This is a genomic window from Amycolatopsis sp. CA-126428 (genome assembly GCF_002904335.1).
GTDB lineage: Bacteria > Actinomycetota > Actinomycetes > Mycobacteriales > Pseudonocardiaceae > Amycolatopsis.
Genome location: NZ_PPHF01000001.1, coordinates 112,980 through 167,622, shown reverse-complemented (window position 1 = coordinate 167,622; position 54,643 = coordinate 112,980). Strand labels below are relative to the sequence as shown.

The window sequence follows — 54,643 nt, the reverse complement described above, 5'->3', positions numbered from 1 at the left end:
CACCCGCTGCTGCGACGGACCGTTCGGCGCCGTCAACCCGTTCGACGCACCATCCTGGTTCACCGCCGACCCACGCACCACCGCCAGCACCGGATGCCCGTTGCGCCGCGCGTCCGACAACCGCTCCACCAGGAGCATGCCGGCGCCTTCGCCCCAGCCGGTGCCGTCCGCGTCGTCCGAGAACGCCTTCACCCGGCCGTCTTCCGCCAGCCCGCGCTGCCTGCTGAACGCCTGGAACGCGGTCGGGGTCGACATCACGGTCGCCCCGCCGGTCAGCGCCATCGTGCATTCGCCCTGCCGCACCGCCTGCACCGCGAGGTGCAGCGCCACCAGCGAGGACGAGCACGCGGTGTCCACGGTCAAGGTCGGGCCTTCGAGGCCGAGCGCGTAGGCGATCCGGCCGGAGAACACGCTGCCCGCCGTTCCGGTGCTCGCATGGCCCTCGGTGTCCGCGGTCGGATCCATCACGAGCACGGAGTAGTCCTGCCCGTTGGTGCCGACGAACACGCCGATCTGGCCGCCCCGCAGCGAAGTGGGGTCGATCCCCGCGCCCTCGATCGCCTCCCACGACGTTTCGAGCAGCAGCCGCTGCTGCGGGTCCATCGCCACCGCCTCGCGCGGCGACACCCCGAAGAAGCCCGCGTCGAAGTCCGCGGCGCCGTCGAGGAAGGCACCGCGCCGCGTGTAGACCTTCCCGGGCTTGCCCGGCTCCGGGTCGTAGAGGTCGTCGAGGTCCCAGCCCCGGTCGTCCGGGAACGACGTCAGCGCGTCGGCTCCGTCGGACAGCAGTCGCCACAGCGCGGCCGGCGAGTCGGCGCCGCCGGGGAACCGGCAGCTCATGCCCACGATCGCCACCGGCTCGTCGCTGCTCGCCCGGCCCGGTTCCGGCGATGGTGCCGCGGCACCGGCGCCGAACAGCTCGGCCAGCAGCATCCCGGCCAGCGCTTCGGCCGTCGGGTAGTCGAACACGATGGTCGAGGGCAGCGACAGCCCGGTCGCCGCGCCGAGCACGTTGCGGAACTCCACCGCCGTGAGCGAGTCGAAGCCCAGGTCCCGGAACGCGCGCGTCGGCTCGATGTCCTCGGGACGCGCGTAGCCGAGCGCGGCGGCGGCGTGCGCGCGCACGAGTTCCAGCACGGCACGCGGCCGGTCGGCTTCGGTGACTCCGGCGAGCGTCGCGCCGGTCGCGGGACCGGCCGCGGCGAGCACCCGGCGGGCCTCCGGCAGGTCGCCGAGCAACGCGCTGGGCCGGGCGGCCGTGAAGCTCGGCGCGTAGCGGTCCCAGTCGACGTCGGCGACGGCCACGAAGGCATCCCCGGCCGAACCGGGCAGCGCGCTCAGCGCGAGCTCCGGCGCCATGGGCGGCAGACCGCCGCGGCGGGCCCGGCCGGTCACCTCGCCGGCCGTGGCCAGCCCGGTCTCCGCCCACGGTCCCCACGCGATCGACGTCGCGGGCAGGCCGAGCCCGCGCCGGTGCTCGGCCAGCGCGTCCAGGTAGGCGTTCGCGGCCGCGTAGGCGCCCTGGCCGGCCGCGCCCATCGTCGCCGCGAACGAGGAGAACACCACGAACGCGTCCAGCGGGAGCTCCCGCGACGCCTCGTCCAGGTTCCGGGCCGCCAGGGCCTTCGCCCGCACCACGCGGGCGATCTGCTCCGGCGTCACGGACTCCAGCACGCCGTCGTCGAGGACCGCGGCGGCGTGCACGATGGCCGTCACCGGCACTTCGGCGCCCGCCGAGGCCAGCAGCTCGCCGCACGCCTCCCGGTCGGTGACGTCGCACGCGACCACCGACGCGACGACACCGGTTTCCTCGAGCTCGGCGGCCAGCTCGGCCGCGCCGTCCGCCGCCAGGCCGCGACGCGACGCCAGCACGACCCGCTCCGCGCCCGCGTGCGCGGCCCAGCGGGCGACCCGGGCCCCCAGCGCGCCGGTGCCGCCCGTGATCACGATGGTGCCGCGGGGCTGCCACTCGGCCACCGGCGCGGTGGCCCTCGTCAGCCGCCGCCCGTAGACGCCGGACTCCCGGACCGCGACCTGGTCCTCGCCCGCCGTACCGGCCAGGACCGCGCCCAGCCGCCCGGCCGTGCGCTCGTCGGGTTCCGCCGGCAGGTCGACCAAGCCGCCCCAGCGGTCGGGCAGCTCGAGCGCGGCCGTCCGGCCCAGGCCCCAGAGCTGCGCCTGCCGCGGTGCCGTCACCAGGTCACCGCGCCCGGCGGACACCGCGCCCGAGGTGGCGAGCCAGAGCGGCGCGTCGAGCCCGGCGGCACCGAGCGCCCGCACGAGGGCGACGGCCGCCGTGACCGGTTCGGTGAACTCCGCGTCCGGCGACTCGTCGAGCGCGAGCAGCGACAGCACGCCGCTCACTCCTTCGTCACCGGCCGCCGCGCGCAGCCGCTCGGGGGAGAGTTCCCCCACGTCAAGCGACACGACGGAGGCACCGGCCGCCGACAACCCCTCGACGAGGCGGGCCTGCCGCTCGGTGCCGCCCGTCACCACGAGCCAGCGGCCGGCCAGCCGGGCCTCGTTCCGCGACAGGAGCTTCCACGAAATCCCGTACCGCCAGCCGTCCACTGTGGACCGTTCGAGCCGGCGCCTTCGCCACGCCGACAGCGCGGGCAGCACCGGGCCGAGCTCCGCCTCGCCGACACCGAGCTCGCGGGCCAGCCGCTCGACGTCGTCGCTCTCGACGGTCGCCCAGAACCCGGCGTCGACGGCGTCGGCCGCGGCCGTGTCCTCACCGGGTTCGAGCCAGTACCGCTCCCGCTGGAAGGCGTAGGTCGGCAGATCGACCGGCCGGGCTTCGTGGCCGCCGAACACGACGTCCCACTCCGGCGCCACGCCACGGACGTACAGCTCCGCCAGCGACGTCAGGAACCGGGCGCGGCCGCCGTCGCCACGGCGCAGGGTCCCGACGGCGACCGTCGGGCCGGTCGTGACCCGTTCCAGCGTCTCCTGCACCCCGACGGTGAGCACCGGGTGCGAGCTGACCTCGACGAACGCGGTGTGTCCCTCGGCCGCCAGCGCGCGGATCGCCGTCTCGAACCGCACCGGCTGCCGCAGGTTGGTGTACCAGTACCGGGCGTCCATCGTCGCGGTGTCGAGCCACTGGCCGCTCACGGTGGAGAACAGCGGCACCTCGCCGGCCCGCGGGCGGACCGGGGCGAGCGCGGCCAGCAGCCGCTCTTCGATCCGTTCCACCTGCGCCGAATGCGACGCGTAGTCGACCGCGATCCGCTTCGCCCGCACGCCGTCGGCTTCGCAGGCGGCCACCAGCTCGGCCAGGGCGGCGGGCTCGCCGGCGACGACCGTCGAGGACACGCCGTTGACGGCGGCCGTCGAGATCCGCGGCTCCCAGCGGGCGATGCGTTCGCGGACGGCGGCTTCCGGCAGCGCGATCGACACCATCCCGCCGTCGCCGGAAAGCACCTCGCGGATCGCCTGGCTGCGCAGCGCGACGATCCGCGCGGCGTCGGCGAGCGAGAGCGCCCCGGACACACACGCCGCGGCGATCTCGCCCTGCGAGTGGCCGACGACGGCATCCGGTTCGATGCCGTGCGCCCGCCAGACCGCGGCCAGCGAAACCATCATGGCGAACGACGCGGGCTGCACCACATCGACGCGTTCCAGCATCTCCGCGTCGGCCAGCACGTCGAGCGGCGACCAGTCGACGAACTCGGCGAGCGCGTCACCGCACTCCCGCATCCGCGCCGCGAACACCTCGGAGCTGTCCAGCAGCTCCGTGGCCATCCCGGCCCACTGCGTGCCCTGGCCGGGGAACACGAACACCGTCCGGCCGGTCACGTCCGCCACGCCCTTGGTGACGCCGGGACCGTCCGAGGCCACCGCGGCGACCCCGGAGCACAGCTCGGCCCGCGTCGACCCGACGACCACCGCGCGGTGCTCGAACGCCGACCTCGACGTCGCCAGCGAGAACCCGATGTCGACCGGGCGGTCGCCGATCTTGTCCACTTGCGACAGCAGGGTCGTGGCCTGCGCCCGCAGCGCGTCCGCCGACCGGCCGGACAGCGGCCAGGCCACCACGGGTCCGGTGTCCGGTACCGGGCTCACGGCCGCCGGTTCGGGGGCCTGCTCGACGAGCACGTGCGCGTTCGTGCCGCTCACCCCGAACGACGACACGGCGGCGCGCCGGACGCGTTCGCCCGCCGGCCACGGCTGCGGTTCGGCGAGCAGCCGCACGGCGCCCGAAGACCAGTCCACGTGCGTGGTGGGCCGTTCGACGTGCAGGGTGCGCGGCAACGTCTCGTTGCGCAGCGCCTGGACCACCTTGATGATCCCGGCGACCCCGGCGGCGGCCTGGGTGTGGCCGATGTTCGACTTGATCGAGCCGAGCCACAACGGCCGGTCCCGGCCCTGCCCGTAGGTGGCGAGCAGCGCCTGCGCCTCGATCGGGTCGCCGAGCGCGGTACCCGTGCCGTGCGCCTCGACCACGTCCACGTCGGACGCCGCGAGACCCGCGTCGGCGAGCGCCTGCTTGATCACCCGCTGCTGCGACGGCCCGTTCGGCGCGGTGAGACCGCTGCTCGCGCCGTCGGAGTTGACGGCGGAGCCGCGCACCACGGCCAGCACGGGGTGGCCGCGCCGCTGCGCGTCCGAGAGCCGTTCGAGCAGGAGCATCCCGGCGCCTTCGCCCCAGCCGGTGCCGTCGGCGGTGTCGGAGAAGGCCTTGCAGCGGCCGTCCCGCGCGAGCCCGCGCTGGCGGCTGAACTCGACGAACCCGCCGGGCGAGGACATGATCGTGACGCCGCCCGCGAGCGCGAGCGAGCACTCGCCCTTGCGCAGCGCCTGCGCGGCGAGGTGCAGCGCGACGAGCGACGACGAGCACGCGGTGTCGACCGAGACGGCGGGGCCTTCGAGACCGAGCGCGTACGCCACCCGGCCCGAGGCGATGCTGGGCAGGTTGCCGTTGCCGAGGTGCCCGAGCACCTCCTCGGAAAGGCCCGGCAGGTCGGTGGCGTAGCCCGCATACATGACGCCGGTGAAGACGCCGGTCCGGCTGCCGCGCAGCGACGCGGGCACGATGCGAGCGCGCTCGATCGCCTCCCACGCGGTCTCCAGCAGCAACCGCTGCTGCGGATCCGTCGCCGCCGCCTCGCGGGGCGAGATGCCGAAGAACGCCGGGTCGAACCCGGCGACGTCGTCGAGGAAGCCGCCCTGGTCCACGTAGGAGGTCCCGGGCCGGCGGGAGTCGGGGTCGTAGACGCGCGCGGTGTCCCAGCCGCGGTCGCCGGGGAACGGCGACACGGCGTCGATCCCGTCGTCGACGAGCCGCCACAGGTCTTCCGGCGAGTTCGCGCCGCCGGGGAACCGGCAGCCCATCCCGACGATGGCGATCGGCTCGGTGCCGCTCGCCTCCAGCTCCTGCAGCCGGGCCCGCGTCTCGTGCAGGTCGGTCGTGACCCGCTTGAGGTACTCGACCAGCTTCCGTTCAGATCCGTCTGACGACATTCAGCCGAACTCCCTGTCGATGAAATCGAAGATCTCGTCGGTCGAGGCACCGCTGAGGGCCTCGGCCGCGGAAGGGCCTTCGCCCGGGCGCCGCGCTCCGTTCCAGGTCGACAGCAGGGCTCGCAGCCGGGCGCCGATCCGGTCGTGCTCCTCGTGTTCGACCGAGCCGGCGGTCGCGGACAGCTGCTCCGCGAGCCGGTCGAGCTCGGCGTGTACGGCCGGTTCCCCGTGGCCGGCCGGGTCGAGGTGCGGGGCGAGCTCGCCGAGCAGGTGCGCCGCGAGCGAGGCCGGTGTCGGGTAGTCGAACAGCGTCGTCGCCGGCAGTTTCAGCCCGGTGGCGCCGCTGAGCCGGTTGCGCAGCTCGACGGCGGTCAGCGAGTCGAAGCCGATCTCCATGAACCCGCGTTCGGCCGGCACGGCCTCGTGCGCGGCGTAGCCGAGCACCGCGGCGGCCTCGGCCAGCACGACGTCGAGCACGGCCGGGCCCCGGTCCTTCTCCGCCAATGTCTCGAGCCGCTCGGCGAACGCGGGGCCCCCGCTCGCGGCACTCGACGCGGTGGGCCGCGCGTGGCCGCGAGCCGGGCGGACGAGACCACGCAGCGGTGCCGGCGCCGTGCCGGCGCGCAGCCGGGCCGGGTCGAGCCGGATCGGCACGACCACGGCGAGATCGAGCTGCCGCGCGGCGTCGAACGCACGCAGGCCGTCGGCGACGTCGAACGGCCGCACGCCGGACGCCGCCATCCGCCGCACGCCGGCCGCGCCGAGCTCACCGGCCATCCCCCCGCCGGCCCACGGTCCCCAGGCGAGCGAGGTGACGGTGCGGCCGCCCGCCCTGCGGTGCGCCGCGAGCGCGTCGAGGAACGCGTTGGCCGCGGCGTAGTTGCCCTGCCCGGCGTTGCCGAGGATCCCGGCGGCCGACGAAAAGAGCGCGAACAGCGCGAGGTCGTCGTAGGAGGTCAGCTCGTGCAGGTGCACCGCGGCGTCGACCTTGGGCCGCAGCACGCGTTCGAGGCGTTCGTCGTCGAGCGCGGTGAGCACGCCGTCGTCGACCACGCCCGCGGTGTGCACGACGCCGGTCAGCGGGTGTTCGGCGGGGACCCGGTCCAGCACGGCGGCCAGTTCGGCGCGGTCGACCACGTCGCAGGCGGCGATCGTGACGTCGGCGCCGAGCCCGGCCAGCTCGGCGGCCAGTTCCTCCGCACCAGGCGCGTCGACGCCGCGCCTGCTGAGCAGCAGCAGCCTGCGTGCGCCGTGTTCGGTGACCAGGTGCCGGGCCACGTGGGCGCCGAGGCCGCCGGTGCCGCCGGTGATCAGCACCGTGCCCGCCGGATCGAGCGGCGCGGGCAGGGTGAGCACCACCTTGCCGATGTGCTTGGCCTGGCTCATGTGGCGGAACGCCTCCGGCGCGCGGCGGATGTCCCACGACGTCACCGGAAGCGGCCGCAGCACGCCGCGTTCGACCAGCTCGACGGCCTCGGCGAGGATTTCGCCGATCCGGTCGGGACCCGCGTCGCCGAGGTCGAACGGGTGGTACCGAAGGCCGGGCCGGCCCTCGGCCCGGACGTCGGTCTTGCCCATCTCGACGAAGCGGCCGCCGTCGGCCAGCAGGTCGAACGACGCGTCGACGAATTCGCCCGCGAGCGAGTTCAGCACGACGTCGACACCGGCCTCGTTCGCCTTCCGGAAGGTCTCGGCGAACTCCAGCGTGCGCGACGAAGCGATGCGGTCATCGGGGATGCCGAGTTCGCGCAGCGCCTCCCACTTCGCCGGGCTGGCGGTGCCGAAGACCCGGGCGCCGAGGTGCCGCGCGAGCTGCGCCGCGGCCATGCCGACGCCGCCCGCCGCGGAGTGCACGAGCACCGACTCGCCCCGCCGCACCCCGGCGAGGTCGACGAGCGCGTAGAAGGCGGTGATGAACGCGATCGGCAACGACGCCGCGTCGGTGAACGACCAGCCGGCCGGCATCCGCACCACCATGCGGTGGTCGGCGACCACCAGCGGGCCGTACGCACCGTGGAACATGCCGAGGACGCGGTCGCCGGGCACGAAGCCGGTGACGCCCGGCCCGACCTCCGCGATCACGCCGGCGCCCTCGAGCCCCATCGGGCCCGCCTCGCCCGGGTACATGCCGAGCGCGTTGAGGACGTCGCGGAAGTTCACGCCGGCCGCGCGCAGCGAGAGGCGCACCTCGCCGGCACGAAGCGGTGCGGCGGCCTCGGGGGCGGGCAGCGGGCGGAGGTTGTCCAAGGTGCCCTTGTCGGTGCTGTCCAGCCGCCACGGCACGTCGCCCGCCGGGAGCTCGAGGAGCCCGGTGTCCGCCCGCTCGAGGCGGGGCACGGACAGCTCGCCCGCGCGCACCGCCAGCTGGGGCTCGCCGGAGGCGACCGCGGCGATCACCGCGGCGCCGGGGGTCTCCTCGTCGTCGACGTCGACCAGCGCGAACCGGCCGGGGTGTTCGGCCTGCGCGGTGCGGAGCAGGCCCCACGCGGGGGCGAACGCCAGGTCCCGGATGTCCTCGCCCGGCACCGCGGCGACCGCGCCCCTGGTGACGAAGGCGAGCTTCGCGCCGGCGAACCGGTCGTCGGCGAGCCAGTCGCGCACGAGGTCGAGCACCCCGCCGACGGCGGTCCGGACGTCGGCGGGGACGCGTCCGGTGGTGTGCCCGTTCAACACGCACGGCACGAACACGAGATCGGGGCGCGCGCCCTCGTCGATGGCCGCACCGAGGTCGGCCAGCGTGCGGTACGACGTCGCCTCCACCTCGGCACCCAGCCGGCCCGCCAGCTTGAGCTGGTCGTCACCGAGGACGACGCAGTTCTGGTCCACGGGCTCGGTCTCCGGAGCCCACGTGGGCCACGCGAGCCGGTACAGCGAGTCGAGCGGCCGGTGCCGGAGCTCGCTCGCCTGCACCGTGCGCAGCACGAGCGAGCCGATCGAGGCCACCGGGCGGCCACCCGGATCGGACACGGCGAGCGAGAGCGACTCGGGGCCGGCCTTCGCCAGCCGGACCCGCAGGCTCGACGCTCCGCTCGCGTGCAGCGAAACCGCCGACCACGAGAACGGCAGCCGCCCGGTTCCGCCGTCGGCGAGCGGCAGGAAGACCAGGGCCTGCAGGGCACCGTCGAGCAGCGCCGGGTGCAGGCCGAAGGAGGCGGCCTCGCCCGCGGCCCGCTCGGGCAGCGCGACCTCGGCGTACACCTCGTCGCCGAGCCGCCACGCGGCGGTCAGGCACTGGAAGCTGAGCCCGTACTGGGCGCCGGCGTCTTCGCCGCGGTCGTAGAAGCCGCCGAGGTCGATCGGTTCGGCGTCCCGCGGCGGCCAGCTCGTGAGCCGCGTGTCCGGGGTGACGGCGTGCGGGACGAGAACGCCGCCGGCGTGCAACGTCCACGGCGCGTCGTCGTCCTGTCGCGAGTGGACGGTGAGCTTGCGGGCGCCGTCGTCGTCCGGCTCGCCGACGACGACCTGGAGCCGGACGCTCCCCTCAGTGGGAAGCACGAGCGGCGCGGCGAGGGTCAGCTCCTCCACCTGCGCGCAGCCGACCTCGTCACCCGCGCGCACGGCCAGTTCGAGGAACGCCGTGCCGGGCAGCAGCGCGTTGCCGAGCATGACGTGGTCGGCGAGCCACGGGTGCGTCGCCACCGAGAGGCGGCCGGTGAACAGGATCCCGCCGGACTCGGCGAGCGGCGTGGCCGCGCCGATCAGCGGGTGCCGGGTCGCGGTCAGCCCGAGCCCGCTCGCGTCGAGCGAGCCCGCCGGGACGTCGATCCAGTAACGCTGCCGTTGGAAGGCGTAGGTGGGGAGGTCGACCCGGGTGGTGCCGGAGAAGAACACCGGCCAGTCGACGTCCTGCCCGACGACGTACAGCGCCGCCACCGCCGTCAGCACGCTCTCTTCCTCGGCACGGTCCTTCCGCAGCGCGGAAACCAGCCTCCCCTCGACGGATTCCGCCGCCATCGCGGTCAGCACACCGTCCGGGCCCAGCTCCAAGAACCGAGTCACCCCGTGCTCGGCCAAATAAGTCACGCCGTCGTGGAAACGGACTGTTCCCCGCACGTGCCGGACCCAATACTCCGGCGAGGTCAGTTCCTCGGCCAGTGCCCCGGTCACATTGGAGACGACCGGAATCTCGGGGGCGTGGAACGTCAAACCCTCGGCAACCCGGCGGAACTCCGCCAGCATCGGCTCCATCCGCGCCGAATGGAACGCATGACTCACCGACAACCGACGAGTCTTACGCCCCTCGAACTGCTGGACGACCGACTCGACCGCATCCTCATCACCCGAGAGCACCACCGACGACGGGCCATTTACTGCCGCCACCGACACACCCTCGACCAGCAAAGGCAGCACTTCGGCTTCCGTGGCCTGTACCGCCACCATCACGCCACCGGAGGGCAGAGCCTGCATCAACCGACCGCGCGCCGCGACCAACACACAGGCGTCCTCCATGGAGAACACACCCGCAACATGCGCCGCCGCCAGCTCGCCAATCGAATGCCCGACCAGGAAATCCGGTCGGACACCCCACGATTCGACGAGCCGGAACAAACCCACCTCGACGGCGAACAACGCCGCCTGCGCATACATCGTCTGGTTCAACAGCTCGGCGTCATCACCGAACATCACCTCACGCAAACCGTCCACGTGCGCGCACACCGCATCCACCGCATCGGCGAACACCGGGAACGACTCATACAACTCTCGCCCGGCACCCAGCCGCTGCGCACCCTGACCAGAGAAGAGAAACGCCGAACGACCACCAGACACAGCACCCGACACCACACCCGGAACCGAACCGCCGTCCGCCAGCGCGGCCAGACCCGCCAACGCCCCGGCCCGATCCGCCGCCAGCACCACCGCCCGGTCTTCGAACACCGCCCGCGACGACACCAGCGCCGCACCCAGCTCGGCCACACCCAGGTCCGGACGACCGTCCACAAACGACTGAAGACGTTCCGCCTGCGCACGCAGAGCCGCACCACCACGGCCCGACACCACCAGCGGAACCACGCCACCGGCCGGCTCCGGCTCGATCGGCTCGGCCTCGCCGGGCTCCGGTGCCTCCTCGACGATCACGTGCGCGTTCGTGCCGCTGACGCCGAACGCCGAGATCCCGGCCCGGCGGGGCCGTCCGTTGCGGTGCCACGGCACCGGCTCGGTCAGCAGCTCGATGTCGCCGGCGCTCCAGTCCACCTGCGCCGACGGTGCGTCGACGTTCAGGGTGCGCGGCAGCACCTCGTTCCGGAGGGCCTGCACCATCTTGATCACGCCGGCCGCCCCGGCGGCGGACTGCGTGTGCCCGATGTTCGACTTGACGGAACCGAGCCACAGCGGCCGGTCCCGGCCGTCGCCGTAGGTCGCCAGCAACGCCTGCGCCTCGATGGGGTCGCCGAGCGCGGTGCCGGTGCCGTGCCCTTCGACGGCGTCCACTTCGGACGGTTCCAGGCCGGCGTTGGCCAGTGCCTGGCGGATCACCCGCTGCTGCGAAGGGCCGTTCGGGGCGCTGAGCCCGTTGGAGGCGCCGTCGGAGTTCACCGCCGAACCGCGGACGACGGCGAGCACCGGGTAGCCCCGGCGCCGGGCTTCGGACAGCCGGGTCAGCAGCAGCATGCCGGCGCCTTCGCCCCAGCCGGTGCCGTCGGCGCCCTCGGCGAACGCCTTGATCCGGCCGTCCGCGGCGAGGCCGCCCTGCCGGCCGAACTCGGCGTAGGCGCCGGGGGTGACCATCACGCTCACCCCGCCGGCCAGCGCCATCGCGCACTCGCCCTGCCGCAGCGCCTGCGCCGCGAGGTGCAGGGCGACCAGCGACGAGGAGCACGCCGTGTCCACCGTGACGGCGGGCCCCTCCAGCCCGAACGTGTAAGCGATCCGGCCGGACGCGACCGCGCTCGACCCGCCGGTGAGCAGGTGCCCGCGCAGCTCCTCGGGGACCTCGCGCAGCCCGGCGCCGTAGTGCTGGCTGCCGCAGCCGACGAAGACGCCGGTCGAGCTGTTCTTCACCGACAGCGGATCGATCCCGGCCCGCTCGAACGCCTCCCACGACGTCTCCAGCAGCAGCCGGTGCTGCGGGTCCATGGCGGTCGCCTCGCGCGGCGAGATCCCGAAGAACGCCGGGTCGAACTCGGCGGCGTCGCGGACGAACGCACCGATCCGCGCGTAGTCCTTCGCCTTCGGGTCGTCGAGGCCGGCGAGGTCCCAGCCCCGGTCGGCCGGGAATTCGCCCAGCGCGTCCTCGCCGCGGAACACCAGGTCCCACAGGTCCTCGGGAGACCGGACGTCACCGGGGTACCGGCAGCTCATGCCGACGATCGCCATCGGCTCGTCCGAGGCGACCGCGACCACCGGCCGCGCCGCACGGTGGCCCGGCTCGCCCGCGACGAGCCCGGCGAGGTGCTGCGCGAGCCGGGTCGCGGACGGGAAGTCGAACGCCAGCGTGGTCGGCAGCCGCAGCCCGGTCTCGCCGGCGAGGCGGTTGCGGAGCTCGACGGCGGTGAGCGAGTCGAAGCCGAGCTCGCGGAAGGCACGCTCGGCGTCGACCGCTTCCGCGGTCTCGAAGCCGAGCACCGCGGCCGCCTGCGACCGGACGAGCTCGAGCAGTTCGCGCGCCCGGTCCTCGACCGGGAGCCCGGCCAGCCGCGACGCGAACGACGACCCGGCCGGATCCTCGGCGGGCTCGGCGTCCCGCAGGGCGCGGACGGCCTCGGGAAGCTCGTCGAGCAGCGGCCTCCGGCGGGCGGCCGCGAAGCTCGGCGCGAACCGCCCCCAGTCGACGTCGGCGACGGCCAGGAACGTCTCGTCGTGCGCGATGGCCTGCGACAGCGCGAGGATCGCGAGCTCGGGTGCCATCCCCCGCACGCCGCGGCGGCTCAGGTGCCGCTCCGCGACGTCGGTCGCGGCGAGGCCGTCGCCCGCCCACGCGCCCCACGCGATCGAGGTCGCCGTCAGCCCGTCGGCCCGGCGGCGTTCGGCCAGCGCGTCGAGGAAAGCGTTTGCGGCGGCGTACGCGCCCTGCCCGCCGCCACCCCACACCCCGGCGTTGGAGGAGAACAGGACGAACGCGTCGAGCTCCGTTCCGGCCAGCAGTTCGTGCAGGTTGGTGGCCCCGCGGACCTTGGCCGCGGCGACGCGGGCGAACTCGGCGGGCGTGGTGTCGGCGAGGGCGGCGACGCCGTCGACGCCGGCGGCGTGCATGACCGCACGCACCGGCTCCCCTCGATCCGCCAGCTCCCGCAGCAACCCGGCGAGCCGGTCGGAGTCCGCGACGTCGCACGCCGCGATCGTCACCTCGGCGCCGAGCTCACGCAGTTCGGCGGCCAGCTCGGCCGCACCGGGGGCGGCCTCGCCCGCGCGCGAAGTCAGCACGAGGTGCCCGGCGCCCCGCTCGGCCAGCCACCGGGCGACGTGCCCGCCGATCGCCCCCGTCCCGCCGGTGACGAGAACCGTGCCTCGCGGCGTCCAGTCCCGCGCGGAAGCGGCGGCCGGCAACGGGGCACGCACGAGCCTCCGGGCCAGGATCCCGGTGTCCCGCACCGCGACCTGGTCCTCGCCGCCGGTTCCGGCCAGGACGGAGACCAGCCGGCGGGCCGCTCGCTCGTCGAACTCCGCGGGCAGATCGACGAGCCCACCCCACCGGTTCGGCTCTTCGAGCCCGAACACCCGGCCCAGGCCCCAGATCTGGGCCTGCGCGAGTGCGCGCGGCGGGTCCGTCCGTCCGGTCGACACCGCACCGCTCGTCACCAGCCACAGCGGCGCTTCGATCTCCACATCGGACAGCGCCTGGAACAGCGCGAGCGTGGCCTGCGCTTCGAGGAGACCGAGGACGGCCGCCGGGTGGTTGCCGGACAGCTCGCGGGCCAGGCTCTCCCGATCGGTGACGCCGGTGCGGAGGACCGCCGGTTCGGCGCCCGCGGCGGCGAGCGCCGCCTCGATCCTCGTGACCGTCTCCTCGGCCACCCCTTCGCCGACGACCATCAGCCACTCGCCGGAGAGCACGGGTTCCTGGGGAGCAATGGGCTTCCACGTGATGCGGTAGCGCCAATCATCCACAATGGACTTGTCCCGGCTGCGGCGCCGCCACGACGACAACGCGGGCAGGACCGTGCCGAGCTCGTCCTCCGGCAGCGCCAGCTGACCGGCCAGCCCTTCGAGGTCCTCGCGGTCGACGGCGTCCCAGAAGGCCGTGTCCACCGCCGGGGCGGAACCGCGCTCGGGCGTGAGCCAGTACCGCTGCCGCTGGAACGCGTACGTCGGCAAGTCGACGAGCCGTGGCTCGTGGCCGGCGAAGACCGCGTCCCAGTCCGGCGAGACGCCACGCACGTGCAGCTCCGCCAGCGAAGTGAGGAACCGCGCTTCGCCGCCCTCGCCCCGCCGCAGCGTGCCGACGACCACCGTCGGCTCCCCGGCGATCTCGTCGAGCGTCTCCTGGACGCCCATCGACAGCACGGGGTGCGAGCTCACCTCGACGAACGCGGTGCAGCCCTCGGCCGCGAGGGCCCGGATCGCGGCCTCGAACCGGACGGGCTCGCGCAGGTTGGCGTACCAGTAGCGGCCGTCCACCGTGGTCCCGTCGGCCCACTCGCCGGTCACGGTCGAGAGGAACGGCACCCGCGGCGCGCGCGGCTCGATCGGAGCGAGGTCCGCCGCCAGCCGGTCCTCGATGGCCGCCACGTGCGGCGAGTGCGACGCGTAGTCGACGGCGATGACCTTGGCCCGGACCCCGTCCGCCGCGCAGTCCGCGACGACGGTGGCCAGCGCGTCGGGGTCGCCGGACAGCACCACGGACGAGACGCCGTTGACGGCGGCGACGGCGACCCGCCCGCCGAGTGCGGCGATCCGCCGCTCGGCCTCCTCGGCGGGCAACGCGACGGAGGCCATGCCACCGTGCCCCGAGAGGCACTCCGCGATGGCCTTGCTCCGCAGCACCACGACGCGCGCGGCGTCCGCCAGCGACAACGCCCCGGACACGCAGGCGGCGGCGATCTCCCCCTGCGAATGCCCGACCACGGCGTCCGGATGGATGCCGCGGGATTCCCAGAGCGCAGCGAGCGACACCATCACCGCGAACGACACCGGCTGCACGACGTCGACCCGCTCCAGCAGCGCGGCGTCGGTCAGCGCGTCCCGGAGCGACCAGCCGACCAGCTCGCCGAACGCGGCGGCGCACTCCGCCATCCGCGCCGCGAACACCGGCGACGAGCCGAGCAGCTCCGCCGCCATACCCGCCCACTGGGCGCCCTGGCCGGGGAACACGAACGCCACCCGGCCGCTGACGTCGGCGACGCCGCGGACCGCGCCCGCGCCGGTCAGCCCGGCCGCCAGGTCCGCGGCGGCCGAACCGACCACCACCGCGCGGTGTTCGAACGACGACCGCGACGAGACGAGCGAGTAGCCGACGTCGACGGGCCGCTCCCGCGAAGACTCCACGTGCGAAGCCAGCCGGGCCGCCTGCTCCCGGAGCGCGGCCGCGGACCGCGCCGACAGCACCCACGGCACCACCGGCGAACCGGGACGCGCCGGGCCTTCGGCGACGTCCGGTGCCTGTTCGAGCACCACGTGCGCGTTCGTGCCGCTCATCCCGAACGACGACACCGCGGCCCGCCGGGGCCGCTCCCCGGCCGGCCACGCCTTGGGTTCGGTCAGCAGCCGCACGTCGCCGGCGGACCAGTCCACGTGCGGCGAGGGCTCCTCGGCGTGCAGCGTGCGCGGCAGCAGCTCGTTGCGGAGCGAGAGCACCATCTTGATGACGCCGGTGATCCCGGCGGCGGCCTGGCCGTGCCCGACGTTGGACTTGCCCGAACCGAGCCACAGCGGCCGGTCCCGGTCCTGCCCGTAGGTCGCGAGCAGCGCCTGCGCCTCGATCGGGTCGCCCAGCGGCGTCCCGGTCCCGTGCGCCTCGACGGCGTCCACATCGGACGGTTCGACGCCCGCGTCGGCCAGCGCCGCCCGGATCACCCGCTGCTGCGAAGGACCGTTCGGCGCCGTCAGGCCGTTCGACGCACCGTCCTGGTTCACCGCCGAGCCCCGCAGCACGGCCAGCACCGGATGCCCGTTGCGGCGGGCGTCCGACAACCGCTCGACGAGCACCATCCCGGCGCCCTCGGAAAGCCCCATGCCGTCGGCCTGCGCGGAGAAGGCCTTGCACCGGCCGTCGGTGGCGAGCCCGCGCTGGCGGCTGAAGCCGACGAAGCCGATCGGATCGGCCATCACCGCCGCTCCTCCGGCGAGCGCGAGCGTGCACTCGCCGCCGCGCAACGCCCGGATCGCCAGGTGCAGTGCCACGAGCGACGACGAACAAGCCGTGTCGACGGTCATCGCGGGCCCTTCGAGCCCCAGCGCGTAGGCGATCCGGCCGGACACCACGCTCGTCGACGAACCCGTGACGAGGTGGCCCTGCGCCTCGGCGGCCACGCCGTCGGAAGTGGCGCCGAAGCCCTGGTGGGACGCGCCGATGAACACGCCGGTGGCCGAGCCGCGCAGGGACGCCGGGTCGATCCGCGACCGCTCCAGCGTCTCCCACGCGCCTTCGAGCAGCAGCCGCTGCTGCGGGTCCATCACCGCGGCTTCGCGCGGCGAGATGCCGAAGAACGCCGGGTCGAACTCGGCCGCGTCGCGGAGGAACCCGCCGTCCCGCGCGTAGGTCGTGCCCGCCGCGGTGTCGTCGGCGGAGAAGAGCCGGTCGAGGTCCCAGCCGCGGTCGGCCGGGAAGCCGGAGATCACGTCACCGCCGGAAGCCAGCAGCTGCCAGAACTCCTCCGGGCTCCGGATGCCGCCGGGCAGGTGGCAGGCCATGCCCACGATCGCGATGGGCTCGTCGGCGACCCTGGCGGCCGGCGCGGCTTCCCCGCGGACGGGCTCCTCGCCGAGCAGCTCCGCGAGCAGGTGGCCGGCGAGCACCGCCGGGGTGGGGTAGTCGAAGACGAGCGTGGCGGTCAGCTTGAGCCCGGTGGCCGCGTTCAGCCGGTTGCGGAGCTCGACCGCGGTCAGCGAGTCGAAGCCGAGGTCGCGGAACGGACGCTCGGCCTCGATCAGCGCGCCCGCGTGGCCGAGCACCGCGGAGGCCTCGGCGCGAACGAGCTCCACGAGGGTCCGGGTCCGGTCCGCCTCGCCGAGCCGGGCGAGACTGCGGCGCAACGCCGGCTCACCGCCCGGGCCCCCGGCCGCGGCCCGCCTCGACGGCGTCCGGACCAGCCCGCGCAACAACCACGGCAACGAACCGGCGCGCGCCTGCTCCCGCAGCGCCGCCGGGTCCAGGCGGATCGGCACCTGCACCGCCTCGTCGAGCAGCCGCGCGCGGTCGAACAGCGCCAGACCCTCCGTTGTGGACAGTGGGGCCACCCCGATGCGGCGGAGCCGCGCCACGTCGGCGTCGGTGAGGTGCGCGGTCATCCCGCTGCGCTGCGCCCAGAAGCCCCACGCCAGCGCGACGGCGGGCAGGCCGCTCGCCCGGCGGTGCTGCGCGAGCGCGTCGAGGAAGCTGTTGGCGGCCGCGTAGTTGCCCTGCCCCGCGTCGCCGAAGATCCCGGCGCCCGCCGAGAACAGCACGAACTCCGCGAGGTCGAGGTCCTTGGTCAGCTCGTGCAGGTGCCACGCGGCATCCACCTTGGGCCGCAGCACCGCGTCGAGCCGGTCCGGCGTGAGCGACTCGACGACGCCGTCGTCGAGCACGCCGGCGAGGTGCACCACGGCGGTCAGCGGGTGCGCCGCCGGAATCCGCGCGAGCGCGCTCGCCAGCTCCTCGCGGTCCGCCGCGTCGCAGGCGACGATGTCGACCTCGGCACCGAGGCCGGTGAGCTCGGCCCGCAGCTCGGCCGCACCCGGTGCGTCCGCGCCGCGCCGCCCGAGCAGCAGCAGCCGGCGCGTGCCGGTGGCGGCCAGGTGGCGGGCGATCTCGGCGCCGAGCGTGCCCGTGCCGCCGGTGAGCAGCACGGTCCCGTCCGCCGGGCGGGCCCGCGGAACCGTCAGCACGACCTTGCCGACGTGGCGCGCCTGGCTGACGAACCGATAGGCCTCGGGCGCGCGGCGCACGTCCCACGCGCGCGACGGCAGCGGGTGCAACGCGCCCTCGGCGAACAGCCGCAGCACCTCGGTCAAGATCTCCTGGACCCGTTCCGGCGCGGCCTCCACCGCGTCGAACGCCCGGTACCAGATCCCGGCGGCAGCGACCTCGTCAGCGTCGCGGACGTCGGTCTTGCCCATCTCCACGAACCGGCCGCCGTCGCGCAGGAGGCCCAGCGAGGCGTCGACGAACTCGCCGGCGAGGGAGTTCAACACGAGATCCATGCCGTCCCCGGCGAACCGCCCGGCGAAGCTCAGGTCCCGCGACGACGCGATGCGCGTGTCGTCGAGGCCCAGCTCGCGCAGCGCGGGCCACTTGGCCTCGCTCGCCGTGCCGAAGACGTCCGCGCCGAAGTGGCGCGCGAGCTGGACGGCGGCCATGCCGACGCCGCCGGCCGCGGCGTGCACGAGAACGCGCTGTCCCGCGGCGATCCGGCCGAGGTCGACGAGGCCGTAGTACGCGGTCAGGAACACCACGGGCACGCCGGCCGCCCGCTCGAACGTCCAGCCGTCCGGCATCGGCACGAGCAGCCGGTGGTCGGTGACCGCGACGGTTGCGAGGGAGTTCCCGCGGAAGATGCCGGTCACGCGGTCGCCGGGGGCGAGCCCGGTGACGCGAGCGCCGATTTCGGTCACGACGCCGGCCGCCTCGCTGCCCATCATGGCGTCGTCACCGGGGTACATCCCGAGCGCGATGAGGACGTCCCGGAAGTTCAGCCCCGCGGCCCGGACCTCGACGCGGACCTCGTCGTGGCCGAGCGGCTCGTCCGCCGCGGCCGCGGGCAGCAGCGCGAGGCCGTCGAGCGCGCCCTTCTTCGCGGTGCCGAGCAGCCACGGGCCCTGCTCCGGCGGAACCAGGGCCGGGTGGTGCGCCGGCAGCTTCGCCAGCCTGGCCGCGCACACCCGGCCGCCGGTGACGACCAGCTGCGGCTCGCCCGAGCGCAGTGCGCCGAACAGGCCGTCGGGCAGCTCGCCGGACGTCGCCTCGGCGGCGCCGAGGTCGAGCAGCACGACCCGGCCGGGGTGTTCGGAGGCGGCGGACCGGAGCAGGCCCCAGGCCGCCGACGCGGCGAGATCGGTCACCGGCCCGCCGGGCGTGCCGATCGCGCCGCGGGTGACGACCACCAGCCGCGCGCCGGCGAACCGCTCGTCGGCGAGCCAGCGCTGGACGACCTCGAGCACCCGTTTCGTCGCCGTCCGCGTGGCCTCGGCCAGGTCTCCGGTGCGTGTTCCGGAGTGCGGCAGGAACACCAGCTCGGGTACCTCACCGGGAAGTGCGTCCAGCCCGGGGTACGCCTCGGCCGCCAGGCTCGCCGGAACGACACCCGCGGGGTCGTCGCCGACCACCGCGCACCGCGGCGTCTCCTGCCCCGGCTCGCCGGCCGCGACCCAGTCGACGAAGTACAGCGAGTCGTGGCCGCGATCCGGGGCGGTGTCCGGCGCGGCGAACGGCCGCAGCGCGAGCGCATCGACGGTCGCCACCGGCTCGCCGAGCGGGTCGGCGAGCGCGATCGACACCGCGCCGTTTCCGGCCGGCGTCAGCCGGACCCGCAGCGCGGTGGCCCCGCTCGCGTGCAGCCGGACCCCGGTCCAGGAAAACGGCAGCAGCGGCGAACCGTCGGTACCGGAGCCGTCGAGGGCTCCCGTGAAGCCGATGGCGTGCAGCGCCGCGTCGAGCAGCGCCGGGTGCAGGCCGAACCCGGCCGCGTCCCGGCGAGCCTGCTCGGGCAGTTCGACGTCGGCGAACACCTCGTCGCCGAGCCGCCACACCGTGCGCAGGCCGCGGAACACCGGGCCGTAGCCGTAGCCGCGCTCGCCGAGCGTCTCGTACGGGTCGCCGAGGTCGAGCGCGACGGCGCCCTCGGGCGGCCACGGCCCGGCCTCGGGAGCCGGCACGTAAGCGTCCGGTTCGAGCACCCCGGTCGCGTGCCGCGTCCACGGCCGCTCGTCGCCGGTGTCCTCGGGACGCGAGTGGATGACCAGCGAGCGCGCACCGTCGCCGTCGGGCGAGCCGATGGCGAGCTGGAGCACCACCGCGCCGGTCTCCGGCAGCGGCAGGGCCGCTTCCAGGGTGAGCTCCCGGACCACGCCGCAGCCGACCTGGTCACCGGCGCGCACCGCCAGTTCGAGGAACGCGGTGCCGGGCAGCAGCACGCGGCCGCCGACCTCGTGGTCGGCCAGCCACGGGTGCGTGCGCGCGGACAACCGGCCCGTCAGCACGACCTGCTCGGACTCGGCGAGCGTCATCACCGCGCCCAGCAGCGGGTGATCCGGCGAGCCGAGGCCGGCCCCCGAGACGTCGCCGGTCGCCGCCGCGGTCTCCAGCCAGTAGCGCGTGCCGCCGAAAACGTACGTCGGCAGGTCCACCTTGCGTGCACCCGAATCCGCGAACGGCGCGATCCGGTCCGGTTCGAGGACGCCGACCTGGGTCTCGGCCACCGACAGCAGGAACCGGCCGAGGCCGCCGTCGCCGCGGCGCAGCGATCCGACGGCGAACGCGTCGGCCCCGCGGTCCTCGATGGTCTCCTGGATGCCCGTCGTGAGCACCGGGTGCGCGCTCACTTCGACGAACGCGTCGCGCCCCTCGTCGAGCAGACCCCGCACCGCCTCGTCGAACCGCACGGTGCCGCGCAGGTTGGTGTACCAGTACTCGGCGGTCAGCTCGCGCGTGTCCAGCCAGCCGGCGGTCACGGTGGAGAAGAACGGGATCCGGCCGGCGTGCGGCTCGATCGGAGCCAGGTCGGCGAGCAGGCGCTCGCGCAGCGACTCGACGTGCGCCGAATGCGACGCGTAGTCGACGGGGATGCGCTTGGCACGCACGCCGTTCGCCCCGCAGGCGGCGAGCAGCTCGTCGAGCGCGCCGGGTTCGCCGGCCACGGCGACCGCGCTCGGCCCGTTGACGGCCGCCACGGAAAGCCGGTCGGCGAACGGCTCGAGCAGCTCGCGGACCCGCTCGACGGGAGCCGCGACGGAGGCCATCCCGCCCCGGCCCGCCAGCTCCGCGGCGATGGCGATGCTGCGCAGCGCCACCACGCGGGCGGCGTCCTCCAGGGACAGCGCGCCGGAAACGCAGGCCGCCGCGATCTCGCCCTGCGAGTGCCCGACGACCGCGGACGGGCGAACCCCGTTGGCCCGCCACAGTTCCGCGAGCGACACCATCATCGCGAACAGCGCCGGCTGCACCACGTCGACCCGGTCGAGGCTCGGCGCGCCGTCCTCGCCCCGCAGCACGGCGGTCAGCGACCAGCCGACGAAGGGAGCCAGTGCGCGCTCGCAGTCCGCGATCCGCTCGGCGAACCGCGGCTCGGTGTCGAGCAGCTCGGCCGCCATCCCGGCCCACTGCGCACCCTGCCCGGGAAAGACCAGTACCGCGCGGCCCTCGGCCCGCGCGGTGCCGACGCGCAGGTTGGCGGCGGACTCGCCGTCGGCGAGCGCCCGCAGTCCCGCGGTCAGCTCCTCGGCGTCCGAGCCGACGACGGCGGCCCTCCTCGGCAGCGCGGCCCGCGTGCTCGCCAGCGAGAACCCGATGTCGAGCGGGCTCGGCGCGTCCTCGTCGCCGACCGCGGACAGCAGCCGCGCGGCCTGCGCCCGGAGCGCGTCGTCGTCGTGTCCCGAGAGCAGCCAGGTCACCGGGCCCGGACGCGCGGCCGGTGCGGCGTCCTCGGTCTCGTCCGGCTCCGGCGCCTGTTCGAGGATCACGTGCGCGTTGGTGCCGCTCGCGCCGAACGCCGACACCGCCGAACGCCGCGGGCCGTCGCCGTCCGGCCACGGCGTCCGCTCGGTCAGCAGCCGGACCGTGCCCGGCGACCAGTCGACGTGCGGGCTCGGCGCGTCGACGTGCAGCGTGCGCGGCAGGCTGCCGTACCGCATCGCCAGCACCATCTTGATCACCCCGACCACGCCGGCGGCGGCCTGGGTGTGGCCGATGTTGGACTTGATCGTGCCCAGCCACAGCGGCCGCTCAACCGACCGCCGCGCGCCGTAGGTGGCCAGCAACGCCTGCGCCTCGATCGGGTCGCCCAGCGTGGTCCCGGTGCCGTGCGCCTCGACGGCGTCCACGTCCGCGGGGTCCAGCCTCGCGTCGGCGAGCGCGTCCTGGATGACGCGCTGCTGCGACGGCCCGTTCGGGGCGGTGAGCCCGTTCGACGCCCCGTCGGAGTTCACCGCGCTGCCGCGCACGACGGCGAGCACCGGGTGGCCGTTCTTCCTGGCGTCGGACAGCCGCTCGAGGACGAGCACGCCGACGGCCTCGCTCCAGCCGGTGCCGTCGGCACCGGCCGCGAAGGCCCGGCAACGGCCGTCGGCGGAGAGCCCGCGCTGGCGGCTGAATTCCACAAAGGACCGTGGCGTCGCCATCACCGTCGCCCCGGCGGAGACGGCCATCGAGCACTCGCCCGCGCGCAGGGCGCGCACCGCGAGGTGCAGCGCGACGAGCGCGGAGGAACACATCGTGTCGACGGTGACCGCGGGGCCCTCGAGCCCGAAGCTGTAGGCGAGCCGGCCCGACAGCACCGCGGTGCAGCTGCCGGTGAGCACGTGCCCTTCGACGTCCTCGGTGGCGGCGATCGAGCCCGAACCGTAGCCCTGGTTGCTGGCGCCGACGAAGACCCCGGACCGGCTGCCGCGCAACGAGGACGGGTCGATCCCGCCGCGCTCGAACGCCTCCCAGGCCAGCTCGAGCAGCAGCCGCTGCTGCGGGTCCATGGCCGTCGCCTCGCGCGGCGAGATGCCGAAGAACCCGGCGTCGAACGTGCCGGCGTCCTCGAGGAAGCCGCCCGAGCGGGTGTAGGTGTGCCCCGCGCGGTCCGGGTCCGGGTCGTAGAGCGCGTCGGCGTCCCAGCCGCGGTCGGCGGGGAACTCGCTGATCACGTCCCGCTCGTCGACGAGCAGCCGCCACGCGGCCTCCGGATCGCGCACCCCACCGGGCAGCCGGCAGCTCATCGACACGATCGCGATCGGCTCGCTGTCCTTGGCCTCGGCCGCACGCAGCCGCTGCCGGGTCTCCCGCAGGTCGGCCGTGACGCGCTTGAGGTAGTCGCGAAGCTTCTGTTCGGTGTCCATTGCGATGTCAGCTCCTCGAGAAGTCGGCCGGGCGGTGCCGGCGAGCCGACCGATGTCTTCACAGTGCCGGGTCACCCGCCGGACGCACGAGGGCGGCGAGGAAGTTCTAGGTGGACCACTAACGCCTGCATCGAAGGGGAATGACCTGGTCTGCCGCAGCCGTCGTGAGTGGTAATTCGGGTTCTAACCCGAATTACCACTCACGAGAACTCGCGGCAGACCACGACTCCGTGGTCCACGGTGGACCCGCGGTGGTCAACCGGCAGTCTCGTCCCAGGTCACGGGGAGCCGGTAGACGCCGTAGTGCAGCATGTCCTCCTTCGTCGGCACCTCATCGGCGGGAACAGCCAGCCGCAGCGAGCCGAACCTCTCGAACAGCGCCCGGTAACCGATGCGGAGGGTCAACCGGGCCAGGTGCTGGCCGAGGCACTGGTGCACGCCGTGCCCGAACGCCACGTGCCCCTGGGTGTTGCGGCCGAGGTCGAGGACACCCGGATCGGGGAACCGCGCCGGGTCGCGGTTCGCCACCGGCAGCGCCACGACCACGGTCTGGCCCTGCTCGATCGTTTCGCCGCCGATCTCCACGTCCGTCAGCGCCGCCCGGCTCGCCCCGAGGTGCGAGACCGTCAGGTAGCGCAGCAGCTCCTCGACCGCGTTGTCCAGCAGCTCCGGCTCCGCACGCAGGCGGGCGAGCTGCTCCGGGTGCTCCAGCAGGGCGAAGACCCCTAACCCCAGCATGTTCCCGCTGGTGTCGAAGCCGCCGCCGAGCAGTGCCCAGGCGATGTTGATCAGCTCGCCGTCGGTGAGCTCCCCGGTCGCGGCCAGCTCGCCGAGCAGGTCCGGGGTCGGGTTCTCCCGCTTCTGCCGCACGATCTCCGTGAGCAGCCGGCCGAGCTCGACGACCGCCTCGGTCAGCTCTTCGACCGTGTAGGACATCCGGGAGACGACGGCGAGGTGCTTGGCCAGCGGCGCCCGGGGGCCCGGCGGGATGCCCATCAGCTCGCACATCACCCGGATCGGGAACGGTTCGGCGAACAACTCCACCAGGTCCGCCCCCGGGCCCGCGTCGGCGAGCGCGTCGAGGCAGTCCTGCGCGACCTGCTCGATCATCGGGGCCAGCTCCCGGACCCGCCGCACCGTGAAGTACCCGGCGAGCAACCGGCGGTACCGCATGTGCTCCGGCGGGTCCATCGCGATGAACGCGCCCGGTTCCGGCGCCGGCGCGCGGTAGACGACCTGCTCGCGGTCGTCGCCGGTCGGGATCGGCGACGGGATGGACAGCGAGATGAGGTCCTTGCGGTGGCTGAACCGGTCGTCGGCGAGGATGCGCCGCACTTCGTCGAGCCCGGTCGCCACCCAGCCGTCGCGGCCGTCCACGCTCACCGGCATGGCGAGCCGCGCGATCGGGCCCGCCTTCGTCAGCGCCGCGTAGTTCTCGGACGGGTCGAACGGGCAGCGCCGCTCGACGGGCAGCCGCGGGTTCGCGGCCGCGCTGTCGGACATCTTCGTCTCCCCTTGTCGTCGTCCCGGCCGTCACCGTGCGGCCGGGTGGAGGCCACCGGCCGGTGCCGGCGCGGTAAGGCGTTGCTCCAGGACGTCGGCCGCCTTCGGCGCGCCGCCCGCGCCGCGCACGTGTTCACGCATTTCGGCGACGCGCGCGCGAATCCCCGCGTCCGACGCGGTGCCGAGCACCGCCGCGCGCAGCCGCTCCGGCGTCACCGACTCGCGATCCAGCCGCGTGGCGAGCCCGAGTTCGAGCAGCCGGCGCGTGTTGAGGTGCTGTTCGGTGTGGTGCGGGACGACGACCAGCGGCACCCCGAAGTACAGGGACTCCAGCACGCTGCCCATGCCCGCCTGGCACACCACGAGGTCCGCGTGCGGCAGCACCGCGGCGTGCGGGATCCACTGGTGGACCTCGACGTTCGGCGGCGGCGTGCCGATGTCCCCGATCCGCAGCCTGCCGCCGAGGGTCAGCACGAAGTGCCACGGCAGGCCGGCGAAGGCACGCAGGCAGTCGCGGAAGAACTCGGGCCGGTCGTTCACCGTCGTCCCCAGCGTCACGAGCACGACCCGCTTGCCGTCCGGCGGGCTCCAGTCGTGGTCCGCGGCGGCGCCGGCGGGCGGACCGACGAAGGTGTAGCCGGCGCCGAAGGTTTCGGCGGCCGGCTGGAACCGCTTCGGGACGAAGACCAGGTTGACCTCGTGGCGGCCCTCGTACAGCCGGACCAGCGAGGCGTCGTCGACGCCGTACTCCGCCGCGTACCCGGTGATCAGCCGGTCGAACTCGACGAGTCCCGGGTGCGCGGGGTCGAGCGGACCGACATCGCTGCCGCCCTCGCCGAGAATGCTTGCGCCGTCTTCGTTGAGCGAAAAGCTGTCGTTCGAGGCGAAGGTCGGGATCATTTGCACGGACGGCAGCCCGGTCCGCCACGCGGTGAACCGCCCCGGCGCCCACAACGTCGTGTCGTAGGCGAGCAGGTCGGGCGGATCGGCGGCGAAGGCGGCGTCGATGCCCGGCGCGACGGCCATGGTCATCGACAGCAGGTTCGTGGGCAGCCACGCGGCTTCGTCCGCGGTGTGGTACTCCGAAGGCGGTCCGGTCCCCAATTCCGCGGAGTAGCCGACCGGGCGGGCACCCGTGGCCGCCACACGGTCGGCGAAGGTCGGCGTCGTGAAACAGGTCACGCGGTGTCCCCGCGCGGTCAGCTCGGCGAGCACGGGCAGCACCGGAGTCGTGTGCCCGTACGCCGGGTAGGGCAGGAACGCGAAGTGCCGGCGGTTCATCGCGACTTCGCCACCGCTTCGATGGCGTCGGCCGCGGCCGACGTCCCGCCCGCGGCACGGATCTCGTCACGCATCTTCGCGACCCGTTCCTTCGCCGCGTCGTCGCCGGCGAGCCCGAGCACCGCCGCGCGCAGGGTTTCCGCGTCGGCGTCCGCGGGCATCACCATGCGCCCGAGCCCGAGTTCGACCAGGCGCTCGCCGATCAGCTGCTGCTCCCCCAGCCGGGGCACGACCACCGGCGGCACCCCGAAGTACAGCGCCTCCATGGTGGTGCCCATCCCGGCGTGCGCGAGCAGCGCGTCGGCCCGCCGCAGCACTTCCAGCTGCGGCACCCAGGGCACGACCTCGAAGTTCGCGGGCAGCGGCTCGAGCTCGCCGGGCTTGACCTGGGTACCGACCGCCATCACGACGGTCCAGTCCAGGTCGCCGAAAGCGCGGACGCACTGGCGGTAGAACTCCGCCCGGTTCTCGTAGCCGTGGCTGCCCATCGTGATCAGCAGCAGCGGCCGGTCGCCGGCGGGCGGGGTCCACCGGCCGTCCCCGGCACGCAGGCCGTTGCCGAGCGACGGACCGGTGAACGCGAAGCCGTCGCCGAAGGTTTCGGCGCCGAGCTGGAACGACTTCGGCAGGAACACGACGGAGAGGTCCTCACCGCCCGCACCGAACTCCTCGACCGGCAAGTCCGCGAAACCGTGTTCGTCCAAAGTGGACCGCATCACCTTGCCGAGCTCGGCGAACGAAGGGTGGGTGAAGTCGAGCTGGATGTCACTCAGCTCCGCCAGCCGCGCGTACGGCGAGTACTCGGCGTTGGCGGCGAACGTGGTACAGGTCTGCACGCTCGGCAGCGCCCACTTCCGCGCCAGCAGCCGGCCCGTGTGGTGCGCGTACTGGTCGAACACGATCAGGTCGGGAACGTCGCCGGTGAGCCGCTCCTCCGCCGCTTCCAGCGGCGCGAAGCCTTCCAGCACCTGCGCGAGCATGGCGTTGGCCGCGTCGTCGGCGGTCGGCTTCTCGGGAATCGCGACGTCTTCCCAGTTTTCGGGCGTCGTCGACGCGTACTCGAGCACGGTCGCGCCGGCGTCGGCCACCGCACCGGCGTACTGCCGGGGAACGGCATAGGTGACGCGGTGCCCGCGGCGGACGAGCTCGGCGACCACCGGCAGCGACGGGTTGAGGTGCCCGTGGGCCGGATAGTTGAAGAAAGCCAGGTGCTTGTTCTCGGGCATGATCACTCCGCTTTCTACCGGGTTTCCCGCGGGGGCCAGGCGATCTGCGGCGAGCGGTAGTAGCCGACGCCGGTCAGGTCCCAGTGCGGCCCCTGTGCGGCGAGCCGGTCGCGGAAGGAGGTCCAGTCGTGGGTGGCCGCGGGAGACCAGCCGATCTCCGCGATCGCGGGCAGCCGGGGGAAGGCGAGGATGTCGATGTCCGGCCGTTCGAAGACCAGCTCGGTGAACAGCGGCGCGGAGACACCGATGACGGACTTCCCGTCGATCCCGGGGACCACCGTCTCCGGCTCCCAGTCGTAGGCGTCGCGCACCTCGATGTAGCCGGCCCAGAACTGCCCGACCGGGTACGCGGGGTTGTTCTCGTCGTACTTCATGTCGAGGTAGGCGTGCTCCACCGGGGACATGACCAGCTTCGCCCCGTGCTTGCTCGCGTCGGCGACGGCCTGCTGGTCGACCTCCTCGGGGAACCAGATCTGCGCGGTGGTCCGCGCCGGATCGGTCGAGCCGGCCACCTCCTGCCAGCCGAGGAGCTTCTTGCCGTACTTCGCCACGATCGCCTGCACCCGCTGCAGGTAGCTGCGGTACTGGTCCTTCGGGACGTCGGTCGCCTCGTCGCCGCCCACGTTCAGGTACGGGCCCGGGGTCAGCGCGGCGACCTGGCGGATCACGTCGTCGAGGAACTCGTAGGTGATCTCCTTGCCAAGACACAGGGTGCTGTTGGGACTGCCGTAGATGTCGGTGAAGAGCGGCGGCGCGACGCCGTCGCAGTTCAGCTTCGCGTACGACGAGCGCGCGGCGTTCGCGTGCGCGGGCCCTTCGATCTCGGGGATCACGGTCATGAAGTGCGCCCCGGCGTACTCGACGAGCGCCCGGTAGTCGTCCTGGGTGAAGAAGCCGCCGCGCTCGCCGCCGACGCCGGTGGACCCGCCCACCTCGGTCAGCCGCGGCCAGCCGGTGATGGCGAGCCGCCAGCCCTGGTCGTCGGTCAGGTGCAGGTGCAGGTAGTTGATCTTGTAGCGGGCGATGTCGTCGATGTACTTCTTCACCTCGGGCACCGTCCAGAAGTGCCGGGCGACGTCCAGCACCGCACTGCGGTAGCCGTACCGCGGGTAGTCCGTGACCGATCCGCCCGGCAGCGTCCACGGTCCCGGCTGGACCGAGGTCCGCTCGACCTTCGCGGGCAGCAGCTGGCGGACCGTCTGCACGCCGTAGTACAGCCCGGCCGCACGATTCGCCTTGATCCGGACCGAATCCGCCGCGATGTCGAGCTGGTAGCCCTCCTCGCCGACCTGCCCGCCCGCGCCGAGCTGCAGCGAGATGCCGGGCAGCGCCAGCCCCGGCACCGCGGGCACCACCGGCAACGGGAAGCCGGTGGCCGGCCGCAGCTGGGCGGCGAAGTCGTCGGCGACCTGCCGCGCCCGCGGCAGCCGCGGGTCGTAGGAGAGCACCGACCACGGACGCAGCTCGAACGTCACCCCGTTCGCCGGACGCACGCTCACCGGGGCCGGGATGACGCGGGCCGGCGACAAGGCCGTCCCGGCCGCCACGGCCGGCTGCGCCGCCGGCACCACCAGCCCGGCGACCAGGGCCAGCACGAGGAACAGGCCCCCGGACCGGCGTCGGTCGTTCGTGGATTGCACCATGGTCGGTCCACCTCATGGGTTCTCGGATTGGCCGGGTCCATGGGTATACCGAGCAGGCACGCACCCCTAGCGCGGAAGCGGTTTCCTAGCAGTTTTCTCAGCGCGCTCCCCGGCCGGACGGCTCCGGCCGCGATCGCCGGACCAGGAATTCCCTTAGTACTCGCCAGCGCGGGCTTGTCGCCCGCGCGCGCAGCCGATTGCCTTGGCCCGCTGCCCCCGCTCGCGCACCGTCGCGCAGAGTCGTCCCCCACTCAGCCACTTTCGCAGGAGGTACCCCCGGATGCCCATTCTCACCTGGGACTACAAGCAGGAGTACGAGAACGAGCGGGACGACATCCTCGACGCCGTGGACTCGGTCTTCCGGTCCGGCCAGCTCGTCATGGGCAAGAGCGTCCAGAACTTCGAAGCCGAGTACGCCGCCTACCACGGCATCGACCACTGTGTCAGCTGTGACAACGGCACGAACGCCATCGTGCTCGCCCTCCGCGCGCTCGGCGTCGGCCGCGGCGACGAGGTCATCACCGTCTCGAACACCGCGGCACCCACGATCATCGCCATCGACCAGGTCGGCGCGACCCCGGTGTTCGTCGACATCAACCCCGGCGACTACCTGATGAACACCGACCTCGTCGAGGCCGCGATCACCGAGCGCACCAAGTGCCTGCTGCCCGTGCACCTCTACGGCCAGTGCGTCGACCTCGCGCCGTTGCAGGCGCTCGCGGCGAAGCACAACCTCAAGCTCCTCGAGGACTGCGCCCAGTCGCACGGCGCGAAGCAGCGCGGCACGCTCGCGGGCACGACCGGAGACGCGGCGGCGTTCTCCTTCTACCCCACCAAGGTGCTCGGCGCCTACGGCGACGGCGGGGCGATCGTCACGGCGGACGCCGAGATCGCCGCGAACCTGCGCCGGCTGCGGTACTACGGCATGGAGAAGCAGTACTACGTCGTCCAAACCCCCGGCCACAACAGCAGGCTCGACGAGGTGCACGCGGAGATCCTGCGCCGCAAGCTGAAGCGGTTCGACGGCTACCTCGCCGCCCGGCGCCAGGTCGCGCAGCGCTACGCCGAGGGCCTCGCCGACACCGATCTCGTGCTGCCGCGGATCACGCCGGGCAACGACCACGTCTACTACCTCTACGTCGCCCGGCACCCGCGGCGCGAAGAGATCATCGAGCGCATGCGCACCTACGACGTCAACCTGAGCGTGAGCTACCGCTGGCCCGCGCACACGATGACCGGCTTCGCCCACCTCGGCTACGAGAAGGGTTCCCTGCCGGTGACCGAGGAGCTCGCCGACCAGATCTTCTCGCTGCCGATGTACGCCACGCTCTCCGAAGACATCCAGGACAAGGTCATCAGCGCGCTGCGCGAGGTGCTCGCCACCCTCTGAGGGAAGGACCCCCGATGCGGGTGCTCTTTGTGACCCTGTCCGAGAAGTCGCACGTCTACGCCATGGCTCCGCTCGGCTGGGCCATGGCCGCGGCCGGGCACGAGGTCCGGATGGCGAGCAATCCCGCGATGGCGCCGGTCATCGCGGGCACCGGGCTCACCGCGGTCTCCGTCGGCGTCGACCACCCGATGCACGACATCGTGCTGGAGGCGCAGCAGAACGGGATGCTGGAGAAGGACTACGCGGCCTGGACCGAAATCTCCAGCGAGGCGCTGAGCTGGGACGAGGTGCTGCTCAAGTCCACCGAGGAACGGATGGGCCTCGACGTCTACAGCAACTCGATGGTGCACGAACTCGTGGAGTTCTGCCTGTCCTGGCGGCCGGACCTGGTCGTCTGGGACCTGCTCACCTTCGCCGGCGCGGTAGCGGCACGGGTCTGCGGCGCCGCGCACGCGCGGCTGCTGTGGGCCGCCGACGTGTACTCCACCACCCGGGCGGCGTTCCTCGACCTGCGGGCGCAGGACCCCGCGCGCGCCGGCACCGACCCGCTCGGCGAGTGGCTCGGCGGGTACCTCGACCGCTACGGCCACGAGTTCGACGACGAGATCCTCAACGGGCAGTGGAGCATCGACCTGCTCCCGGCCAGCATCCAGCTGCCGCTCCCGGTGCCCCGCGTTCCGGTGCGCTACACGCCCTACAACGGGCCGTCGATCGCGCCGGACTGGGTGCTGCGGCCGCCGGAGAAGCCCCGGGTCTGCCTGACGCCCGGCGTTTCCTTCGGCGTGGACTCGGGCTACCTGCCGGTCCGGACGGTGCTCGACTCGCTGGCCGATCTCGACGTCGAGGTGGTGGCCACGTTCGGCCCGGACGAGCTGCCCGCGTCGCAGGTGCCGCCGAACACCCGGGTCACCGGGTTCGTCCCGCTGCACACCCTGCTGCCGAGCTGCTCGGTCACGGTCAACCACGCCGGCTACGGCTCCTGGATCACGGCGGCTTATTACGGCGTACCGCAGTTCCTGTTGCCCATCCGGTACGGCGACCTGATGCCGGTGGCCCGCAACCTCGAGTCGGCCGGGGCGGCGTTGTTCGCGGACGGAGCAACGGCCGACGCACAACAGGTCCGCGACGGCGTGCTCCGGCTGCTGTCGGAACCATCCTTCGCCGCCGACGCCGGCGCGTTGCGGGCCGAGATCATGAGTACCCCGTCGGCGGCCGAGATCGTGCCGCACCTGGAGCGCTTGACCAGCACCCACCGCTCGAACCGCAGCTTGGTGTGACCGCGGGTCGTCGCAGTGGGAACGAGAGAGGGCCGGACGTTCGCGTCCGGCCCTCCGCTGTGTGGTCTGCCGCGGCTTGTCGTGAGTGGTAAATAGGGTTAGAACCCTATTTACCACTCACGAGAGGCGTCAGCGGGCGGCCGTCCCGTCGAGGCTGTGCAGGCAGGCGACGATGCTGCGGGCCTGGATGTTGACGTAGTGGCTGTGCCGCAGCAGGTCCGTGAGCTGGGGCAGCGACAGCCAGCGGTAGTCGGGGAACTTCGCCGGCGGGACGTCGATCGCGGTCTCGACCGCGACGTAGCGGTTCAGCGCGTGGTGGAACCGGCCGCCCTCCTCGGAGAGCAGGTTGTCGTACCTGATCTGCGCCGGCCCGGCGGCGAGGAGCTCGCCGAGGAACGGGGGCTGGGCCGCGGCGGGCAGCACCGAGTAGTTCTCCGGTGTGCACTGCACGGTCGGCGCGAGCTCGACCACGTCGACGTACCCCGGCTCGACCCGGGCGTTCATCAGGCAGTGGAGCACCCCGTCGATCCGCTTCACCAGCATCCCGACCACGCCGATCCCGATCGGCTCGATCATCGGCTGGCACCACCGGCGCACCTCGCGGCCGCCCGCGCGCACGTCGACGCCGATCACGTTGAAGAACCTCCCCGACTCGTGCCGGATCGCCGTCCCGTCGCGCTGCCAGCCGCTCACCTCGTTGAGCGGGATGCGGTCGGCGTAGACGTCGGTGCGGGTGCGGGCCTCGGTGATCCACGCGAGCAGGTCGCGCATCCCGGAGCTGTCCGGCGGGCCGGCGAAGGGCAGGCAGGACAGCACGGTCCTGGCGTCCATGTTGACCACGTCTTCCTCGTGCAGCAGCGCGTGCACCTGGCCGAGGCTCAGCCAGCAGAAGCCGTCCAGCACCTCGACGTCGGAAGCCACCTCGATGATCATGTTGCGGTTGCGCTTCTGGTGGAACCACGAGCCCTGCTCGGACTGCCGGACGTCGGCCACGACCCGGCGGTCCCCCGAGCGGTCGCGGAAGTACTCGAGGTAGGGCACCGGCTTGCCCTGGTGGACCCGGGTGTAGTTGCTGCGGGTCGCCTGGACCGTCGGCGACAGCTGCACGCCGTTGCGGTTGCCCGGTTCCACCTTGGCCTGCATCAGGCAATGGAGGACGCCGTCGAACTCCTTGACCAGGATGCCGAGGATGCCGATCTCGGGCTGGTTGATGATGGGCTGGGTCCAGGCCGGCACCGCGGCGTCGGGCAAGCGGACGTCGAGTCCCTCGACGGTGAAGAACTTGCCGCTCTCGTGCACGATGTTGCCGGTCACCGGGTGGGTGGCCCACCCGGCCAGCTCGTCCAGCGGGATCCGTTCGACGACGGTGTAGTTGCGTTCCGCGCAGGCGGCGAACCACCGGTGGAACTCGTCGAGGCCCAGCACCTTCCCGTCGGCGCACGACACGGACTTCGCGATCCGTTCGGCGATCGCCGGCTCGTCGTCGACAGGCGGAGGTGCGAGCACCGTGGTGGCGTCGGTCATCTGAGCTCCTCGTCGCACCGGATTCGATGCGGTCAACGTAGGCAGGCCGGGAGTCCGGCCCCCTCGCCGGGCGAGCCACTTTAGTGATTCTCCCAGCCGGGGTGGCCCGGAATTCCTTTCAGGGCAGGGGGAACAGCGCGCGGCACCGCTCGTAGTCCGGCAGCATCTCGCGGGCGGCGGCCTCGTCGAGGGTCACCGCCACGGTGTCCCGTTCGGACATGAGCGGCTCCATGCCCGCCGGGATGGGCAGGCCGATCCGCGGGTCGAGCGGGCTGATCGAGAGCTCCTCGCTCGGCACGTACCGCGTCGAGCACAGGTAGGACATCACGGTGTCGTCCTCCAGCGCGATGAACGCGTGGCCGAGTCCCTCCGCGAGGTAGAGCGAGCGGAACGACTCCCCGTCGAGCTCGACGGCGTCCCAGTCGCCGAACGTGGGCGAGCCGACCCGCAGGTCGACCGCGATGTCGAGGGCACGGCCGCGTGCGCAGTACACGTGCTTGTAGCCGGCCGGGGGCATCGCGGTGAAGTGGATCCCGCGCACGACACCGCGCCGCGAAGTGCTGTGGATCGTCCTCGACAGCTCGAAGGGCCGCCCGGTCGCCTCGCTGAACCCGGGTTCCTCGAACGGCGACACGAACGTTCCGCGGTCATCGGTGTACACGACGGGGGTGAACTCGACGGCGCCGGAGATGGACAGCTGACGTGCTTTCACGACGCCCGACCCTAGGAGGGGACCCGGGGTGTACGCCGATGACCGCGCGAACAATGGGGAATCGACTAGGACTGGCCCGCGGCCGGCCGCCGGGCGCGGGTGCATGCCCGACCATGACACTGATCGCAGGCCTGTGCCCGGCGATCAGTCACGCCCGTTCTCCCGAAACGAGGGTCGGACCACCGATGACCGGTCACATCGCGTTCTTCAGCTTCCCGGCGTACGCCCACATCGCGCCGACACTGCCCGTTGTGGAGGAACTGGTCGAGCGCGGGCACCGGGTCACGTACGCGGTCGCCGGCCGGTTCGCCGCCGAGGTGGCCGCCACCGGGGCGGCCGTCCTGCCGTACGACTCGACGTTTCCCTGGGAGAAGGGGCTTTCCGGCGCCGGGACCAAGGCCGCGATGACCGAGATGGTGACCAGCTTCGTCACCGAGGCGCTGTCGTCGCTGCCGGCCGCGTTCGACCGCTTCGCCGATGACGTCCCCGACCTGTTCGTGCACGACCACGCGGCCTCCGAGACCGCGCGCATCCTCGCCAAGGCCTGGGACCGCCCGGTCGTGCAGACCGTGCCGACGATCGCCTCCAGCGAGCGGTTCTCCATGCGCCAGGAGCAGAACAAGCACGCGGCCGGCGGGCCCGCCCTGCAGCCGGACGACCCGGTTCTCGTCGAGTTCTTCACGCGGCAGCAGGAGCTGCTCGACCGGTTCGGCCTCGGCGACGTCGACATCGACGGCTTCGGGGCCGAACACGGCCCCAACATCGTGTTCGTGCCGCGGGAGTTCCAGATCTTCGGCGACGAGTTCGACGACCGGTTCGCGTTCGTCGGGCCGTGCCTCGGGCACGACGAGCCGGACACCGGCTGGTCGCCGCCGGCGGACGGCCGCCCGGTCGTGCTGGTTTCGCTCGGCACCTCCTACAGCCCCGGCCGCGTCGAGTTCTTCACCCGGTGTGCGCGCGCGTTCGCCGGCACCCGGTGGCACGTCGTCATGACGCTCGGCTCCTCGATCGCCCCGGCCGACCTCGGCCCGCTGCCGGCGAACGTCGAGGCCCGCCAATGGGTTCCGCACCTCGAAGTCCTCCGCCACGCCGCCGTCTTCGTCACGCACGCGGGCATGGGCAGTGTCATGGAGGCGCTCAGCACCGGCGTGCCGATGGTGTGCGTGCCGCAGCAGGTCGACCAGCGCGTGATCGCGGGCCAGGTCGCCGCGCTCGGCCTCGGCCGGACCGCCCCCGGCCCGCTGGACGCCGACGAACTGGTCGAGGCGGTCGACGCCGTGGCCGTCGACGGTGCGCACCGCGCCGCGCTGCGCGACATGCGCACGCACCTGCGCAACGCGGGCGGGGCCGGCAAGGCGGCCGAAGTACTGGAAGGTTGCCTGGCCGGGGCGACCGCGTGACCCACGACGACGAGAACCGGGTACCGCACCCGGGAGGAGGCCGCACCTCATGACCGAGTCCGCGATCGAGGTCGACCGGCTCAGCAAGCGCTTCGGCGACGTGCACGCCCTCGACGAGGTGAGCCTGACCGTGCCGAAGGGCAGCGTCTGCGGCCTGCTCGGCCACAACGGCGCGGGCAAGACGACGCTGGTCAACATGCTGAGCACGCTCCTGCTGCCGACCGGCGGCACCGCCACCGTCGCCGGCTTCGACGTCGTCCGCGAGGGCGCGCAAGTGCGCCGGCGCATCGGCCTGACCGGCCAGTTCGCCTCCGTCGACGAGAACCTGAGCGGATTCCACAACCTGGTGCTCATCGCCCGGCTGCTCGGCGCCTCCAAACGGGACGCGCGGACGCGGGCCGGCGAACTGCTGGACGTGATGGGCCTGGTCGAGGCGGGACAGCGGCTCGCGAAGACGTACTCGGGCGGCATGCGGCGCCGGCTCGACCTCGCGGCCAGCCTCGTCGGCAAACCGGAGCTCATCTTCCTCGACGAACCGACGACCGGGCTCGACCCCTCGGCGCGCATCACGATGTGGCAGCTCGTCAAGCGCCTCGTGCGCGAGGGCACCACGGTGCTGCTGACCACCCAGCTGCTCGACGAGGCCGAACAGCTGGCCGACTCGATCACCCTGCTGTCGCAGGGAAAGGTCGTCGTTTCGGGCACCCCCGCCGAGCTGAAGGCCCGGGTCGGCAAGCGGACGGTCACGATCACGCTGGCCTCGGAGGCGGACATCCCGGCGGCGACCACGGCCTTGCTGGACGTCGGGCTGCCCCCGCAGCTTCCCGGCGGGCGGCCCGGCAGCGACGCCGCCGAGACCGAAGAGGCCGAGCCCGAGCTCTCGGTGCCCGCGGAAAGCCCCGCCGATCTGGCGCGCGTCGTGCGCGCACTCGACGACGCGGACGTGACACCACGCCGGCTCGCGCTGGTCGAACCGCGCCTGGACGACGTGTACCTGGCCTTCACCCACCCCGCGCCGAGCGCGGCCTGACCCCCGGGGGTAAGAACGTGACGACGATGACGCCGGGGCAGCGGACGGCCGGTGAACTCGCGCCATCGGGAGTCGATGTCAGCACCTGGCACGGCGCGAGCTTTCCGACGCAGGTGGCGCTGCTGACCGGCCGGCTGCTGCGGCAGCAGGCGCAGCACCCGCTGTCGGCGCTGCTCGGCCTGCTGCAGCCGATGGTGATCCTCTTCCTCTTCACCCAGGTGTTCACGAAGGTCGTCGCCGGCACCGGCCAGCTGACCGGCGGGATCAGCTACCTGGACTTCCTGATGCCGGCGATCGTCGTCATCGGGGCGTTCACCACCGCGGTCAACTCCGGCGCGGGCATGGTCGAGGAAGTCAAGAACGGGGTGATGGCCCGGCTCCGGTCGCTGCCCATCACCTCGGCGTCGGTGGTGATCGCCCGCAGTCTCGCCGACGCCGTGCGCAACGCCGTCCAGCTGGGCGTCATGCTCGTCGTCGCGGTGCTCGTGTTCGGCTTCCGGCCGGCCGGCGGCGTGCTCGGCACGCTCGGCTGCTGGCTCGTGGCCGTCCTGATCGGCTGGGCGCTGAGCTGGGTGTTCATGGCGCTGGCGACCTGGATCCGGGACGCCGAGCTGACCCAGGTCGCCGGGGCGACCATCATGCTGCCGCTGATGTTCGCCTCGTCGGCCTACGTCCCGATCGACAGCATGACCGAGTGGATGGGCGCGGCGGCGCGGGTCAACCCGATCACCTTCGCCGTCGACACCTCGCGCTCGCTCGCCCTCGGGCTGCCGCTGGAGAGCGGGCCGGTGTGGGCCCTGTTCGTCTCGATCGCCGGCGTCGCCGGCTCGATCGTCCTGGCACTGCGGGGTTTCCGGCGACGTCAGGCGTGAACTCCGCCGCGGCCCGCGGCTCGAGGGAAGACACGGAATCGAGGACAGCGCCACGATGAACCGACCGTTTCGCTTCGGTGTCGTACTGATCTCCGAGGGCTGCTCGCGCGAGGCATGGGTCGCGAAGAGCCGGCGCGCGGAGGACCTGGGCTACGACGTCATCTCCGCACCCGACCACCTCAACCTCACGTCGCCGTTCCCGTCGGTGGTGCTGACCGCGGAGAACACGACGCGGCCGCGCGTCGGCACCTACGTGCTCAACACCGCGTTCCACAACCACACGCTGCTGGCGAGGGACCTCGCGACGCTCGACCAGTTCACCGGCGGCCGCCTCGAGATCGGTCTCGGGACCGGCTACGTCGAGTGGGAGTTCACCTCCGCCGGCGTGCCGTTCGGCTCACCGGGCGCGCGCGTCGACCGGCTCGAGTCGGCCGTGGCGGAGATCGACCGGGCGATCGGCGATCCCGCACACCCGAAGCCGGTGCAGCGGCCACGGCCACCCCTGCTCGTCGGCGGCCACGGCGACCGGGTGCTGCGCCTGGCGGCGCGCCACGCGGAGACGGTGAGCCTGACCGGGGCGAAGTTCAACCCCGCCTACGGGCGGATGACCATCGCGACGGCCGACCAGATGGACGAGCGCGTCGCCTACGTTTTCAAGTGCGCCGACGACCGCGCCGACGAAATCGAGCTCAACCTGCTCTCCAAGGCGACCCTGCTGACCACCGACCGCGGCTCGGCGGTCGAGCAGCTCCGGCGGTTCGGGCCCGATCTCCCCGAGGACGAGCTCCTGGGTGCGCCGACGGTCCTGGTGGGCACGCCCGCGGACGTCGCGGCGAAGCTGCACGAGAACCGCGATCGCTACGGCATCTCCTACACCACCATCATGGAGAACTCCATGGAGAACTTCGGCAAGGTCATCGCCGCCGTCCGCTGATCCGGAACCGCTGAACCACTGGAACCGCTGGAACGCTGAAAAAAAGCGCCGCCGGGGCGACCGGTGTTCTCCGGTCACCCCGCCGGCGCGGGCGGGGACGGGGTTCGTCAGACGGTGTGGACGTCCGGCACGTAGAGGATCCACTTGCCGCCGTTCTGGCGGAACTCCTTCTCCTTGGCGAGGATCTCGTCGGCGTGGTTCCACGCGAACAGCAGCGCGTAGTCGGGGTAGGGGTCGCGGAACGCCTCCGGGCCGCGGACCGGGATGTGGCTGCCCGGGGTGAGCCGGTTCTGCTTCTGCGGCGTGCTGTCGCAGACGAACGAGACGAGGTCCGGGCCGAGCCCGCACAGGTTCGCCACGGTCGCGCTCTTGGCGGTGGCGCCGTAGGCGACCACCCGCTTGCCCTCGTCGCGCAGCTTGGTCAGCAGGGCGACGAGGTCGTCCTTGATGGCCGTGACGCGGTTGCCGAACTCCTCGAGGGTCGACAGCTGCGCGAGCCCCCGCGCGTCCTCCTCGGCCAGCAGCGCCTCGACGGCGGCCTTCGGCTCGCGGGCGCCCTGCTTGGCGATCGTGTACCGGACTTCGCCGCCGTGGACGCCGAAGTGTTCGACGTCGACGAGCTCCAGGCCGAACCGGCGGGCCATGTTGCGCACCGCGCGCGCGGTGAACAGGTAGAAGTGCTCGTCGTAGATCTGGTCGAACGACGCGCGCTCGACGATGTCGCCGAGGTAGGGGTCCTCGAACACGAAGATGCCGTTCGGCTTCAGCAGCGCGGCCACGCCGCGGAAGATGGAGTCGAGGTACGGGATGTGGCAGATCGTGTTCGCCGCGAAGATGACGTCGGCGTTGCCCTCGGCCGCGACGATGTCGAGCGCCTCGGACTCCTCGAAGAAGGCGGTGCGCGTGCGGATCCCCTTGCTGCGCGCGCGCTCGGTGACCGCGCCGGAGGGGTCGACGCCGAGGTGCTTCACGCCGGCGTCGGCGATCGCCTTGAGCATCACGCCGTCGTTGCTGCCGACCTCGACGATGAACGGGTCCGGCCCGCTCAGTTCGGTGTCGAGGAAGCCCTGGGCGGTGTGCTCGAAGTGCTTGCGCATCACCTCGGAACCGGAGGAGTAGTACGGGTAGTCCTCGTGGAACATCCGGTCCCGGGGGACTTCTTCCATCAGCTGGACCATCGTGCAGGCACCGCACATGCCGACGGCGAGCCGGTAGAAGAACTCTCCCTCGAGCTTGTCGGGCTCGAGGAAGGCATCAGACAAAGGCTGGCGACCGAAGTCGTAGACTTCGGTGAGGGCGCCGCCGCAGGTACGACATTCAGGCATGTCCTCAACGTAAAGCCCGCTGTTCCGGCGCTCAACGTGTTCTAAGGATGCCCCTAGGTGTACTTGGCCACGAGGCCGGCGCGGGCGGGCCGGCGCCATCATGGGCGAGATCTCCGGGTGCTCCGGGCGCGCCCCCCAGTGGCATTTCGGCGCGGCGGGCGTCACATTCCGGCACGCCCGTGACTGATCGACCACAAGCGCACTCACTCTGGTAATGTCACCCCCCTAGGTAACACCGGTCAGGACATTCGGGGAAGGTTCCATGGCAAACCTGGAGAGTTGGCAACTAATCGCGGGAGTGGGCGGCGGCATCGTGCTGGCCCTGATTTTCCTGTGGGCGCTCGCGGGCTCCGTCGGCGCGGTTTCGGTCACGAAGAAGTCGCCCAAGTCCTCAGCCGCGAACAAGGGCCTCGCCCGCGGCTACGCGCTGCTGGCGCTCGGCCTCGCCGCGTTCCTCGAGGCCAAGGTGCTGTTCAAGGACGGTGAGACCACCCAGTTCACCCTCTTCGGCATCGGCGGCCTGCTGCTGATCATCGCGATCGTGGTGATCATCGGCGCCGAGCGCAAGCAAAAGAAAGGGGTCTGAACACCCACACCCGGGTTAACCACGGCAGAATTTTCCTGAGGGCCGCGTGACGTCTCGTCCGCGGCCCTCAGCCGTGCCCTGGCAACATTTTTCCCGGCATCGAGTTTTAAGGCGCGCACGAATTGCGCCGCCGCGTTCCGCATCCCGGAACTCGACCGCGCAACCGCGTTTTCGCCACCACGTTCCCCCTAGTCGGCCCCCAATTCCTGTTCGATGAGGTCGAAGATCTCGTCGTCGGTGGCTTCGTCGATATCGGCGGGCACGCCGGAGGGCGAATCCGCGCCCCACCGCTGGACCAGCTCGCGCAGGCGCGCCCGGACCTCCTCCGGCGGCGGAGTGCGGTCCAGCGCCCGTTCCAGCTGTTCCAGCTGGGCGTACAGCGGAGCCGCCGACGCGTATTCCGCGAGCACGCGCTCGCAGAGGTGCTCGGCCAGCGCGCGGGGCGTCGGCTGGTCGAACACGATCGTCGCGGGCAGGCTCACCCCGATCGCCGCGCTCAGCTCGTCACGCAGCTCGACACCGGTGAGCGAGTCGACGCCGAGTTCCTTGAACGGCTTGGCCGCCCGGATGTCGTCGTGCCCGAGCACCCGCGCGGTGGCGGCCCGCACCAGGTCCAGCGCGGCGGGCAGCCGGTCCTCCGCGTGCGCGTCGAGCAGCTTTGTCACGAACGCGGGCGGGCCGCCCGCTTCCGCCGGCGCGGCGGCCGGTTCCGCGGGGGCCACCACGGCCTCGGGCAGCTCGTTCAGCAGCGGCCGCGACCTCGCCATGGTGTAGGCGGGGACGAACGTGGCCCAGTCGACGTCGGCGCAGACCACTTGCGCGCGGTCGCCGCGAACGGCGCTGCCGAGCACGCCGACCGCGGTGTCCGGCGCCATCACCGGAACGCCCCGGCGCCGGTGCAGTTCCGCGGTCTCCCCGTCGACCATGCCGCCGCCACCCCAGGCGCCCCAGGCGATCGAGGTCGCGGCGAGGCCGCGCGCCCTTCGCTGCTGGGCGAGGGCGTCGAGGAACCCGTTCGCGCCGGCGTACGCGGCGGAGCCGTGGTTGCCCCACACCGCGGCGACCGAGGAGAACAGCACGAACGCGTCCAGCGGCTCGTCGGCGAAGAACTCGTCGAGCACCCGCGCGCCGCCGAGCTTCGCCCGGGCGATCTCGGCGAAGTCGGTGAGCGACAGCTGCTCCAGCGGCCGGGGTTCCTGCGCGACACCCGCCGTGTGCACGACGGCGGTCACGCGGGTTCCCTCGGGCAACCGGTCCGGAAGCGACGCCAGCAGCGCCGAGAACGCCTCCTGATCGCCGACGTCGCAGCCGAGGATCGTGACGCCCGCGCCGTACCCGGCGAGCTCCGCCGCCAGTTCAGCCGCTCCCGGGGCTTCTTCGCCGCGGCGGCTGACGAGCACGAGGTGCTCCGCGCCCTCCTCGGCGAGCCACCGCGCGACCCTGGCGCCCAACGCTCCGGTGCCGCCGGTGACCAGCACCGCACCGCGGGGCCGCCAGCCGGCCGGGCCCCCGGGGCCGATGGGCGTGCGGACCAGCCGGCGGGCACTGGTCCCCGACGCTCGGACGGCGACCTGGTCCTCGCCGTGGCCGCCGGCCAGGACGGCGAGCACCCGCTTGATCGCCAGATCGTCCACATCGGACGGGACGTCGATCAGGCCGCCCCACTGCTTCGGCCGCTCCAGGCCCAGCACCGCGCCGAGGCCCCAGACCGCACCCTGGGCGGCGTCGCCGATCGGCTCCCCGTCGATCGTCGCGACGGCGGAAGAGGTCACGCACCACACGGGAGGTGCCTCGTCGAGCGCGCCGAGCAACGTCACCGTGTCGGCCAGGCCGCGGCTCAGCGGGGCACAGCGCGGATCGTCGCGCCCGTCCAGCGCCAGCAGCGAGAGCACACCCGAGAAGCGCTGCTCCGCCACGATGGCGGCGACCTCACCGAGCTGGTCCGCCCGCAGCGGGACCACCGCGACCCCCTCGGCGCGAAGGCCGGACAGCAGGCGATGGGCCAGGGCGTTCCCGCCCGACGGCAGCACGGCCAGCCAGGTTCCTTCGACGGCGGGGGAACCGGTGTCGGGCACGGGCCGCCACTCGATGCCGTACGTCCAGGAGCCGACCGTGGCCTCCTGGCGACGCCGAGACGGGCGGAGCCAGTACCGCCGGCGCTGGAAGGCGTAGGTCGGCAGCGGGACCCGGCGCACCGGACGCGCCGCGAACCAGCGTCGCCAGTCGGGCGAACAGCCCGCGACGTGCAGCGCGGCCACCGCGTCGTGCAGGGCGGCCACCTCGTCGCGGTCCGCGCGCGACGCCGCCACGAGGACGGCCGACTCGCGATCGACCGTCTCGGCGGCGAGCGCGGTCAGCACCCCGGCCGGCCCGGCCTCGAGGAATCGCGTCACGCCGAGGCCGGCCAGCTGCCCGACGGCGTCGGCGAACCGGACCGTCGCCCGGACCTGCCCGGTCCAGTACCCGGGCGTGCGCAGCAGCGCCGGGTCGGCGAGCTCGCCGGTGACCGTGGAGATGATCGGCAGCCGGAGCTCGCCGTAGCCGAGTCCGGCGGCCACCCGGCCGAACTCGTCGAGCATGGCGTCCATCCGCGGCGAGTGGAAGGCGTGGCTCGTCCGCAGCCGCTTGGTCCGCCGGCCGTCGGCGGCGAACCGGCCGGCCAGTGCCGCCACGGCGTCCTCGTCGCCGGACACCACGACCGACGTCGGGCCGTTCACGGCGGCGAGGGACACCGATCCGGGCAGCAGCGGCTCGACTTCGGCCGCCGTGGCCTCGATCGCCACCATGGCGCCGCCCTCGGGCAGCGACTGCATCAGCCGGCCGCGGGCGGCGACCAGCGTGCACGCGTCGTCGAGCGAGAACACCCCGGCCACGTGCGCGGCGGCGAGCTCGCCGATCGAATGGCCGACGACGAAGTCGGGGGTGAGCCCCCACGATTCGAGTAGCCGGTACAGCGCGACCTCGACCGTGAACAGCGCGGGCTGCGTGTAGGCGGTGCTGTCGAGCAGCGCGGCGTCGGCGGTCCCCTCGCCGGCGAACATGACGTCCCGCAGCGGGCGTTCCGCGAGGCCGCCGCCGGCGCCGTTCAGCGCGGCGTCGAACCGAGCGCAAGCCGCGTCGACCGCGTCGGCGAACACTTCGTAGGTCTCGTAGAGCCGCTTGCCCATCCCGGCATGCTGCGCGCCCTGCCCGGAGAACAGCCACGCGGTCCGGCCGGTGCCGGCGAAGCCCGTGACCACGCCCGGCGCCGTCGTTCCCCCGGCCAGCGCCGCGAGGCCCCGCGCCGCGGTGTCGTGGTCGGCGGCCGGCACCACGGCGCGGTGTTCGAACGCCGATCGCGTGGTGGCGAGCGAAAACGCGAGGTCTTCGAGTGGGTGCGGGTCCGCGCCGACGGCGGCCAGCAGGCTCGCCGCCTGGGCCCGCAACGCGGCATCGGTGCGGCCCGACAACACCAGCGGCACGGTCCCGGGCGATCCGGGCACCGGCTCGCTCGCCGCGTCCCGCTCAGCCTCGGCGGGCGGCTGCTCGAGGATCACGTGCACGTTGGTGCCACTGATCCCGAACGCCGAAACCCCGGACCGGCGGGCCCGGCCGCGATCGGGCCACGGGCGTTCCTCCGCGAGCAGCGCGACCGTGCCGGCGGACCAGTCCACGTGCGGTGTCGGCTCCTCGGCGTACGGGCTGCGCGGCAGCACACCGCGGCGCATCGCCTCGATCATCTTGAGCACGCCGACGAGGCCGGACACGGTTTGGGTGTGGCCGACGTTGGCCTTGACCGATCCGAGCCACAGCGGCTCGTCCCGATCCTCCTCGCCGTAGGTCGCCAGCAGCGCGTTCGCTTCGATCGGGTCTCCGAGCGTGGTGCCGGTCCCGTGCGCCTCGACGGCGTCCACTTCGGACGGTTCGAGCCCGGCCGCGGCCAGCGCGTCCCGGATCACCCGCTGCTGCGCCCGCCCGTTCGGGGCGGTGAGCCCGTTGCTGGCGCCGTCGGAGTTCATCGCCGAGCCGCGCACGACCGCGAGCACCGGGTGGCCGAGGCGCCGTGCGTCGGAGAGCCGCTCGACCAGGACGACGGCCGCTCCCTCGGCGAGGGCGAAACCGTCCGCCCGCGCGGAAAACGGCTTGCAGCGACCGTCCTCGGCGAGCCCGCGCTGCCGGCTGAAGGCGATGAACTGCGACGGGGTGGCCATCACCATCGCGCCGGCGGCGACCGCGAGCGAGCATTCGCCGGAGCGCAGCGCGTTCGCCGCCAGGTGCAGGGCCGCCAGCGACGACGAGCACGCCGTGTCGAGGGTGACCGCGGGGCCTTCGAGGCCGAAGACGTAGGCGATCCGGCCGGAGGCGACGCTCGCCACGTCGCCGGTGACCAGGTAGCCCTCGTCGCGCTCGGCGTCGTTCCGGTTCGGATCGCCGTAGTACTGGTCGGTCACCCCGACGTAGACGCCGGTCCGGCTGCCGCGCAACGACTCGGGCGGCAGCCCGGCGCGTTCCACTGCTTCCCAGGTGAGCTCGAGCAGCAGCCGTTGCTGGGGATCGGTGGCCAGCGCCTCCCGCGGGGACATGCCGAAGAACTCCGCGTCGAAGTCGCCGCTGTCGTGCAGGAAGCCGCCGGTCCGGGTGTAGCTGGTGCCGGGCCGGTCCGGATCCGGGTCGTAGACGCCCGGATCCCAGCCGCGGTCGGCCGGCAGGCCGGACATCACGTCCCCGCCGCGGGCCAGCAGCTCCCAAAGCTGTTCGGGCGAGCCGATCCCGCCGGGCAGCCGGCAGCTCGCCGCGACGATCGCGATCTCGTCGCCCGCCACCGGCGCCGCCGTGGTGGTCACGCGCGGCCCGGCACCGGCTTCGGCGCCGCGCGCCCGCGCGAGCAGGTGGCCCGCCAGCGAGGCGGGCGTGGGGTGGTCGAAGACCAGCGTGGCGGGCAACGAGAGCCCGGTCGCCGCGCCGAGCCGGTTCCGCAGCTCGACCGACGTCAGCGAGTCGAAGCCGAGGTCCTTGAACGCCCGGTCGAGCTCCAGCGCCGACGGGTCCTCGTGGCCGAGGGCCCGGGCGGTGTGGGCCCGCACCAGCTCGGTGACCGCCCGCTCCGCCTCGTCCTCGCGCAGCTGCGCCAGCCGGCGCGCCAGCGAGGGCTCGTCGGCACCGGCGGCCTCGGACCGCGCCGTGCCCTCGTCGTCCGGACCGCCCAGCCGGGCCAGCAGCGGGCTCGGCCGCACCGACGTGAACGTCGACACGAAGCGCGCCCGGTCGAGCTCCGCGATCGCGATCACGGTGTCCCGCTGGTCCAGCGCCTGCCGCAAGCCGGCGAGCGCGGGTTCCGGGTCGAGGACCGGCACCCCGCGGCGACGCAGCACGTCTTGCTGGTGTTCGGCGATCATGCCGCCGCCCGCCCACGGTCCCCACGCGACCGAGAGCACCGGCAGGCCCTGCGCGCGGCGCTGCTCGGCGAACGCGTCGAGGAACGCGTTGGCCGAGGCGTACGCGGCGTGCTCGCCGACACCCCACGTCGCGGAGATCGACGAGAACAGCACGACGGTGTCGAGCTCGGTGTGGCCGAGCAGCGCGTCGAGGGTGCGCACGCCCGCGACCTTGGCCTCGGCGACTTCGGCGACCTCGGCGACGGTGAGCTCGCCGATCGGCGTCAGCGGCGCGATCCCCGCCGCGTGCACGACCGTGCGCACGGGTTCGCCTTCGGCGGCGAGTCCGGCCAGCAACGCGCCGAGCGCGCCGGCGTCGGTCACGTCGCAGGCCGCGATGGTGATCCGCGCTCCCGCGGCGGTGAGCTCGTCGCGCAGTTCGGCCGCGCCGGGCGCGTCGGCGCCGCGCCGCCCGGTGAGCACGATGTGCCCGGCGCCCGCGCCGGCGAGCCAGCGGGCGAGGTGCCCGCCGAGCCCGCCCGTGCCGCCCGTCACCAGAACGGTCCCGCCGGGCTGCCACCGCGTCGCCGGCGCCGCGTCTCCGACGGGTGCGGGCACCAGCCGTCGCGCGAACAACCCGGACGACCGCAGGGCCAGCTGGTCCTCGCCGTCGAAGCCGGCCAGCGCGGCGCGCAGCCGGGCCGCGGCCCGGCCGTCCAGCACCGGCGGCAGGTCCAGCAAGCCACCCCAGTGGCGCGGGTACTCCAACGCCGCGGTCCGGCCGAAGCCCCACACCGCCGCCTGTTCCGGGCTCGTCAGCCGGTCGCTGCGGCCCGTGGTCACGGCCGCGCGGGTCAGTGTCCACAGTGGCGCGGCCGACGGGAGGCCGCCCCACGCCGCGGTCAGCTCCACCGTCGCCGCCAGCCCGGCGGTGAACACGCCGAAGCGGGCGTGCGGCCGCTCGTCCATCGCGAGCAGCGAGACCACGCCGGCCGCGGAAGCGCAGTCGCGCAAGGACTCCTCGAACCACGTGCGGTCGGCGGTGTCCGGCACGCGCACGACGGTCGTGCGCGCTCCGCCCGCTTCGAGCGCGGCCACGACGTCGTCGAGCACGTCCAGCCCCTCGGCGGGCGTGACGACGAACCAGTCGCCGGACAACCCGGCGCCCTCGGGCCGGACGGGTTCCCATTCGATCCGGTAGCGCAGGGAGTCGGCGACGGTTTCGGCGGTGCGGCGGCTGCGCCACGCCGACAGCGCGGGCACCAGCGGGCGCACCTCGTCCTCGTCCACCGAGAGCGTTTTCGCCAGTTCCCCGACGTCGGAGCGTTCGACCGCGGTCCAGAACCGCTGCTCCACCGGGTCGGCGCCGGCCGTCGCCGGCTGCTCCGGCGGCAGCCAGTAGCGCCGGCGCTGGAACGCGTACGTCGGCAGGTCCACCCGGCGCGGCCGGTGTTCGCCGAACACCGCGGACCAGTCCGGCGTCACCCCCCGCACGTACAACTCGGCCAGTGAGGTGGAGAAGCGGCGGAGCCCGCCCTCGTTGCGCCGCAACGTTCCCACGACGACCGTGGGACCCGCGCCGAGCTCGTCGACCGTCTCCTGCACCGCCATGCCGAGCACCGGGTGCGGGCTGCTCTCGACGAAGACGCGGAAGCCCTGCGCCGCGAGAGCCCTGGTCGCGGTCTCGAACTGCACGGGACGACGCAGGTTGTCGTACCAGTACCCCGCGTCCAGCGTGGTCGTGTCCGTCCATTCCCCGGTCACCGTCGACAGGAACGGCACCCGCGCCGCGGCCGGCTCGATGAACGCGAGCTCGTCGTGCAGCCTCTGCCGGAGGGTTTCGACGTAGCCGCTGTGCGAGGCGTAGTCCACCGGAACCCGGCGCGCCCTGATCTCCTCGGCCGCGCAGCGGGCCAGCAGCTCGTCCAGCGCGGCGGGCTCACCGGCGACGACCGTGGCCGAGGGACCGTTGAACACCGCGATGCCGATCCGGCCCGCCCAGTCCTCGATCAGGCGCTCGGTACCGGACGCGGACAGCGAAACCGAGACCATGCCGCCGTGTCCGGCCAGCTCGTCGCGGATCGCCTTGCTCCGCAGGGTGACCACCGCCGCGGCGTCGCGCAGCGACAGTGCGCCGGACACGCAGGCGGCGGCGATCTCGCCCTGCGAGTGGCCGACGACCGCGTCCGGCTCGATCCCGGTGGCCTGCCACAGCGCCGCCAGCGAGACCATCACGGCGAACGAGACCGGCTGCACGACGTCGACCCGGGCCGGCATCGTCTCGTCGTGGAGCGCGTCGAACAGCGACCAGTCGGCGAACTCGCTCAGCGCGGCCGCGCATTCGGCCATCTTCCCGGCGAAGACCGGCGCGGTGTCCAGCAGCTCGAGCGCCATCCCGGCCCACTGCGCACCCTGGCCGGGGAACACGAAAACCGTGCGGCCGGCCACGTTCGCGGTTCCTTCGACGAGCCCGGCGGGCACCACGCCGTCGGCGAACTCCCGCAGCGCGGCCAGGGCTTCCTCGCACCCCGCGCCGATCGCGACGACCCGGTGTTCGGCGGCGAATCGCGTGGTCGCCAGCGAGTAGGCGAGATCGACCGCACGCGGATCGTCCATCGAGGACACGCGCGAGACCAGGCGTCCGGCCTGCGCCCGCAGCGCGTCCACGCCGCGTCCGGAAAGGACCCATGGCAGCACCGGCTCGCTCCCGGTCCCCCGCGCCGGCTCCTCGGCTTGTTCTCCGGCCTGTTCGAGCACGACGTGCGCGTTGGTCCCGCTGATGCCGAACGAGGACACCGCCGCGCGCCGGGGCCGGTCGCCCGCGGGCCACGCGCGCGCCTCGCTGAGCAGCCGGACCGTTCCCGCGCTCCAGTCGATCCGGCTCGACGGCTCGTCGGCGTGCAGCGTGCGCGGCAGCGTCGCGTTCCGCATGGCCTGCACCATCTTGATCACGCCGCCGACGCCGGCCGCGGCCTGCGCGTGCCCGATGTTCGACTTCAGCGAGCCGAGCCAGAGCGGCCGGTCGGCGGGCCGGTGCCGGCCGTACGTCGCCTGCAGCGCCGCCGCCTCGATCGGGTCGCCGAGCGTCGTACCAGTGCCGTGTGCCTCGACGGAGTCGACGTCCTGGGGTTCGAGGCCCGCGTCCGCGAGCGCGGCGCGGATGACGCGCTGCTGCGCCGGACCGCTCGGCGCGGTGAGCCCGTTCGACGCCCCGTCCGAGTTGACCGCGGAGCCCCGCACGACGGCGAGCACCGGGTGCCCGGCCCGCCGCGCGTCGGAGAGCCGCTCCAGCAGCAGCACGCCGACGCCCTCGGCCCAGCCGGTACCGCGGGCGCCTTCGGCGAACGCCCGGCACCGGCCGTCCTCCGCCAGGCCCTGCTGCCTGCTGAACTCGACGAAGATGCCGGGCGAGGAAAGCACCGTGGCCCCGCCGGCGAGCGCGAGCCCGCACTCCCCGGCTCGCAGTGACCGCACGGCCGAGTGCAGCGCCACGAGCGACGACGAGCACGCGGTGTCCACGGTGAGCGCCGGACCGTGCAGCCCGAGGGTGTAGGCGAGCCGGCCGGACGCCACGCTCGCGGTGTTGCCGGTGAGCAGGTGGCCCTCGAACCCTTCGGCGCCTTCGGACAGCCGCGGGCCGTACTCCTGGGACATGGCACCGACGAACACCCCGGTGTCGCTGCCCCGCAGCGACGACGGATCGATGCCCGCGCGTTCGACCGCCTCCCACGAGGTCTCGAGCAGCAGACGCTGCTGCGGGTCCATGGCCGTGGCCTCGCGCGGCGAGATGCCGAAGAACGCCGCGTCGAACTCGGCCGCGTCGTAGAGGAAACCACCCTGGTCGGTGGCCGAGCTCCCCCGGCGGTCGCCCGCGGCGCGCAGCTTGCGCAGGTCCCAGCCGCGGTCCTCGGGGAACGTGCCGATCGCGTCCACCTCGTCCGCGACGAGGCGCCACAGCTGCTCGGGCGAGCGCACGTCGCCGGGGAACCGGCAGCCCATGCCGACGATGGCGATCGGCTCGTCCGGCGCCACGCCGGTCCTGGTGCCGGTCGTGGTCACGCGCGCCTCGGCCGGTGCGGCCGCGAGCCGCTCGGCCAGGTGCTCGGCCACCGCACGCGGCGTCGGCCGGTCGAAGAGCAGGCCCGAGGGCAGCGAGAGCCCGGTGGCCGTGCCGAGGCGGTTGCGCAGCTCGACCGACATCACGGAGTCGAAGCCGGCTTCCTTGAACGTGGCCGCCGGTTCGATCGCGGCCGGATCACCGTGCCCCAGCACCGCGGCGGCGTGCGCGCGGACGACGTCGAGCGGGTCGAGCGACGGCGTGACCGGGACGTCGTCCTCGGCGGCGTCGCCGTGCCAGTACCGCTTGCGCTGGAAGGCGTACGTCGGCAGGTCGACCCGCCGGGGCGCGCCACCTGAGAAGACCGCGGCCCAGTCGGGCTCGACCCCGCGCACGTGCAGTTCCGCCAGCGAGGTGAGGAAACGCGTGAGACCGCCGTCGTCGCGCCGCAGCGTGCCGACGACCACCGACGGGCCCGCGCCGGCGTCGTCGAGCGTCTCCTGCAGGCCCGCCGGCAACACCGGGTGCGAGCTCACCTCGACGAACGCCGCGTACCCGGCGGTGGCGAGCGTGCGGATGGCCGCCTCGAACCGCACCGGCTGCCGCAGGTTCGCGTACCAGTACCGGGCGTCCACAGTGGCCGTTTCGATCCACTCGCCGGTCACCGTGGACAGCCACGGCACCTTCGGCACCCGCGGCTCGAGCGCGCCCAGCTCGGCCGACAAGCTCTCCTCGATCTGCTCGACGTGCACCGAATGCGAGGCGTAGTCCACCGGAACCCGCTTCGCGCGGACGCCGTCGGCCTCGCAGCTCGCGACCAGTTCGTCCAGCGCCGCCGGCTCGCCCGCGACGACGACCGACGACGGGCCGTTGACCACCGCCACCGTGATCCGCGTCCCGTACCCGGCGATCCGGTCCGCCACCTGGCGTTCGGACAGGCCGATCGAAGCCATTCCGCCGCTGCCGGCGAGCCGCTCGCCGATCACCCGGCTGCGCAGCACCACGACCCTCGCCGCGGCGCGCAGCGACAGCGCTCCCGACACGCAGGCCGCGGCGATCTCGCCCTGCGAGTGCCCGACGACCGCGGCCGGGCGGATCCCGCACGACTCCCACAGCGCGGCCAGGGACACCATCACCGCGAACGACACCGGCTGCACCACGTCGACCCGCTCGAGCAACTCGGGGTCGGCGAGCGCGTCCCACAGCGACCAGTCGACGAGCTCGCCGAACGCGTCCGCGCACTCCGCCATCCGGGCCGCGAACACCGGCGCGGCGCCGAGCAGTTCCACGGCCATCCCGGCCCATTGTGCGCCCTGACCGGGAAACACGAACACCGTCGGGCCGGTGACGTCCGCGACGCCGTGGATCCCGGACGCACCGCCCTGCCCGATGCCGCGCACGGCGGCGGCCAGCTCCGCGCGGCCGGCTCCCACGACGGCGGCGCGGTGCTCGAACGCCGAGCGGGTGACCGCGAGCGAGAAGCCGATGTCGACCGCGCGGGCTTCGGCGGAGTCCGCGTAAGCGCCCAGCCGGACCGCCTGCTCCCGCAGCGCGCCCGGAGTGCGTGCCGACCACACCCACGGCACGGCCGCGGAGAAGCCGTCCCCGGCGGCCGCGGGCTCGGCTGCGTCGGGTTCGGCCAGCACGACGTGGCAGTTCGCCCCGCCGACACCGAAGGAACTGACGCCGGCGACGAGCGCGCGTTCCCCGCCCGGCCACGGCTCGGTCCCGCGCTGCACCTCGATGTTCGCGGTGTCCCAGGGAATGTCCGGGTTGGGTGTCTCGAAGTGCAGGCTGGGCACCAGTTTCCGGTGGTGCACGCACAGCACGGTCTTGAGCAGCCCGGCGATCCCGGCGGCACCCTCCAGGTGCCCGATGTTCGTCTTGACCGAACCGACCCGCAGCGGTGCGTCCCCGTACTCGCCGAGCGCGGCGCCCAGCGCGGCCGCCTCGATCGGATCGCCGGTCCGCGTCCCGGTTCCGTGCAGCTCGACGTACTGCAGGGCCGCGGGTTCGACGGCCGCCCGCCGGACGGCGGCCCGGATCACCCGTTCCTGCGCCGCCGCGCTCGGGACCACGAGGTCCGCGTCGTCGCCGTCGTGGTTCATCGCGCTGCCGCGCAGCACGCAGTAGATCCGGTCGCCGTCCTGACGCGCGCGGCGCAACGTCTTCAGCACCACGAACCCACCGCCCTCGCCGCGGACGAAACCGTTCGCGCGCGCGTCGAACGTGTGGCACCGGCCATCCGGCGACAGGCCGCCGAACCGTTCGAGCGTCAGCGCGCTCTCCGGCGTCAGGTTCAGGTGCACGCCACCGGCGACGGCCAGTTCCGACTCGCCCCGGCGCAGGCTTTCCGCGGCGAGGTGCACCGCCACCAGCGACGACGACTGTGCCGTGTCGACGGTCAAGCTGGGCCCGGTCACGCCGAGCGCGTGGGAGAGCCGGTTGGCGATGAGCCCGCGGTGCAGCCCGGCGAGGCTGTAGTGGGTGAGGGCGCCGGCGCCGTGGCGCTGGGTCACGGTCGCGTAGTCGTCGGCGATGGCGCCGACGAACACGCCCGCGGACGTGCCGCGCACGGTGGCGGGCACGATGCGGGCGTCCTCGAGCGCTTCCCAGCCCAGTTCGAGCGTGAGCCGCTGCCGCGGATCCATGGCGACGGCCTCGCGCGAGGAGATGCCGAAGAACGCGGCATCGAACCGGTCGGCGTCGTCGATGAACCCGCCCGCGCGCAGCGGGACGCCGCCGGCGTCGTCCGGTGCCGCGCCGGGGCCCCACCGCCACGGCGGCACGGTGCCCACCGCGTCGACACCGCCGGTGAGCAACCGCCAGAACGCCGCCGGGCCGGCCGCACCGGGGAGGCGGCACGACAAGCCGACCACGGCGAGGAAATCCTCGTCCCGGCCGTCGCCGGGAGAACCGTCAGACACGGTGGTACCCATGGCGGCGAGTATCCGGCAGCTGCACCGCCCGGCCGCTTGCCCGCGATCGAGGACTAAGCAAACTCCTACTGTGCCGTTCTGGGCTGATCCGACCACAGCCACGGCCGGATGGCCTTCGTGGCAACGGTTGCTTACCGCTGGGGGGCGGCCTGCTTTTGGCCGGATCAGCCCAGCGTCTGGGGTGTGCGCGCCGGGACGGCCGCCCGCGCGCACAGCACGTCGAGGTACTTGTCCAGCAGCCGGGGCAGGTAGCCGGCGCCGAAGCCCAGCCCGGCCCACTCCGGGACCAGCCGGCGCAACCGGGCGGTGTTCGTGGGCATGCTCACCACCGGCACGTCCACCGTGACCCGGTTCGCCACCACACCGAACCGTTCCTCGATGCCGTCGACGATCCGCTCGATCGGCTCCAGCACCCCGGAGGCGACGTTGATCACCTCCTGCCGGACCCCGGTCGCGAGCACCCGGTCCAGGGCCAGCAGCAGGTGTTCCACGTCGAGCAGGTCGCGGTGGGCGTTGCGGTGCACGGTCACCGAACCCTCGAGGACCTGCCGCCCGAGCGACGGGATGAGCTGGTGCGCCCGCTGTCCCTCGCCGACGATGTGGGTCAGCCGGAACGCGAGGTACTCGACACCCGACCGGGCGAGGATCTCCTCCAGCCCGAGCTTGTGCCTGCCGTAGGCGGAAACCGGGTACACCGGGCCTTCCACCAGTCCCGGGCAGTCGAGCGTCCCGTACATCGAGTCCGAGGCGGTGGAAAAGAACACGACCGTGCGGCCGGACCGCCGTGCGTGGCGCACGACGTCGTAGACCAGCGCGGCTTCGCGGTCGAAGTCCGCCAGTGTCGCGGACGTGGTCTTGGTGACGCCCGCCGCGATGGCCGTGACGTCGGGGTAGCGATCGGCGAACGAGCGGGTGAGGTGACGCGAGAGGAAGCCGTCTCCGATGATCTCCACAGGCCAATCCGTTTCGTCGGTCGCCCCGACGCGGTGGCGGGGCGGGCTGGTGGCTCCGCCGACACCCGAACCTTCGCGGAAGCGGCGTGAAACCGTTCCGCGGCAACGCATTTCCGACATCGACGGTAGGCGTCACGACCGGCGACGACGACGAGCCCGTGCCGTACCGGCATCCACGATGCCCGCGCCACGCCACGGCGGCATCGTTCGATCGGTGACCCGACCGAGTCTCACTGGGCTTCGCGCTGCGTGTCAAAGAGACCTACGAGAATGACTAGACGATCGGAAACCGGGCGGCCGCCCGGAACCGGGACGGGGACCGGCGCGACGCACGAGGGGGACCACCGGATCGGCGGTCCCCCTCGTGCCCGGCGGCCACGTCGACGGGTGGGCGCCGGGCGGCCGCCGGTGGAGCGGCGGAGGAGTGCCCGGCACGGGTCTTCGGCTGCTTACCGGCCGGTCCGGGGCGAGTTCGCGGAGGCGAGCCAGTCGGTGAGCAACCGGTACCACCGCTGGTTGTCGGTGCGTTCGCTGAACCAGCGGTGGTTGAGGAGCAGGTACGCCTCCTCGCCGCTGGTCCGGCGCAGGATCACCGGAGCGCCGGCCTTCTTCAGGCCGCCGCCGAGGAACCGGCCGTACAGGTCGGTGAACTCGTTCGTGATCGCACTGATCTCGCGTGGGTACAGCGTGACGTCGCCGTTGTCGTCCCAGCTGCCGAGCACGAGCCGGTCGGCGTACAGCGTCGCCGTGCCCCGGTGGGGGAAGATCGCGCGCTGGTTGATCGCTGCCTTGGCCTTGTCGGCCAGACCCATGGCCTGCAAGTCGGCGGCTGTCGCGCCGTAGTACTCATCCTTCGCGAGCAGTCGGTTCAAATTGCCTTCGGTCATGGCCACAGTCTGAATCGGCCAGGCCGGCTCGAACAGCACTCGATCGGCTAGCACGGCCTGTCCAAGGTCTAGCCGTGCGTGGACCGGCTACGACTTTGGTCGGTGTTGCCCGGCGTCGTGCGCGAGCAGCGCGATCTGCACCCGGTTGTTCAGCCCGAGCTTGCCGAGCAGGCGCGTGACGTGCGCCTTCACCGTCGGCAGGCTCATGTAGAGCTCCTTGGCGATCGCGGCGTTGGTCTTTCCCTCCCCGATGGCGTACGCGACCTGACGTTCGCGATGGGACAGTCCGTCCAGCGCCGCCGACGCCATCCGCTGCCGGGCGGATTCCGCCGTCTCGGTCTCGTCGGTGACGTGGTTGATGAGCTGCCGGATGACGCTCGGCGAAAGGATCGGGTCGCCGGCCGCGACCCGCCGGATGGCGGCCACGATCTCCGCCGGCGGGGTGTGCTTGAGCAGGAAGCCGCCGGCGCCGGCCCGCAACGCGCGGAGCACGTGGTCGTCGCTGTCCAGTGTGGTCAGCACGATGACCTCGATCCCGGGCTTGTCCGCGCGGAGCCGCTCGGTGGCGACGAGACCGTTCGTCCCGGGCATGCGGATGTCCATCAGGACCACGTCGGGCGCGGTCTCGGCGACGGCGCCGGGCACCTCGCCGCCGTCGGCCGCCTCGCCGACGATCTCCAGGTCGGCGACGCCGCCGAGCATCGTCCGCAACCCGCTGCGGACCAGGGGGTCGTCGTCGACGATCAGCACCCGGACCGGCGGGTTCTGCGGCTGGCTCATGACGGCCAGGGTAGCCAAGCCCGGATGCGGAACTCCCCGGCCATGGTGCGGCCGTGCTCGAAGCGCCCACCGGCGAGGCTGGTCCGTTCACGCAGCCCGGTCAGCCCCACCCCCGAGCCCGGCAGCGGCCCCGAATTCGTCGGCCGGGCGCCGGACCCGCTCAGCGCGTTGCGCATGGAGATCTCCACCCCCTGCTCCGGCGACCCGTGGATCGCCAGGTGCACGACGGCGCCCGGCGCGTGCTTGCGCGCGTTCGTCAGGCCCTCCTGGACGATGCGGTAGGTGGTCCGGCCCAGCAGCGCCGGAACGCCGTCGAGCCCGGTGACCGCGTCGTCGAACTCGACCTCGGTGCCGACCGCGCGCGCCTCCTCGACCAGCACCGGCACGTC

21 protein-coding genes (1 of these 21 running past the window's edge) are annotated in these 54,643 nt (G+C 73.3%); 7 read left to right on the top strand and 14 right to left on the bottom strand.

The window, feature by feature from the left end; all coding sequences use genetic code 11:
* The 6 genes from C2L58_RS00615 to C2L58_RS00590 all read right to left on the bottom strand — a co-directional run.
* Positions 1-5,439, bottom strand: a 5,439-nt coding sequence (locus C2L58_RS00615) for a type I polyketide synthase (protein ID WP_369903861.1), incomplete at its 3' end; no start/stop codon positions are given.
* A gap of 27 nt (positions 5,440-5,466) precedes the next feature.
* Positions 5,467-22,587, bottom strand: coding sequence for a type I polyketide synthase (locus tag C2L58_RS50180; protein WP_441296284.1), 17,121 nt, complete (start codon positions 22,585-22,587; stop codon positions 5,467-5,469).
* A gap of 249 nt (positions 22,588-22,836) precedes the next feature.
* A complete protein-coding gene (locus tag C2L58_RS00605; RefSeq protein WP_103334875.1) occupies positions 22,837-24,084 on the bottom strand; it encodes a cytochrome P450 in 1,248 nt (415 codons plus the stop codon).
* A gap of 30 nt (positions 24,085-24,114) precedes the next feature.
* Positions 24,115-25,365, bottom strand: coding sequence for a macrolide family glycosyltransferase (locus C2L58_RS00600; RefSeq protein WP_103334873.1), 1,251 nt, complete (start codon positions 25,363-25,365; stop codon positions 24,115-24,117).
* Positions 25,362-26,591 carry a macrolide family glycosyltransferase gene (locus C2L58_RS00595; RefSeq protein ID WP_103334895.1) on the bottom strand — a complete coding sequence of 410 codons (1,230 nt, stop codon included), beginning with the start codon at positions 26,589-26,591 and terminating at the stop codon, positions 25,362-25,364. The genes C2L58_RS00600 and C2L58_RS00595 overlap by 4 nt, the downstream gene beginning before the upstream one ends.
* A 14-nt stretch (positions 26,592-26,605) precedes the next feature.
* Positions 26,606-28,234 carry a beta-N-acetylhexosaminidase gene (locus C2L58_RS00590; RefSeq protein WP_103334872.1) on the bottom strand — a complete coding sequence of 543 codons (1,629 nt, stop codon included), beginning with the start codon at positions 28,232-28,234 and terminating at the stop codon, positions 26,606-26,608.
* A 280-nt stretch (positions 28,235-28,514) separates the two neighbouring features.
* Between C2L58_RS00590 and C2L58_RS00585 the strand changes: the two genes are divergently transcribed.
* Positions 28,515-29,624: a DegT/DnrJ/EryC1/StrS family aminotransferase gene (locus C2L58_RS00585; protein WP_103334870.1), complete on the top strand. Its 1,110-nt coding sequence runs from the start codon at positions 28,515-28,517 to the stop codon at positions 29,622-29,624.
* A 14-nt stretch (positions 29,625-29,638) separates the two neighbouring features.
* Positions 29,639-30,901: an activator-dependent family glycosyltransferase gene (locus C2L58_RS00580; protein WP_103334869.1), complete on the top strand. Its 1,263-nt coding sequence runs from the start codon at positions 29,639-29,641 to the stop codon at positions 30,899-30,901.
* A 129-nt stretch (positions 30,902-31,030) separates the two neighbouring features.
* On the opposite strand, the gene C2L58_RS00575 is transcribed toward C2L58_RS00580, so the two are convergent.
* Both C2L58_RS00575 and C2L58_RS00570 read right to left on the bottom strand, forming a co-directional pair.
* Entirely contained in the window at positions 31,031-32,425 is a 1,395-nt protein-coding gene (locus C2L58_RS00575) for an NDP-hexose 2,3-dehydratase family protein (protein ID WP_103334867.1), read from the bottom strand.
* 118 nt (positions 32,426-32,543) lie between these two features.
* Positions 32,544-33,137, bottom strand: coding sequence for a dTDP-4-dehydrorhamnose 3,5-epimerase family protein (locus tag C2L58_RS00570; protein ID WP_146073511.1), 594 nt, complete (start codon positions 33,135-33,137; stop codon positions 32,544-32,546).
* Positions 33,138-33,322: 185 nt separating this feature from the next.
* Between C2L58_RS00570 and C2L58_RS00565 the strand changes: the two genes are divergently transcribed.
* The 4 genes from C2L58_RS00565 to C2L58_RS00550 are packed head-to-tail and all read left to right on the top strand — an operon-like array spanning position 33,323 to position 37,373.
* The gene (locus tag C2L58_RS00565) at positions 33,323-34,537 is read left to right on the top strand and encodes a macrolide family glycosyltransferase (protein ID WP_158264066.1); all 1,215 of its coding nucleotides are present in this window, start codon (positions 33,323-33,325) and stop codon (positions 34,535-34,537) included.
* 49 nt (positions 34,538-34,586) lie between these two features.
* Positions 34,587-35,567, top strand: a complete 981-nt coding sequence (locus C2L58_RS00560; RefSeq protein WP_103334864.1) for an ATP-binding cassette domain-containing protein — start codon at positions 34,587-34,589, stop codon at positions 35,565-35,567.
* 26 nt (positions 35,568-35,593) lie between these two features.
* On the top strand, positions 35,594-36,439 hold the full coding sequence (locus C2L58_RS00555; protein WP_103334862.1) for an ABC transporter permease: 846 nt from the start codon (positions 35,594-35,596) through the stop codon (positions 36,437-36,439).
* A 55-nt stretch (positions 36,440-36,494) separates the two neighbouring features.
* Positions 36,495-37,373 (top strand): TIGR03621 family F420-dependent LLM class oxidoreductase, encoded by an 879-nt coding sequence (locus C2L58_RS00550; RefSeq protein WP_103334860.1) that lies wholly within the window; start codon positions 36,495-36,497, stop codon positions 37,371-37,373.
* Between the two features lie 107 nt (positions 37,374-37,480).
* Here C2L58_RS00550 and C2L58_RS00545 read toward each other — a convergent pair whose 3' ends face one another.
* Entirely contained in the window at positions 37,481-38,698 is a 1,218-nt protein-coding gene (locus C2L58_RS00545) for a class I SAM-dependent methyltransferase (protein ID WP_103334859.1), read from the bottom strand.
* 262 nt (positions 38,699-38,960) lie between these two features.
* Here C2L58_RS00545 and C2L58_RS00540 point away from each other — a divergent pair, with 262 nt between their 5' ends.
* Positions 38,961-39,284 carry a hypothetical protein gene (locus C2L58_RS00540; RefSeq protein ID WP_146073509.1) on the top strand — a complete coding sequence of 108 codons (324 nt, stop codon included), beginning with the start codon at positions 38,961-38,963 and terminating at the stop codon, positions 39,282-39,284.
* Between the two features lie 188 nt (positions 39,285-39,472).
* On the opposite strand, the gene C2L58_RS00535 is transcribed toward C2L58_RS00540, so the two are convergent.
* The 5 genes from C2L58_RS00535 to C2L58_RS00515 all read right to left on the bottom strand — a co-directional run.
* Positions 39,473-51,634 (bottom strand): type I polyketide synthase, encoded by a 12,162-nt coding sequence (locus C2L58_RS00535; protein WP_103334855.1) that lies wholly within the window; start codon positions 51,632-51,634, stop codon positions 39,473-39,475.
* 164 nt (positions 51,635-51,798) lie between these two features.
* Entirely contained in the window at positions 51,799-52,587 is a 789-nt protein-coding gene (locus C2L58_RS00530) for an NAD-dependent epimerase/dehydratase family protein (protein WP_158264065.1), read from the bottom strand.
* Positions 52,588-53,036: 449 nt separating this feature from the next.
* Entirely contained in the window at positions 53,037-53,474 is a 438-nt protein-coding gene (locus tag C2L58_RS00525) for a hypothetical protein (protein WP_146073508.1), read from the bottom strand.
* 87 nt (positions 53,475-53,561) lie between these two features.
* On the bottom strand, positions 53,562-54,254 hold the full coding sequence (locus C2L58_RS00520; RefSeq protein WP_103334851.1) for a response regulator: 693 nt from the start codon (positions 54,252-54,254) through the stop codon (positions 53,562-53,564).
* A protein-coding gene (locus tag C2L58_RS00515) for a sensor histidine kinase (RefSeq protein ID WP_233225492.1) crosses the window boundary here: on the bottom strand, positions 54,251-54,643 show its final stretch. Its footprint extends 858 nt past the window's final position; only the last 393 of its 1,251 coding nucleotides appear in the window; its start codon lies off the right edge, out of view — the gene reads right to left on this strand; its stop codon occupies positions 54,251-54,253. The genes C2L58_RS00520 and C2L58_RS00515 overlap by 4 nt, the downstream gene beginning before the upstream one ends.

What these genes read in the sequence shown, in the direction of transcription:
- C2L58_RS00605 (WP_103334875.1), bottom strand. Translation starts at nt 24,084, where the DNA reads ATGTCCGACAGCGCGGCCGCGAACCCGCGGCTGCCCGTCGAGCGGCGC.
- C2L58_RS00600 (WP_103334873.1), bottom strand. Translation starts at nt 25,365, where the DNA reads ATGAACCGCCGGCACTTCGCGTTCCTGCCCTACCCGGCGTACGGGCAC.
- C2L58_RS00595 (WP_103334895.1), bottom strand. Translation starts at nt 26,591, where the DNA reads ATGCCCGAGAACAAGCACCTGGCTTTCTTCAACTATCCGGCCCACGGG.
- C2L58_RS00590 (WP_103334872.1), bottom strand. Translation starts at nt 28,234, where the DNA reads ATGGTGCAATCCACGAACGACCGACGCCGGTCCGGGGGCCTGTTCCTC.
- C2L58_RS00585 (WP_103334870.1), top strand. Translation starts at nt 28,515, where the DNA reads ATGCCCATTCTCACCTGGGACTACAAGCAGGAGTACGAGAACGAGCGG.
- C2L58_RS00580 (WP_103334869.1), top strand. Translation starts at nt 29,639, where the DNA reads ATGCGGGTGCTCTTTGTGACCCTGTCCGAGAAGTCGCACGTCTACGCC.
- C2L58_RS00575 (WP_103334867.1), bottom strand. Translation starts at nt 32,425, where the DNA reads ATGACCGACGCCACCACGGTGCTCGCACCTCCGCCTGTCGACGACGAG.
- C2L58_RS00565 (WP_158264066.1), top strand. Translation starts at nt 33,323, where the DNA reads ATGACCGGTCACATCGCGTTCTTCAGCTTCCCGGCGTACGCCCACATC.
- C2L58_RS00560 (WP_103334864.1), top strand. Translation starts at nt 34,587, where the DNA reads ATGACCGAGTCCGCGATCGAGGTCGACCGGCTCAGCAAGCGCTTCGGC.
- C2L58_RS00555 (WP_103334862.1), top strand. Translation starts at nt 35,594, where the DNA reads ATGACGCCGGGGCAGCGGACGGCCGGTGAACTCGCGCCATCGGGAGTC.
- C2L58_RS00550 (WP_103334860.1), top strand. Translation starts at nt 36,495, where the DNA reads ATGAACCGACCGTTTCGCTTCGGTGTCGTACTGATCTCCGAGGGCTGC.
- C2L58_RS00545 (WP_103334859.1), bottom strand. Translation starts at nt 38,698, where the DNA reads ATGCCTGAATGTCGTACCTGCGGCGGCGCCCTCACCGAAGTCTACGAC.
- C2L58_RS00540 (WP_146073509.1), top strand. Translation starts at nt 38,961, where the DNA reads ATGGCAAACCTGGAGAGTTGGCAACTAATCGCGGGAGTGGGCGGCGGC.
- C2L58_RS00535 (WP_103334855.1), bottom strand. Translation starts at nt 51,634, where the DNA reads ATGGGTACCACCGTGTCTGACGGTTCTCCCGGCGACGGCCGGGACGAG.
- C2L58_RS00525 (WP_146073508.1), bottom strand. Translation starts at nt 53,474, where the DNA reads ATGACCGAAGGCAATTTGAACCGACTGCTCGCGAAGGATGAGTACTAC.
- C2L58_RS00520 (WP_103334851.1), bottom strand. Translation starts at nt 54,254, where the DNA reads ATGAGCCAGCCGCAGAACCCGCCGGTCCGGGTGCTGATCGTCGACGAC.